43 protein-coding genes, 3 rRNA genes and 4 riboswitches (2 of these 50 cut by a window edge) are annotated in these 57671 nt (G+C 45.3%); of the genes, 7 read left to right on the top strand and 39 right to left on the bottom strand.

The genetic code is table 11. The features are described 5' to 3' along the window. From purL to MHB64_RS03175, 28 genes are all read right to left on the bottom strand, one after another. A protein-coding gene (purL, locus tag MHB64_RS03310; protein WP_341133703.1) for a phosphoribosylformylglycinamidine synthase subunit PurL crosses the window boundary here: on the bottom strand, positions 1 to 1541 show its 5' portion. 706 nt of this gene lie to the left of the window's left edge; the window shows 1541 of its 2247 coding nt (coding positions 1–1541); its start codon is at positions 1539 to 1541; its stop codon lies off the left edge, out of view. After that, a complete protein-coding gene (gene purQ / locus MHB64_RS03305) occupies positions 1519 to 2208 on the bottom strand; it encodes a phosphoribosylformylglycinamidine synthase subunit PurQ (RefSeq protein WP_076121674.1) in 690 nt (229 codons plus the stop codon). Before purQ ends, purL begins: the two co-directional genes overlap by 23 nt. 5 nt (positions 2209 to 2213) lie before the next feature. Further along, positions 2214 to 2459 carry a phosphoribosylformylglycinamidine synthase subunit PurS gene (gene purS, locus MHB64_RS03300; protein ID WP_036680912.1) on the bottom strand — a complete coding sequence of 82 codons (246 nt, stop codon included), beginning with the start codon at positions 2457 to 2459 and terminating at the stop codon, positions 2214 to 2216. A 127-nt stretch (positions 2460 to 2586) separates the two neighbouring features. Beyond that, positions 2587 to 3477, bottom strand: a complete 891-nt coding sequence (locus MHB64_RS03295; protein ID WP_076286947.1) for a phosphoribosylaminoimidazolesuccinocarboxamide synthase — start codon at positions 3475 to 3477, stop codon at positions 2587 to 2589. Between the two features lie 319 nt (positions 3478 to 3796). Continuing rightward, on the bottom strand, positions 3797 to 5092 hold the full coding sequence (gene purB / locus MHB64_RS03290) for an adenylosuccinate lyase (RefSeq protein WP_341133702.1): 1296 nt from the start codon (positions 5090 to 5092) through the stop codon (positions 3797 to 3799). A gap of 5 nt (positions 5093 to 5097) precedes the next feature. Next, the gene (gene purK, locus MHB64_RS03285; protein ID WP_341136044.1) at positions 5098 to 6276 is read right to left on the bottom strand and encodes a 5-(carboxyamino)imidazole ribonucleotide synthase; all 1179 of its coding nucleotides are present in this window, start codon (positions 6274 to 6276) and stop codon (positions 5098 to 5100) included. Positions 6277 to 6329: 53 nt separating this feature from the next. Continuing rightward, positions 6330 to 6815 carry a 5-(carboxyamino)imidazole ribonucleotide mutase gene (purE, locus tag MHB64_RS03280; protein ID WP_042124025.1) on the bottom strand — a complete coding sequence of 162 codons (486 nt, stop codon included), beginning with the start codon at positions 6813 to 6815 and terminating at the stop codon, positions 6330 to 6332. Between the two features lie 216 nt (positions 6816 to 7031). Further along, positions 7032 to 7133: riboswitch (purine riboswitch) on the bottom strand. A gap of 276 nt (positions 7134 to 7409) precedes the next feature. Continuing rightward, positions 7410 to 7844: a universal stress protein gene (locus MHB64_RS03275; protein WP_094874601.1), complete on the bottom strand. Its 435-nt coding sequence runs from the start codon at positions 7842 to 7844 to the stop codon at positions 7410 to 7412. A gap of 40 nt (positions 7845 to 7884) precedes the next feature. After that, complete coding sequence (locus tag MHB64_RS03270) at positions 7885 to 8148, bottom strand: DUF1294 domain-containing protein (protein WP_094874602.1); 264 nt, start codon at positions 8146 to 8148, stop codon at positions 7885 to 7887. A gap of 110 nt (positions 8149 to 8258) precedes the next feature. Next, a complete protein-coding gene (locus MHB64_RS03265) occupies positions 8259 to 9446 on the bottom strand; it encodes an MFS transporter (RefSeq protein ID WP_341133701.1) in 1188 nt (395 codons plus the stop codon). Positions 9447 to 9597: 151 nt separating this feature from the next. Beyond that, positions 9598 to 11733 carry a DNA topoisomerase III gene (locus tag MHB64_RS03260; protein WP_341133700.1) on the bottom strand — a complete coding sequence of 712 codons (2136 nt, stop codon included), beginning with the start codon at positions 11731 to 11733 and terminating at the stop codon, positions 9598 to 9600. A 196-nt stretch (positions 11734 to 11929) separates the two neighbouring features. Then, positions 11930 to 13120 (bottom strand): DUF4179 domain-containing protein, encoded by a 1191-nt coding sequence (locus MHB64_RS03255; RefSeq protein ID WP_341133699.1) that lies wholly within the window; start codon positions 13118 to 13120, stop codon positions 11930 to 11932. After that, complete coding sequence (locus tag MHB64_RS03250; RefSeq protein ID WP_341133698.1) at positions 13095 to 13682, bottom strand: RNA polymerase sigma factor; 588 nt, start codon at positions 13680 to 13682, stop codon at positions 13095 to 13097. Before MHB64_RS03250 ends, MHB64_RS03255 begins: the two co-directional genes overlap by 26 nt. 183 nt (positions 13683 to 13865) lie before the next feature. Next, positions 13866 to 14621 (bottom strand): acyl-[acyl-carrier-protein] thioesterase, encoded by a 756-nt coding sequence (locus MHB64_RS03245; protein ID WP_341133697.1) that lies wholly within the window; start codon positions 14619 to 14621, stop codon positions 13866 to 13868. Between the two features lie 238 nt (positions 14622 to 14859). After that, a 5S ribosomal RNA gene (gene rrf / locus MHB64_RS03240) occupies positions 14860 to 14976 on the bottom strand. 127 nt (positions 14977 to 15103) lie between these two features. Beyond that, positions 15104 to 18032: ribosomal RNA gene (locus MHB64_RS03235) — 23S ribosomal RNA — on the bottom strand. Between the two features lie 262 nt (positions 18033 to 18294). Next, a 16S ribosomal RNA gene (locus MHB64_RS03230) occupies positions 18295 to 19852 on the bottom strand. Together the 16S, 23S and 5S rRNA genes form the textbook arrangement of a ribosomal RNA operon. A gap of 413 nt (positions 19853 to 20265) precedes the next feature. Next, positions 20266 to 21075, bottom strand: a complete 810-nt coding sequence (locus tag MHB64_RS03225; protein ID WP_094874830.1) for a transglutaminase-like domain-containing protein — start codon at positions 21073 to 21075, stop codon at positions 20266 to 20268. Between the two features lie 13 nt (positions 21076 to 21088). Next, a riboswitch (cyclic di-GMP riboswitch) is annotated at positions 21089 to 21169 on the bottom strand. 108 nt (positions 21170 to 21277) lie between these two features. Further along, positions 21278 to 21358: riboswitch (cyclic di-GMP riboswitch) on the bottom strand. A 124-nt stretch (positions 21359 to 21482) separates the two neighbouring features. Then, entirely contained in the window at positions 21483 to 22133 is a 651-nt protein-coding gene (locus tag MHB64_RS03220; RefSeq protein ID WP_341133696.1) for a class D sortase, read from the bottom strand. Positions 22134 to 22166: 33 nt separating this feature from the next. Further along, on the bottom strand, positions 22167 to 22574 hold the full coding sequence (locus MHB64_RS03215; RefSeq protein ID WP_256989838.1) for a GtrA family protein: 408 nt from the start codon (positions 22572 to 22574) through the stop codon (positions 22167 to 22169). Next, entirely contained in the window at positions 22561 to 23541 is a 981-nt protein-coding gene (locus MHB64_RS03210; protein WP_341133695.1) for a glycosyltransferase family 2 protein, read from the bottom strand. Before MHB64_RS03210 ends, MHB64_RS03215 begins: the two co-directional genes overlap by 14 nt. A 100-nt stretch (positions 23542 to 23641) precedes the next feature. Further along, the gene (locus MHB64_RS03205) at positions 23642 to 25420 is read right to left on the bottom strand and encodes a phospholipid carrier-dependent glycosyltransferase (protein ID WP_341133694.1); all 1779 of its coding nucleotides are present in this window, start codon (positions 25418 to 25420) and stop codon (positions 23642 to 23644) included. Then, on the bottom strand, positions 25417 to 27465 hold the full coding sequence (locus MHB64_RS03200) for a glycosyltransferase 87 family protein (RefSeq protein ID WP_341133693.1): 2049 nt from the start codon (positions 27463 to 27465) through the stop codon (positions 25417 to 25419). The genes MHB64_RS03205 and MHB64_RS03200 overlap by 4 nt, the downstream gene beginning before the upstream one ends. Then, complete coding sequence (locus MHB64_RS03195; RefSeq protein WP_094870686.1) at positions 27462 to 29441, bottom strand: glycosyltransferase family 39 protein; 1980 nt, start codon at positions 29439 to 29441, stop codon at positions 27462 to 27464. Before MHB64_RS03195 ends, MHB64_RS03200 begins: the two co-directional genes overlap by 4 nt. Positions 29442 to 29595: 154 nt before the next feature. Further along, positions 29596 to 30996 (bottom strand): NCS2 family permease, encoded by a 1401-nt coding sequence (locus MHB64_RS03190; protein ID WP_042184716.1) that lies wholly within the window; start codon positions 30994 to 30996, stop codon positions 29596 to 29598. A gap of 123 nt (positions 30997 to 31119) precedes the next feature. After that, positions 31120 to 31219: riboswitch (purine riboswitch) on the bottom strand. 187 nt (positions 31220 to 31406) lie between these two features. After that, a complete protein-coding gene (locus MHB64_RS03185; protein ID WP_094870687.1) occupies positions 31407 to 31871 on the bottom strand; it encodes a hypothetical protein in 465 nt (154 codons plus the stop codon). 113 nt (positions 31872 to 31984) lie between these two features. Continuing rightward, on the bottom strand, positions 31985 to 32719 hold the full coding sequence (locus MHB64_RS03180; protein WP_341133692.1) for a CPBP family intramembrane glutamic endopeptidase: 735 nt from the start codon (positions 32717 to 32719) through the stop codon (positions 31985 to 31987). Next, positions 32716 to 32877 carry a hypothetical protein gene (locus MHB64_RS03175; RefSeq protein WP_341133691.1) on the bottom strand — a complete coding sequence of 54 codons (162 nt, stop codon included), beginning with the start codon at positions 32875 to 32877 and terminating at the stop codon, positions 32716 to 32718. The genes MHB64_RS03180 and MHB64_RS03175 overlap by 4 nt, the downstream gene beginning before the upstream one ends. Before the next feature lie 135 nt (positions 32878 to 33012). On the opposite strand from MHB64_RS03175, the gene MHB64_RS03170 reads away from it, so the two are divergent. Then, entirely contained in the window at positions 33013 to 33885 is an 873-nt protein-coding gene (locus tag MHB64_RS03170; protein ID WP_094870689.1) for a helix-turn-helix domain-containing protein, read from the top strand. A gap of 262 nt (positions 33886 to 34147) precedes the next feature. Next, positions 34148 to 35725, top strand: coding sequence for a carboxylesterase/lipase family protein (locus MHB64_RS03165; protein ID WP_341133690.1), 1578 nt, complete (start codon positions 34148 to 34150; stop codon positions 35723 to 35725). Between the two features lie 105 nt (positions 35726 to 35830). Here MHB64_RS03165 and MHB64_RS03160 read toward each other — a convergent pair whose 3' ends face one another. The 7 genes from MHB64_RS03160 to MHB64_RS03130 all read right to left on the bottom strand — a co-directional run bounded on the left by MHB64_RS03160 (position 35831) and on the right by MHB64_RS03130 (position 45902). Next, positions 35831 to 36574 (bottom strand): GntR family transcriptional regulator, encoded by a 744-nt coding sequence (locus MHB64_RS03160; RefSeq protein WP_280788328.1) that lies wholly within the window; start codon positions 36572 to 36574, stop codon positions 35831 to 35833. A 128-nt stretch (positions 36575 to 36702) separates the two neighbouring features. Continuing rightward, positions 36703 to 37881, bottom strand: a complete 1179-nt coding sequence (gene deoB, locus MHB64_RS03155; RefSeq protein ID WP_094870691.1) for a phosphopentomutase — start codon at positions 37879 to 37881, stop codon at positions 36703 to 36705. Between the two features lie 99 nt (positions 37882 to 37980). After that, positions 37981 to 38697 (bottom strand): purine-nucleoside phosphorylase, encoded by a 717-nt coding sequence (gene deoD / locus MHB64_RS03150; RefSeq protein WP_280788330.1) that lies wholly within the window; start codon positions 38695 to 38697, stop codon positions 37981 to 37983. Between the two features lie 242 nt (positions 38698 to 38939). Continuing rightward, the gene (gene guaA, locus MHB64_RS03145) at positions 38940 to 40478 is read right to left on the bottom strand and encodes a glutamine-hydrolyzing GMP synthase (RefSeq protein ID WP_341133689.1); all 1539 of its coding nucleotides are present in this window, start codon (positions 40476 to 40478) and stop codon (positions 38940 to 38942) included. A 160-nt stretch (positions 40479 to 40638) separates the two neighbouring features. Next, positions 40639 to 43047 (bottom strand): transglutaminase family protein, encoded by a 2409-nt coding sequence (locus tag MHB64_RS03140; RefSeq protein WP_341133688.1) that lies wholly within the window; start codon positions 43045 to 43047, stop codon positions 40639 to 40641. Then, on the bottom strand, positions 43016 to 44431 hold the full coding sequence (locus MHB64_RS03135) for a DUF58 domain-containing protein (RefSeq protein ID WP_341133687.1): 1416 nt from the start codon (positions 44429 to 44431) through the stop codon (positions 43016 to 43018). Before MHB64_RS03135 ends, MHB64_RS03140 begins: the two co-directional genes overlap by 32 nt. A gap of 58 nt (positions 44432 to 44489) precedes the next feature. Next, positions 44490 to 45902 carry a polysaccharide deacetylase gene (locus MHB64_RS03130; protein WP_341133686.1) on the bottom strand — a complete coding sequence of 471 codons (1413 nt, stop codon included), beginning with the start codon at positions 45900 to 45902 and terminating at the stop codon, positions 44490 to 44492. Between the two features lie 107 nt (positions 45903 to 46009). On the opposite strand from MHB64_RS03130, the gene MHB64_RS03125 reads away from it, so the two are divergent. After that, positions 46010 to 46678 carry a DedA family protein gene (locus tag MHB64_RS03125; protein WP_094870703.1) on the top strand — a complete coding sequence of 223 codons (669 nt, stop codon included), beginning with the start codon at positions 46010 to 46012 and terminating at the stop codon, positions 46676 to 46678. A gap of 13 nt (positions 46679 to 46691) precedes the next feature. Here MHB64_RS03125 and MHB64_RS03120 read toward each other — a convergent pair whose 3' ends face one another. Beyond that, entirely contained in the window at positions 46692 to 47963 is a 1272-nt protein-coding gene (locus MHB64_RS03120; protein WP_341133685.1) for an MFS transporter, read from the bottom strand. A 151-nt stretch (positions 47964 to 48114) separates the two neighbouring features. On the opposite strand from MHB64_RS03120, the gene MHB64_RS03115 reads away from it, so the two are divergent. After that, positions 48115 to 49065 (top strand): helix-turn-helix transcriptional regulator, encoded by a 951-nt coding sequence (locus MHB64_RS03115; RefSeq protein WP_094877181.1) that lies wholly within the window; start codon positions 48115 to 48117, stop codon positions 49063 to 49065. Between the two features lie 91 nt (positions 49066 to 49156). Next, a complete protein-coding gene (locus tag MHB64_RS03110; protein WP_094870706.1) occupies positions 49157 to 49468 on the top strand; it encodes a zinc ribbon domain-containing protein in 312 nt (103 codons plus the stop codon). 81 nt (positions 49469 to 49549) lie between these two features. On the opposite strand, the gene MHB64_RS03105 is transcribed toward MHB64_RS03110, so the two are convergent. Together MHB64_RS03105 and bcp are read right to left on the bottom strand one after the other, a co-directional pair. Continuing rightward, positions 49550 to 53833: an acyl-CoA dehydratase activase-related protein gene (locus tag MHB64_RS03105; protein WP_341133684.1), complete on the bottom strand. Its 4284-nt coding sequence runs from the start codon at positions 53831 to 53833 to the stop codon at positions 49550 to 49552. A gap of 123 nt (positions 53834 to 53956) precedes the next feature. Then, positions 53957 to 54424 (bottom strand): thioredoxin-dependent thiol peroxidase, encoded by a 468-nt coding sequence (gene bcp, locus MHB64_RS03100; RefSeq protein WP_341133683.1) that lies wholly within the window; start codon positions 54422 to 54424, stop codon positions 53957 to 53959. 105 nt (positions 54425 to 54529) lie between these two features. Here bcp and MHB64_RS03095 point away from each other — a divergent pair, with 105 nt between their 5' ends. Beyond that, a complete protein-coding gene (locus MHB64_RS03095; RefSeq protein ID WP_094870709.1) occupies positions 54530 to 55582 on the top strand; it encodes an LCP family protein in 1053 nt (350 codons plus the stop codon). Positions 55583 to 55704: 122 nt separating this feature from the next. Continuing rightward, complete coding sequence (locus MHB64_RS03090) at positions 55705 to 57021, top strand: glutamate-1-semialdehyde 2,1-aminomutase (RefSeq protein ID WP_341133682.1); 1317 nt, start codon at positions 55705 to 55707, stop codon at positions 57019 to 57021. A 72-nt stretch (positions 57022 to 57093) separates the two neighbouring features. Here the strand turns inward: MHB64_RS03090 and MHB64_RS03085 are convergent, their stop codons facing one another. Further along, on the bottom strand, positions 57094 to 57671 hold the 3' portion of the coding sequence (locus MHB64_RS03085) for a hypothetical protein (protein ID WP_341133681.1). Its footprint extends 43 nt past the window's final position; only the last 578 of its 621 coding nucleotides appear in the window; its start codon lies beyond the right edge, outside the window; the stop codon is at positions 57094 to 57096.

Genomic DNA, 57671 nt, shown 5'->3' with positions numbered 1-57671 from the left:
GGTTTCTCAGGGTTTCCGAAGTTTAGGTTATCGGTAATAGCAAGCGGTTCAGCACCCGAACAAACGATGTTACGGGCCGCTTCGCTGACTGCAATCCGTCCACCCACTTCAGGATCAAGATAGACGTAACGACCGTTACAGTCCGTAGTCATCGCAAGTCCTTTACGTGTGCCATGAATGGTAACTACAGCCGCATCAGATCCAGGTCGAACAGCCGTACTAGTCCGTACCATGTAATCATACTGGTTGTATACCCAGGCTTTGCTTGCTACGGTTGGTGATCCAAGCACCGTGCGCAGAGCGCCGCCTAGATCCGTAACTTCCGCGTAACGAAGCGTATCTACTGATTCATTTTCTACATAATAAGCAGGAACCTCAGATGGTTTGTTATACACTGGACACTCATCCACAAGCGCTGTTACTGGCATGTCACCAACAACCTCACCGTGATGGTACAGCTTCAAGCGACCATCATCCGTAACTTTACCGACTTTACAGCAGATAACGCCCCAGCGATCAAAAATCTCTTGCGCCTGTGCCTCATCCTTCGGCTCTACTACGAACAACATCCGTTCCTGCGATTCCGAAAGCATCATTTCATAAGGGGTCATGCCATCTTCACGTTGTGGCACCTGATCAAGATACAGCTCCAAACCGTTGCCCGCTTTACTTGCCATCTCGGCACTAGAGCAGGTAAGTCCAGCCGCACCCATATCCTGAATCCCAATAACGATGCCGCTGTCGATCAATTCCAGGCAAGATTCCATTACGAGTTTCTCCATAAACGGATCGCCTACTTGTACAGCTGTACGTTTAGCTTCTGACTCTTCACTTAGTTCAACGGATGCAAAAGTAGCCCCATGAATCCCATCACGTCCAGTAGGAGGACCTACGTAGAAGACGGGGTTCCCTACACCTTTAGCGACACCACGTTGGATTTTATCATGATCAATTAGACCGACACACATTGCGTTAACAAGCGGGTTACCGTCATAGCTATCATCGAACATGATTTCGCCGCCCACGGTTGGAATCCCGATACAGTTACCATAGCCAGCAATACCAGACACCACATGCTCGAACAAATATTTCACGCGATCGCTTTCCAGCTTGCCGAAACGCAAGGAATTGAGCAGTGCGATAGGTCTTGAGCCCATGGAAAAAATATCACGAATGATCCCACCTACGCCTGTTGCCGCACCTTGAAAAGGTTCTACCGCTGAGGGGTGGTTATGACTTTCGATTTTGAATACAACCGCTTGGTTATCTCCGATATCTACAATCCCTGCGCCCTCGCCAGGTCCCATCAGGACACGTGGCCCAGTAACTGGGAAACGTTTCAACAATGGCTTAGAGTTCTTGTATGCACAGTGTTCGGACCACATTACGCTGAACACGCCAATTTCAGTATAGTTCGGCAAACGTCCCATAAAAGACTTGATGAGCTCATATTCGCTGTCCGACACACCGAATTGGCTGTAAATTTTCTGCTCTGCGATCTGTTCTGCGGTCGGTTCCTTAACGGATACTTGCTGCGTCATGACGATCCCTCCAAGTCTTCAGTATAGATGTGAACATTCGTTTGCCATCTTCAGATCCGAGCAAGCTGTTAGCTGCACGCTCAGGGTGAGGCATCATGCCGACTACATTCCCCTGCACATTACTAACACCCGCAATATCAGCTACAGAGCCATTAGGATTATCGCTATATGTGAACACAATCTGATTGTTAGCTTTTAGCTCAGCTAAAGTCTCTTCATCACAGTAGTAGTTTCCTTCGCCGTGAGCGATCGGGATGACGATTTCTTCATCCTTAGCATAATCAATAGTAAATGGGGTTTCGTTATTAACAACCTTAAGCACTGTATCATGACAACGGAACTTCATGGACATGTTACGACGCAGCGCGCCTGGCAATAAACCAGCCTCAGTAAGAATTTGGAACCCGTTGCAAATGCCTAGCACGAATTTCCCTTGCTCTGCTGCTTTAGCAACCTCAGCCATTACAGGAGCAAATCTTGAAATCGCGCCGCAGCGCAGGTAATCACCATATGAGAATCCGCCTGGAACCAAAATGCAATCATACGCCGACAAATCTGTCGCTGTATGCCACACATAATCGACTGGTTCGCCGAGACTGTCCTCTACCGCCTTGTAGCAATCAATATCACAGTTAGAGCCTGGGAAGACAAGTACAGCAAATTTCATGTCGTTTAGTCCTCCAATTCGTAGCGGTAATCCTCGATCACCGTGTTGGCAAGTAGCTTTTCGCACATTTCCTTGAGGCGCACTTCTGCTTCAGCACGGTTATCCGTGTCTAAAGTCAGCTCCATATATTTCCCAATACGCAAACTTTCAACTTCTTGAAAACCTACCGAATGAAGTGCTCCTTGCACTGCTACACCTTGTGGATCGAGAACGCTCTTCTTAATGGTGACATATACCGTCGCTTTTAACATATGCTTGTAGTTCCTCCTAAATTTTTATGTGTATATACTTTCTGAAAGCTGAAACTCTACTAAAAGTAACTCTAGCTTTAAAAACATACACTTCATTTATTCCCATGAGTAAACACACAATGTTGAGCTATAAAGACTTGCCAGTAAGACGATGATAAATGTCCAGATAACGGCGCGTAGTTTCTTCAACTACTTCTAGTGGAAGTGGATCCGGTTTGCTATTTTTATCCCAGGAGGATGCAGATAGATACGTACGAACAGGTTCTTTATCCATACTATCAATTTCGATATCAAGCGCGTATTTGTCCTTGGCCCAGAAACGTGAAGCATCCGGCGTAAAAATCTCATCTATCAGAATCACCTTGCCATCCAGCAAGCCGAATTCAAATTTGCAATCTGCTAGAATGATTCCCCGCTCCGCACAATACTCTCTGGCAAAAGAGAACAATTGCAAGCTCTTCTCCTGCAGCTCGAGTGCCAGATCAGCACCGATTAGCTCCTGCATCTTTTCAAAAGGAATATCCTCATCATGACCTACATCGTTTTTAGCCGCAGGGGTAAAGATTGGCTGTGCCAGCAGCGCATTTTTGCGCAAGTTCTTAGGAAGCTCAATACCATTCACTTTGCCCGTTTCTTGATACTGTCTCCAGCCCCCACCAGTGATACACCCACGAACAACACATTCGATATCGATGCGCTCTGCTTTGCGTACCACCATAACACGGTTTCTGAGAGCTTCCTTGTCCTTAACGATGTCTCCGAGCAGATCCACATCGATATGAACGACATGATTCTCCATCAGCTCTTTGGTCTTTCCAAACCAGAACGCACTCAGACGGTTAAGCACATTGCCCTTTTCAGGTACCGCCGGGTCCAGCACATAGTCAAAAGCAGATATCCGATCCGTGACGACGATCAGTACATTCTCCCCTAAATCATATAGCTCACGAACTTTCCCTTTATAGAGCAGCGGCGCATTGATGAGTTCCACGGCTGTGGATACGGCCGACGATGTCATGACCTTTCCTCCCTTGAACTAATGATCTTCCTAAGTTGGGCTGGTCTAGGAGGAAGCACTTCCGAGGAATGTTTGGACTTCCGATCGCTGTTATCCTCAGATTTCTTGATTTGAACCGCTTCTCGCGGTAGAAATCCGAGGATAAAGGCGAACGCTGACGCTTCTACAGTTCCAAACCTCCTCTACAGTGCTCCCCCATCCAGCTTTGCATTTATTGCAGCGTTCCTCAGTTCACCACTAACTTATCTTTTTAGGATCTCTAAGGTCTCATTCCGAGGAATTCGTTCCTTATCGACCCAACCATTAACGCACCTATTTTTTAGATAAGCTCTAGCTTGCGGAAGATGGTGTCCACATGCTTAAGGTGCCAAGAAGGGTTAAATGCATCTTCAATTTCTTCTGGGGTAAGAACATTAGTGATCTCAGGTGTAGCTTCCACGATATCGCGGAACTGTTGTTGCTCTTCCCAAGCTTGCATAGCACGCGGTTGAACGGTATCGTACGCTTGCTCACGGCTGAGACCTTTGTCGATCAATTTAGTCAAAATACGACCGGAGAAAGGAACGCCGAACGTACGGTTCATGTTACGCTTCATGTTCTCTGGGAATACAGTCAGGTTCTTCACGATGTTTCCGAAACGGTTCAGCATGTAGTTGAGCAGCATTGTCGCATCCGGAAGGATAATACGTTCCACAGAGGAGTGCGAGATATCGCGTTCATGCCAGAGCGGTACGTTCTCGTAAGCTGTAACCATATGTCCGCGAATAACGCGGGATAGACCGGAAATGTTCTCGCAGCCGATCGGATTACGTTTATGCGGCATAGCGGATGAACCTTTTTGACCTTTTGCAAAAGCTTCTTCGACTTCGCGAATCTCACTCTTTTGCAGGGCACGGATTTCAGTAGCGAATTTGTCTAGCGAAGTCGCTACCAAAGCAAGAGCAGCCATGTATTCAGCATGACGGTCACGCTGCAGAGTTTGTGTAGAGATTGGAGCTGGGCTTGTACCGAGCTTACGGCAAACGAATTCTTCTACGAAAGGATCGATGTTAGCGTAAGTACCAACGGCACCGGAGATTTTACCGAACTGCACACCATTCGCTGCATGGCGGAAACGCTCCAAATTACGTTTCATTTCTTCGTACCACAGCGCCATTTTCAGACCGAAAGTAGTTGGTTCAGCATGAACACCATGCGTACGGCCCATCATCGGCGTATCTTTGTAAGCAACCGCTTTGTCTTTAAGGATCTCAATAAAGTTGATGATATCCTTCTCTAGAATCTCATTCGCTTGACGAAGCAAGTAACCCAGTGCCGTATCTACCACGTCAGTAGAAGTAAGACCGTAGTGAACCCATTTGCGTTCTGTGCCAAGGCTTTCGGAAACCGCACGTGTAAATGCGATAACGTCATGACGTGTCTCTTGTTCTATTTCATCAATGCGTGCGATGTCGAATTTAGCGTCTTTACGCAGTTTAGCTGCGTCTTCGTGCGGGATTACGCCCAGCTCAGCCCATGCTTCACAAGCACAAATCTCAACTTCCAGCCACGCTTTGAATTTATTTTCCTCCGTCCAAATAGCTCGCATCTCAGGTCTGCTGTAACGTTCGATCATATTCTTTAGTTCCTCCAAAGTTTAGATTGCTCCACCCAGGACAAGCCGTCTCCGGTATCCTTGCAGAGCAGATTGATATGGCCCATCTTGCGGCCGGTCTTACTCTCAGTCTTGCCATATATATGAAGCTTAGGTACAACACCCAGCTTATTATCTTTTTCGTCCTGTGTACAGGTCGCTTTAATGGCGCCATCCAAATGCTGACCTAGTACATTCACCATAACTACAGGTGTCAAAAGCGTTGTGTGGCCCAGCGGCAGATTACAAATCGCCCGGACATGCTGCTCGAACTGTGAAGTCGCGCAAGCGTCCATGGTGTAATGCCCGGAATTATGCGGCCTTGGTGCCAGCTCATTGACGAACAATTGACCGTCCTCTGTGACGAACATTTCTACTGCCAGCAGTCCAACCGCATTTAGTCCAGCGATTAATGTCTCTGCCAATTCACATGCTCTCCGCTGAATCTCTTCTGACACTCTTGCAGGCACAATGGACAGATGCAAAATATTATTCACATGTATGTTCTCAGCAGGTGGGAAGCTCTTAACCTCTCCAGAAGCACTGCGTGCGGCAACAACGGATATTTCACACTTAAAAGCTATGAACTTCTCAAGCACCAGCTCCGGCACAACGGCTCCGGGTGCTACCTGGCGGAAGGCTTCTTCCAGCTCTTCTTCCTGACGGATCACAGCCTGGCCTTTGCCGTCATATCCGCCTGTGGCGGTCTTCAGCACACAGGGAAGTCCAAGTTCAGCCGCCGCCACTTTCAGCTCCGCAAGGCTGTCCACCTTCCGGTACGGGGCGACGGGTACGCCTGCCGCCTCGATGGCGGCTTTTTCGCGCAGCCGATGCTGCGTCGTATACAGCAGCGCGCTGCCCTGCGGCACGTACGATTCCTCCGTCAACAGCGCGGCAACGCCCGCGTCGACGTTCTCGAACTCGTACGTGATGACGTCCGCGCGGCGGGCTAGCTCCCGCGCCGCGTCCCGGTCGTTATACGCCGCCGTAATCTGCGGCGTAACTTGGCCGCTAGGCGCATCCCGCGCAGGGTCCAGCGCCACGAAGCGGTACCCCATGGCGCTGCCGGCCAGCGCCATCATGCGCCCTAGCTGCCCGCCGCCGAGCACGCCGACGGTCGCGCCGGGCAGTAGCGTCCGGACGGTGTCCGTGCCGGACGCATCCATGGCGGCTGGCGAATTAGCGCCGCCAGCCTCCTGCAGCTTCAGCTCCTCTGGTCTCATAAGCTGTCGCTGCTTTCAAGCACTTCGCCCGTGATCGCATCCCGGCGCAGCTGCGCGCGCTGCTGCACTTCCGGATCGAACGCTCCGATGATCTGTGCGGCCAGGAGACCTGCATTAATGGCTCCTGCCTTACCAATGGCTACCGTTGCCACTGGAATGCCTCCTGGCATCTGTACGATGGAGAGAAGCGAATCCAACCCATTAAGCGCCTTCGACTGCACTGGCACTCCAATCACAGGCAGGATCGTCTTTGCAGCCACCATACCCGGCAAATGCGCAGCACCACCCGCTCCTGCAATAATAACGCGAATGCCCCGGCCCGCTGCTTCCTCCGCATAGCTGAACATTAAGTCCGGCGTCCGGTGCGCAGATACTACCTTCTTCTCATAAGATAATCCCAGCTCTTCAAGCACCGCACAAGCGTGCTCCATCGTGTCCCAATCCGATTTACTGCCCATGATAACAGCTACCTGTACAGACATGATTCGACCTACCTTCCAGTCACTAGTATGGATATCTTTATCTTGTAAATTCGAATAAAAAAAGCCCGATGACCAGACGCATTTTGCTGCGGGAGGATCGGACTAGTAAAGAAATTAGGAAAAAATAATCCGCGTGCCTATTACTAGACTGCCATGAAGCGGCGGAAAACGACATCATGCATCACTCCGTTACCCGGACCGTATGCATTGCTGCATTCTATTATCCTATTTCCTCGTAGTCCGGTAATTTACGGTTCCCGGGTAGAAACTTCCGGGCCATATTCCCGGTTTTATACGAGTTGCTCATGACATCAGTTTAACAATCCCCTACACAGGATGTCAACTCAAACACGAACATTGATAAATGCGTAATAATAAACGTTCGCTTTTTGGCTCATTTAAATTCTCAATAGCCCTTAATTCTGCTGATAAAGACTTCTTTCCGTACACTCTTCGCTCTAACAACAGATGTTATATAAAGTGTAAATTAGGCCTCATTCGAATATATATCATCCCTTTATGGCTTTACATTCCGTCTTATAGTTTCTTAACAATGAAAAAAGGAACGCCATAAGCGTCCCTTTTAACTTTATATTATTTCACTACCAGCACTGGAATGCGAGCACTTTGCACTACATTGTGGCTCACACTTCCCAGAACAAATTCACGTATTCCGCCAAGTCCGCGGCTGCCGATAACAATTACATCTATCGCATGTTCCTTAGCATATTTCAAAATCACTTCAGCAGGAGATCCTTGTAAAAGCTCAACCTCAGCATGCAAGCCTTCAGCCTCAAGACGTCCCTTTACTTCTTCCGTAGTCTGCACTGCTAAATCATAGTATTCTTTATTCACTGAAGCTGGCAGTGGTGCTAGAGCTTCTCCGATAAAAAATCTTGGGAATTCAAATGCGTGTACGACATGCATCGTAGAGCCCGGCGTTACTTTTGCGAGTTCAATTGCGCGCTCCAAAGCCTGATTAGAAGCCTTAGATCCATCATAGGCGAGTAAAATTTTAGAGAATAACATGTACGCCACCTCTTTTTCTAGTTTGTAATCATAATGACTATCACCTTAAAAAATAGCTGTACAAAAAAATATTCAGCAACAGAAGAAAGGGAATTCCGATCCTAAAGGACATATGTCGCGTCTTGTGGCGCTTACGATACATGGCAATCAGCACGCCTAATGCCCCGCCCATAGCTGCCAGCAGAAAAAGCGTCTTCTCAGGGACACGTTCTCGCCGTTTACGGGCTTTGTTCTTGTCTTCGGACATGACGACATACCCGATTATATTAATTACCACAAACCACAACATTATAACCTTGACCATTCTCCCGGGCTCCTCCTTGCTTCCTATCTATCTCTATTATATTCCTCTTTTTCTCAAAAAACCAATCATCCTTACACGTGCTGATAACTTCGCTATCTGCCTTTTTTGTCTCACTTCTGTGCATCATTCATCCATACCCATGACAATACCGCAGCAAGCGCCGCAGCAATCCCGCCTAGCCAGAACCCTCCAGTCAAACCATACACAGCACTCATCCAGCCTGCCACGAACGGACCTGCCGACATGCCTACCGCATAGACAGCCTGATAGAAACCCATAGCGGTTGCGCGTTTATATGGATCTACTTCGGATACCGACTTGCCTAGCAGCAATGGAAAAATAAGTCCCTGCATAAATCCGTTTCCTATCTGAGTCAGACAGAGCGTCGCTAACGTCGGCATAGAAGGAATAAGAAGTGTAAACAGTGCACTCCCCGCAAAGCCTAAGAGAAGCGTTCCCCTGTCTCCTAGCAGCCGTCCAAAGATCCGTGAACCATAGAGCGTCGCGATTGCATGCGGAATCATAAAAGCGAGCGTCAGCCAGCCCAAGCTTTCTTTGCTTGCTCCGATATTCAGGGCTTGGTTTGGCGTATAGCCGAACATCGTTATGAATAGCACACAGTGTGCCAATACAGACAGCAGTGAGACTCTTACCAGAAGTGGCTCCTTCATCACACCTGCCAGGTCCTTGATCTGGATCGCATTTTGACGTTTCTCCTGTTTTTGTTCAGGCAATTGTAGAGCAAGCAGCAGCGCCGCAATAGCTACAATTCCGCCAATCAGAAACGGGGTGTTCCAGCCCCAATGCTCCACCATGTAACCACTAATCATCATACTGGACAATTGGGCGATTACCGTAGTGAATTGCAGCATGCCCATCGCTTTTCCAGCTTCTTCTTTCGGGAAATATCCCGCAAACATCACAGTGTACACCACCCATGCGGAAGCCGCTATACCGGATACTGCACGTGCTGCCAATGCCCAACCAGGCTGTGCTCCCCACATAAAAAGAAAGCAGCTGGCTCCGCTCCCAATCAGTCCCAGGTAGATAAACGGCCTTCGCCGATTCAAGTAATCCGAACCAATCCCAATGGGCAGTCGGAACAGAATCTGCATCAACCCATATACACCTAGCACCATCCCCACCATAAAATACGATGCTCCCAAATGCTCCACATAAGGTGAGAGCACCGGAACATAAATATAAGAAGAGAACCAGAACATAAATACAATAACGAGAAAGAACAACCTGCTCCCACCCTGTGCCTGTGGACGATCTGCTGCTTTCAATTGATTCACCTGCTGAGCTTCCACCCTCATCACCTGCTCTATGTATTTGCTTAACATTCTAATTCAAAGCCTATCCGTAGACTACAAAAACTTACGTAAACAGAAAAAAGCTACTGAGCACGCTCAGCAGCCTTCATAATTACAATATATTCGAAGCTTTCTACTTATCCTTCTTTTGCCCTTCGAGCGCTGCTTTCAGCAGCTCCCCAAGGTTAGAACCGATGCTTTCCTGCTTACTATATTGCTGCACCAGCTTTTGCTGTTCGCGTTTATTCACATGCTTATGATCCTTATCCAAGGTTTCTGTGATGCCACAACCCAAACATTGTACGAACATGCCAGCTTTACCTTCTTTAAGTTCCATTTTCTTATGGCATTGAGGGCAGCGGCGATTCGATAGTCTTTTCTCTCCAGCACGGGTATATCCACAGTTATCTGCAGGACACACAAGCAGCTTACCCCGTTTGCTCTTTTTCTCGAGTAGTCTTGTACCGCATTCCGGACAATTACTGTTGGAGACATTATGTGGTTTGTATTCTGCTCCACTAGTTTTGACACCTGTAACCAGTTCCTGTGCCATACTGCGGATGCCTTGTAAAAAGAGCTCCGGTTTACCTTGACCACGCGCAATTTTCTCGAGTTCAGCTTCCCAGCGCGCAGTTAGATCTGGTGTCCGTAGCTGGGTGGATACCAGCTCGATAAGCTGCTTACCTTTTCCTGTCGGATGCAGGAGATTCCCCTGACGCTCAATCGTATCAGAGCTCACCAGCTTCTCGATAATATCCGCACGCGTCGCCGGGGTTCCCAGTCCATGCTTCTCCATTTGCGTCAAAAGCGAAGCTTCATTATAACGCTTCGGTGGTTGTGTCCGTCCAGGACGCACCATACAGCGGCCAATCGTGACAGTTGCCCCTTCGCGCAGCTCAGGCAGCTTTACACTGCCAGCTGCTGGCTCGTCCGATGCTTCCTCGTCATCATCGTTACTCATATCTCCGCCGTACACTTCACGCCAGCCGGCATCTTTTACTGTTGTTCCTTTGACATGGAAGCTCTCGCCCTCCGCGTTGACAGTAACAGCTACCGCATCATAACGAGCGGGTGGGTAGAACAAGCTGATAAAACGCCGCACGATCAGATCATACAGCTTACGCTCCTCAGTGCTCAGCCCATTTAGCAACACAGTCTGCTCTGTAGGAATAATAGCGTGGTGATCACTTACTTTACTATCATCCACAATTCGCTTCGTAATCGGCAGCGGTTTGCGCAGCAGTGGACGTGCCAACGCCGCATATGGACCGACAGCCACACTGTCCAATCTTTCCTTAAGTGTGCCTGTCATATCTGAGGTTAAGTAACGACTGTCCGTACGCGGGTAAGTGACTAGCTTATGCTGCTCATATAAACGCTGAAGCACACTGGAGGTCTGCTTCGCAGAGAAGCCGAACTTCCGGTTCGCATCACGCTGCAATTCAGTCAGATCATAAGCTAGAGGATGAGGCTCGCTCTTTTCACTCTTCTGCACCTTTATAATACGGCCGCTGCGCCCAGTAAGCTTATCCTTCAGACTTGCTGTCTTATCTTTTTCGAATATCCGCCCATCTCCGTTACTAGCCCGCCAAGCCGCTTGGAAATCCCCAAAATCTGCAGTCAATGTCTCAAAATCAACGGAACGGAAACCCGTAATCTCCTGTTCACGATCCATGATCATCCCTAATGTCGGCGTTTGTACCCGCCCTGCGGAGAGCGGCGAACCGAACTTACATGTCAGTGCTCTCGTGACATTCAGTCCAATCATCCAATCCGCCTCTGCGCGGCAACGTGCAGATTCATACAGACGATCAAATTCCCGACCGGGGCGGAGCTTTGCGAATCCCTCTTTAATTGCCTTATCAGTCTGTGAGGATATCCATAGCCGCCGGAATGGCTTTTTCCACCCTGCCATATTCATAATCCAGCGAGCCAGCAGTTCCCCTTCACGGGCAGCATCTGTCGCAACAATAAGCTCCTCAATGTCCTGACGCTTCATTAGATGCTGAACAGCTTTGTATTGCTGGTTGGTCTCACGCAGCACCTTCAGCTTTGCCTTCTCCGGTAAAATCGGTAAATCCTCCAAGGCCCAAGTTGCAAACTTTTTATTATAATCCTCAGGCTCTGCCAGGCCGACTAAATGCCCCAGTGCCCAGGTAACCACATATTTTGGACCTTCAATATAGCTCTTCTGTTTATTATTACATCCCATGACTCGTGCGATCTCGCGTGCAACAGACGGCTTCTCCGCCAATACTAATGTCTTCATAATGCTCCCCTTTCCACATCAAATTTCATTATAGCATTAAATGAATGTTAGCAAATATCGTCAGGCTTATCGGGTCACTCCGTTACACACTAAATAATCAAACAACGAAAACTCAGTGAGTGAAACCTTCATTCCATTAGAAAAATCCGCATCTGCTATGCAGACACGGACTTTGTTTAGTTTATTGGGTTTACAGCTACTCTTGCTCCACCTGAATCGTTTGTTCAAGCTCTGGATAATAATGTTTAACATATTTTCCTTCTTCATCCCTTAATGCTTGATGATTCCCGTCAATGGAATAAGTAAATGGCTTAACTGTAATTGTTTTAGGTGTTTGCGGGAACGGACTAAAATCTTTGTCTACCATAGGATAGACTATAGCCGGCAAGTTGAGATTCCCACTCGAAGAAAATGCATTGCCTAGTTCATCAACAATTTCATAGAACATTTCAGAGGTTGTGTATCCATCTTTTTCTTTCACAGTTGGCGCTTTACCTTCTTCTCTGAGCTGTAATCTGCTTGTGGCTGGAGTTAATTCCAGCTTGGTAATCGTATAACTGAATTGTTGTGCCTCTTTTGTTTGGTTCAAATCAAGCTTGATAATTCCTTCCGTTACTTTTTTCACCGGCACCTTGATTATAAAAGGCTCTGCGATTTGTGTAACCGGCACACTGATGCTTAATTCAAATTCATTCCCCAATGCCTCTACATTATTTAGATTTCTATAATCGTATAAAATAGCATTCTTTTTCCCCTCAACATCACCAGAAGACGACATTTGGCTCTCCAGTTCTTTCCCATTCGGCAATTTCACTTCTGCTGAACCCAACAACCCTCTTTCGGACTGGTTCATTGTCACTTTCGCATACTGCTGTTCTATTACCTCTGGATCGAACTCAATTGGTTCAATAATCATCTCTGCCATCATCTTATCATTATCAATGCCCTCCCGTTCAATCGCAAAAGCCAACCGCGAGCCGTCATAATATGCATCGGTAACCTTTAAGGTCACTCCATCATGGGTAACGCTTTGGTTCGGGGCAGTAGATAATCCTTTTTCCTCAGCAGCATTAAGACCTTTATCGTCAATACCCTTAAAAATACTTCCTACAACAGGAATCTGCTTCAACGTTTCAGCCATGACTGGGGATACAAATCCGCTACCGATTATACCCGCACCCAACACTGCTACTGCCGAGGCAACCACCAGTGATTTTTTCAGGAGGTTTTTTCCACCTATTCTTACCGCTCGTTTTTCCATTCCCTCGTCTCCTATTCGCTTCATAATTAAATCACTGAAACTGTCTACCGGCATTTCATGATTTTGGAATGTTTGGCGAATGTACTCCATCTTCTCACTTTCAGTTCGATCTTGCCATTTCTCCATGAGGGCTACCTCCTTCATTCTTTCTTTGCCGGATCAACTTTTTGCGTAGACGTTCAAATTTCTTGCGTAAAGTAGCTGAATTACAATCCATAATCTGACTCATTTCTTCAAAACTGTACTGCTCAACCACCTTAAGAATCAGTAGATTACTCTCTTCGGTTGTCAGGCCATCCATAAATAACTTCTGCAAGGGTTCCTCGTCGTGTGGATTATAATAGGCTTTGGGCTGCTGTTCTTTATATAGCGACAACAGACGCTTTCGTCGTTTGCGTTTACGAATCTGATCCAGACAATGATGGTAGGCCACTTTATAAAGCCATGCGTTAAAAGATACTCGTTTCTCATAACGTCTGAGTTCCTGATACACTTTTACAAATATATCTTGCACAGCATCCTCTGCTTCTTCATGACTTCTTAAAATATAATAACAATACGTATAAATCTTTCTTTCGTAGGCTTGTATTATAGTTCTATAGGCTTCTCGGTTGCCTTCAAGAACCTGACTTATAGCCTCTTCAATTAACGTTTGATTCACAGGGACCCCGGGGCTGCGACGTTCCAAAGAATCACCTCCTTGTTATTGACTACAACTATATAACGAATGTAGACTCTTGAATTGTGACAGGCTCAAAGATTTATTCCAAATATGTTAAAATCATCAACTATATTCAAATAAAAAAGCGATTGCCCCGATTGATGCTCGGACAAATCGCTTTTATAATAATATTCCATATTTATAAACTTTTTACTTATTCATATCTTTCCACTCAATACATGCTTCAAAAAATACAATATCACTATTCTGGCCACGGACATATATACCATCATCCGTTACAGCTGAACGTAAAATGACCAGTTCATCCCCAAACTTAGCTTCTTGTAGATAAGTAATCCGGAAGCGTGTGAACTCCGCATTATCCCATTCCGCTAAACTGAGTGCATCACAACATAAATCTCCGTATCGGGCATTATTCAAATGTCCGTTGCTATCCAGCCCACTATATCTTACCTGATACCGATAAGCTTCTTCCATAGTAATATCAGTAGGGATCGTTACCTTAACAGGCATATCGCCTACTGAATCGCCATTATAATGCTTAACTTGAACTGGAAGAGCGTTCGGTCTGAGTATCTTTCTCTTCTCAATATCTACTAAAGCCCATATAGAACGCGCTTTGGCAATCTCTATATGATCTGCATCCAAAATACGATAATCCCGTTGCCATAAAGCCCCTTTGGTACCTTTACTCCAGGTATGTACACTAAGCACATCATTTGGACGAGGAATACGCTTAAAATCAAGATCTAACGTAATCATCATCCAGCCCATTCCTGCATTCAGCATTTCTTCTACACTTATCCCCAAATTACCCACGGCGAAGTCCGCTGCGCATTGCATTACATCCAAAATAAAGGATAACTTCGCTTTTGAGCGATAATCCGTGTCACTCGCATGTACAGAAAATTGCTCTATCCACACAAGATTAGTATGGTTCTCCATTGTTTATCCCCCTACAATGCAAAAAATCCTTGCATTTATTTGAAGTATCCACATATACCACTGCTCTATCCACATAAAATGGGGACTACTTTCAATTATGAATAAATTTAATTATTTCATCCACATGTTAGTAACTTTTATTTTTTTGTTATTTCCCCATAACTTATCCACATTATTTAAATCAACCGATAAAGGGAACAAAAAAGCCATTGTTGATAAATCAACAATGGCTTCGTGTGCTTGGCAACGTCCTACTCTCCCAGGACCCTTCGGTCCAAGTACCATCGGCGCTGGAGGGCTTAACGGTCGTGTTCGGGATGGGTACGCGTGGAACCCCTCCGCTATCGCCACCAAACATGCGTCTGTCAAACAGACGCTGTCGCGTGAAATTTGCTTCATCACAGAAGTGTGAATAAATTCCATAGCGTAATCCAGGCTTGATGCCTGAAAACTGAATCCGAATTGAATTTGCGTCTTAAGTATAGGATAAGCCCTCGACCGATTAGTATTGGTCAGCTCCATGCATTACTGCACTTCCACCTCCAACCTATCTACCTCGTCGTCTTCAAGGGGTCTTACTAATTGGGAAATCTCATCTTGAGGGGGGCTTCACGCTTAGATGCTTTCAGCGCTTATCCCGTCCGTACGTAGCTACCCAGCCATGCTTCTGGCGAAACAACTGGTGCACCAGCGGTACGTCCATCCCGGTCCTCTCGTACTAAGGACAGCTCCTCTCAAATTTCCTGCGCCCACGACAGATAGGGACCGAACTGTCTCACGACGTTCTGAACCCAGCTCGCGTACCGCTTTAATGGGCGAACAGCCCAACCCTTGGGACCTACTTCAGCCCCAGGATGCGATGAGCCGACATCGAGGTGCCAAACCTCCCCGTCGATGTGGACTCTTGGGGGAGATAAGCCTGTTATCCCCAGGGTAGCTTTTATCCGTTGAGCGATGGCCCTTCCATGCGGTACCACCGGATCACTAAGTCCGACTTTCGTCCCTGCTCGACTTGTAGGTCTCGCAGTCAAGCTCCCTTATGCCTTTGCACTCTTCGAATGATTTCCAACCATTCTGAGGGAACCTTGGAACGCCTCCGTTACTCTTTAGGAGGCGACCGCCCCAGTCAAACTGCCCGCCTGACACGGTCCCCGTACCGGATTACGGTACTAGGTTAGAACCTAGATACGATCAGGGTGGTATCCCAACGGCGCCTCCACCGAAGCTTGCGCTCCGATTTCTACGGCTCCCACCTATCCTGTACAGATCGTACCCAAATTCAATATCAAGCTGCAGTAAAGCTCCATGGGGTCTTTCCGTCTTGTCGCGGGTAACCTGCATCTTCACAGGTATTAAAATTTCACCGGATCTCTCGTTGAGACAGCGCCCAAGTCGTTACGCCATTCGTGCGGGTCAGAATTTACCTGACAAGGAATTTCGCTACCTTAGGACCGTTATAGTTACGGCCGCCGTTTACTGGGGCTTCGGTTCATAGCTTCGGATTGCTCCTAACCACTCCCCTTAACCTTCCAGCACCGGGCAGGCGTCAGCCCGTATACTTCGCCTTGCGGCTTCGCACAGACCTGTGTTTTTGCTAAACAGTCGCTTGGGCCTTTTCACTGCGGCCCCCTCGTGCTATTCACACTACCGGGGCACCCCTTCTCCCGAAGTTACGGGGTCATTTTGCCGAGTTCCTTAACGAGAGTTCTTCCGCGCGCCTTAGAATTCTCTTCTCGCCTACCTGTGTCGGTTTGCGGTACGGGCACCTTCTCCTGGCTAGAGGCTTTTCTTGGCAGTGTGAGATCATGACCTTCGCTACTGTAATTTTCGCTCCCCATCACAGCCCAGCCTTAACGATGTGCGGATTTGCCTACACATCAGCCTCACTGCTTAGACGGACATATCCATCAGTCCGCGTCACTACCCTCCTGCGTCACCCCATCGCTCATAGCGGATTACGGTGGTACAGTAATTTCAAACTGTTGTCCTTCGACTACGCCTTTCGGCCTCGCCTTAGGTCCCGACTTACCCTGAGCGGACGAGCCTTCCTCAGGAAACCTTGGGCTTTCGGCGGATCAGATTCTCACTGATCTTTTCGTTACTCATACCGGCATTCTCACTTGTATGCTGTCCAGCGCTCCTTACGGTACACCTTCAACCCACATACAACGCTCCCCTACCCCAGATACATACGTATCTAGCCATAGCTTCGGTGGTGTGTTTAGCCCCGTTACATTTTCGGCGCAGAGTCACTCGACCAGTGAGCTATTACGCACTCTTTCAATGGTGGCTGCTTCTAAGCCAACATCCTGGTTGTCTGTGCAACTCCACATCCTTTCCCACTTAACACACACTTGGGGACCTTAGCTGATGGTCTGGGCTGTTTCCCTTTTGACAATGGATCTTAGCACTCACTGTCTGACTCCCGGCAATAAGTATATGGCATTCGGAGTTTGACTGAGCTTGGTAATCCTTGCGGACCCCGCACCCAATCAGTGCTCTACCTCCACTACTCTTATACCGAGGCTAGCCCTAAAGCTATTTCGGGGAGAACCAGCTATCTCCGAGTTCGATTGGAATTTCTCCGCTACCCCCACCTCATCCCCGCATTTTTCAACATGCGTGGGTTCGGGCCTCCAGTGCGTGTTACCGCACCTTCACCCTGGACAGGGGTAGATCACACGGTTTCGGGTCTACGTCCACATACTCATTCGCCCTATTCAGACTCGCTTTCGCTGCGGCTCCGTCTTCTCGACTTAACCTTGCATGTTAAACGTAACTCGCCGGTTCATTCTACAAAAGGCACGCCATCACCCATTAATAGGGCTCTGACTTTTTGTAAGCACACGGTTTCAGGTTCTATTTCACTCCCCTTCCGGGGTGCTTTTCACCTTTCCCTCACGGTACTGTTTCACTATCGGTCGCCAGGTAGTATTTAGCCTTAGCAGATGGTCCTGCTGGATTCATACGGGGTTTCACGTGCCCCGCACTACTCGGGATCCGTCTCGGAGAGAACACAGTTTAGGTTACAGGGCTTTTACCTCTATCGCGGGCCTTTCCAGACCTCTTCACCTACCATATTCCTTTGTAACTCCATGTGAGACGTCCCACAACCCCTAAGAGCAAGCTCTTAGGTTTAGGCTGTTCCGCGTTCGCTCGCCGCTACTGACGGAATCACTATTGTTTTCTCTTCCTCAGGGTACTTAGATGTTTCAGTTCCCCTGGTCTGCCTCTACATCTCCTATGTGTTCAGAGATGAGTAACTGCGAATTACCACAGCTGGGTTTCCCCATTCGGACACCCCCGGATCAAAGCTTGCTTACAGCTCCCCGAGGCAGTTTCGTTGTTCGCCACGTCCTTCGTCGGCTCCTGGCGCCTAGGCATCCTCCGTGTGCTCTTATTAGCTTAACCTTGATTTTTCCGTAGGAAAATATCATACAATGACATTTCTCTTGGAATCATCTCACTAATAACATTTACTTGTTTGCACAAGTTGCTAAAAGATGTTCTAAAACGCAAATTCGTTTCGGTATCCAGTTTTCAAGGATCAAGTCTTACTTGAGAGCTTAAACTCTCAAAACTGAGCAACGAGTGAGTAACAGGCCTAAACCTGAGATTTGGAAGTTTAACTTCCGATTTGAATGTCTTCATTGCAGAAGACGATTCTCCATAGAAAGGAGGTGATCCAGCCGCACCTTCCGATACGGCTACCTTGTTACGACTTCACCCCAATCATCTACCCCACCTTCGGCGGCTGGCTCCCTTGCGGGTTACCCCACCGACTTCGGGTGTTGTAAACTCTCGTGGTGTGACGGGCGGTGTGTACAAGACCCGGGAACGTATTCACCGCGGCATGCTGATCCGCGATTACTAGCAATTCCGACTTCATGCAGGCGAGTTGCAGCCTGCAATCCGAACTGAGACCGGCTTTGATGGGATTGGCTTCACCTCGCGGCTTCGCTTCCCGTTGTACCGGCCATTGTAGTACGTGTGTAGCCCAGGTCATAAGGGGCATGATGATTTGACGTCATCCCCACCTTCCTCCGGTTTGTCACCGGCAGTCACTCTAGAGTGCCCAACATTACTTGCTGGCAACTAAAGTTAAGGGTTGCGCTCGTTGCGGGACTTAACCCAACATCTCACGACACGAGCTGACGACAACCATGCACCACCTGTCTCCTCTGTCCCGAAGGCCGCCACTATCTCTAGTGGATTCAGAGGGATGTCAAGACCTGGTAAGGTTCTTCGCGTTGCTTCGAATTAAACCACATACTCCACTGCTTGTGCGGGTCCCCGTCAATTCCTTTGAGTTTCAGTCTTGCGACCGTACTCCCCAGGCGGAGTGCTTACTGTGTTAACTTCGGCACCAAGGGTATCGAAACCCCTAACACCTAGCACTCATCGTTTACGGCGTGGACTACCAGGGTATCTAATCCTGTTTGCTCCCCACGCTTTCGCGCCTCAGCGTCAGTTACAGCCCAGAAAGTCGCCTTCGCCACTGGTGTTCCTCCACATATCTACGCATTTCACCGCTACACGTGGAATTCCACTTTCCTCTTCTGTACTCAAGTCACCCAGTTTCCAGTGCGACCTCAGGTTGAGCCCAAGGTTTAAACACCAGACTTAAATGACCGCCTGCGCGCGCTTTACGCCCAATAATTCCGGACAACGCTTGCCCCCTACGTATTACCGCGGCTGCTGGCACGTAGTTAGCCGGGGCTTTCTTCTCAGGTACCGTCACTCCGGTAGCAGTTACTCTACCGGACGTTCTTCCCTGGCAACAGAGCTTTACGATCCGAAAACCTTCATCACTCACGCGGCGTTGCTCCGTCAGACTTTCGTCCATTGCGGAAGATTCCCTACTGCTGCCTCCCGTAGGAGTCTGGGCCGTGTCTCAGTCCCAGTGTGGCCGTTCACCCTCTCAGGTCGGCTACGCATCGTCGCCTTGGTGGGCCGTTACCCCACCAACTAGCTAATGCGCCGCAGGCCCATCCCTCAGTGACAGATTGCTCCGTCTTTCATTCTTTCTTCAGGAGAAGAAAGAAATTATCCGGTATTAGCTACCGTTTCCGGTAGTTATCCCAGTCTAAAGGGCAGGTTGCCTACGTGTTACTCACCCGTCCGCCGCTAAGTTATTTTGAAAGCAAGCTTTCAAAATAACTCCGCTCGACTTGCATGTATTAGGCACGCCGCCAGCGTTCGTCCTGAGCCAGGATCAAACTCTCCAATTAGTATTGAAAAGAGCGATATGCTCATTTTGAAACATCTGACGAGAAAATTAATTCTCACGATGAAATTTCAAAAGCGTAAAATACGCTGTGAAACTCATCAGTTTTGGAATTCACTTTCGTGATTTCCTACTCACTCGTTGTTCAGTTTTCAAAGATCAAGTTCTCGTTGGCGCCGTTTAATGTCTCAGCAGCAACTCTTATAATATATCATGTTGTTCTCAGTAATGCAAGCTTTATTTTTCGAAAACCGTTTATATCACTCTCTCAAACATTGCCTGTACGCTTTCCAACAACGCTTAACTATAATAACCTATCTATTCATAGAAAAGCAACCCCTAATAGAAAAATAAACAACCAGCTTAATAATTAAGCTGGTTGTTTATTTAATAGAGTTATGATTCTAGCGATGCAAATTAATAGTATTTTGCTGCAGTATACTTACTTGAAGCCTTAATAAAATCTGCATTCTTCTTACTCTTCGCTGCCGATGCATCTACCGTAGTATCAATAGTAACCCATTTCCCATCCATCAGTACTTCATTCCATGCATGATATTGGGTAACGTAGCTAGTATTCCCCATCACCAACTTAGCAGGCACATCTACACTACGCAGCATTGCGGCAAAAAGAGAAGCATAGTCATAGCAGATTCCTTTTTTAGTATTCAAAGTGTTGTTAATGTTCGGAATATAATCTGTTGTTACGTTATTAGCAAGAGAATAATCGTATTGTACATTAGCAACTACATAGTTATAGATTGCCTTAACTTTTTCTTCATCTGTTGTTTTGCCTTTTGTAAGCTCTTTTGCCTTAAGGATCGCTTTATCAGAAGAACTCCATTTCACATTCTGTACGGAGCCCAAATATACGGAATTCGAGTCACTCATGGTTACATCTACTACTTCGGAATATAACGATTTGTATTTATTTCCTGTTGTGTTCTCAAGAACAGAAACCTTATAAGTACCATTACCTTGTTGTAAAGGGAAGTCCTCCGCTTGTCCAGAAGCATATAAGTTATATGTATAGCTGCTGTTGTCTTTAGTGATCATGAGTTTGATTCTTTTATCTTTCGGAATATCATAGTTAATCCCAATAACACCTTGAGCCACTTTTGATGTAATCAACCAGCTCGCATCTACACTTGCGGCTTGAGCTGTGCTTACCGGAACCGCAGTAATTAGTACGAACAGCGCCATCATCATAAAATAAACCTTTTTCACGGATAAAACCCCTTTCGGTAGCTGGCTGCCATCCTTTCGGGAAGGCCCTTTAGCTTTGCGTCCCTACCTTTCGATAGGTTTGCCGTTATCGTATAAGCTCTATCTGTTCTAATTTCACTAGACAAATTAACAGAATCAGTCCTAGTAGAAATATGAATCTAAGATTCTTATATATTTTATAAAAACAAAAAAAGCCTCTTCATTCGGTAACTGGCTGCCATCCTTTCGGGAAGGCCCTTTAGCTTTGCGTCCCTACCTTTCGATAGGTTTGCCGTTTATCGTGTTTAGCTTTTATAGTCTTATACTACCATATTTATCCTCGTAAACAAGAACAAAATTGCTAGATTTACTATTATTTTATAGTTATTTCTCTGTATTTGAGTTCTCTTGTTATTTCTCGTCAACGATTAGGAAAGCTTGGCATGAACAATCAAACGATGTGTAGGATCTACTAGTGGGTCACACGTAATTAGGGTAAGAATTTTATCTTTGTTATTCCCGTCTAGAACAGACACATCACTAGGAAGTACAACAGAAATATCATAAACCTCGTAATTATAAGTCTGATCGCTAGTTTTTACCGTAATCGTATCCCCAATCACAACCTCATTCAATCGGTTAAACAATCTGCCCGTAGTTCTAGCTCTATGCGCAGCTATTGCAGCGTTCCCTATTTCTCCTAATGGAGTTGTTTCTTTCATATGGGCCGCAGCATGCTTCATATTCGCTTTAGTAGCCCCTTCTAATACAGGCAGCTTCAGATCGATCTTATCGATCTCAATTAATGCGATGACTTTGCCACCCACTTCAATTTCCGGTTCCGGCTTTTCTGTTTCTTGCGGCTGTGCTTGTGCATCTAGAACGGATTCCTCCGCTAGTAGCTGAGTGACCTCGGCATATCTGCTCTTCAGATCAGGTGGTGGAGTGCTTTCAGTGGTGCTGAGTTCAGCTGATTCTAATAGCTTATCCTGCTGCCAGTCGTTATACCATTCGTTAGCTTTTGGATAGAGCATGATAAGGATCCCAGCCAGTATGAGCACGCACGAGAATTTACGCATGATTGTCACCTCCGTGTATTGATTCTCTTGATTTTAGAATACCCATTTACGACTTCCGAAGAAATTAATGATCACCGTAACAAAGGTTACTAATACCTTGGAGATCAACACTTGAATGCCTAACTTGTCAGTCAACAGATGCATTAATAGCAGCGATATCCCTAAGACCACCAGATTCAGCATGATAAACTTCAACAACTGTACCTTATCAAAACCTTCTTTTTTGCCACGATCGCGATCCCGAAAGGTTACTTTTTTATTCAAAATAAAGCTATTCGCTGTCCCTGCACTATAAGAAATCACCTGTGCCAATGCATATACCATCCCAAGTGAGTTCAGTAATGTGAAGATTACGAAATCAATGAGGGTATTTACCAGACCTACAGCATTAAATTTGAGAAACTGTATGAAAGCAGTCCGCAAGTTCTTATCTGACATCATTGTAATCCTTCCGGCGATCCACTTCTTCTTCGTTACGATATCCTATGGTCTCACTGACAATATACAATGGTCTATCCTTAGACTCGTCATAAATCCGTCCAATATACTCACCGATTACACCTAGCAGCATCAGAACGATACCGTTAAAGAGCAAATTGACGCCTACAATGGAAGCCCAACCCGGAACCGTCCATGAGGTGAAAAAGATTTTTTGAAACAATACGAAGAATAAATAGAGAAAGCTGGAGAAGGAAAGAAAGAATCCGACATACGTAGCAATCTTAAGTGGCTTATGCGAAAAAGAAGTGATCCCATCCAGCGCAAAGCGAATCATTTTCTTAAGAGGATACTTAGTTTCTCCTGCAAATCGTTCTTCCCGCTCATATTCCACCATCGTCTGCTTAAAGCCGACCCAGCTCACTAAACCTCTGACATACCGATTTTTTTCCTTGAGACCCCGCAAGACATCACATACCTTACGATCAATAAGACGGAAGTCACCTGTGTCCGTAGGAATGTCTACACTTGTCATGCTGCTGAGCAACCGATAAAAGATCTTAGCCGTTACTTTTTTGAACATCGTTTCTCCACGGCGCTTCAGCCGCTTCGCGTACACAACGTCATAGCCCTCTTTCCACTTCTCGATCATTTGCAAAATGACCTCCGGTGGATCTTGAAGGTCAGCGTCAATAACAACAACCGCTTGACCTTCGGCATAGTCCATGCCAGCTGTAATTGCTACCTGATGTCCGAAATTACGCGAGAAGTCAATTAGCTTGACGCATTCATCCCGATCACTGATCTCCCGAATCATCTGGGCCGAACGATCACGACTTCCGTCATTAACGAAGACTAGCTCATAAGTATCGCCGCATTCGTCCATTACTTTTTTCAAACGTTCATAAGTAACGCTAATTACTTGCTCCTCATTGAACATGGGTACAATTACACTATATCTGGCTTTCACCTTTATTCCTCCTAAAAGCTTTATGGAGCGTTACAACTTTCTATTCCTCATAATAACGCTGTAAGCATAAACTTATTGTTATAGATATTTTGAAAAAATCTTAGAAAACCCAAGATGGGAACCAACGCAGCATATCCTTCACATAATCTCCGCTTACCTGCATCCCTGATAGGACTGGGTAGAAGGCGACAAAGAGCAGCAAAGCAACAGCCACATAGATATAACTAACATAACGAGCCTCAGGATACTTACTATCTAACAACTTCATTATATATACAATACCAAGAATCATAAAAGGCACCATAGCAAAATAATGGTAGATAAAGGTTTCCCTTGGGACAAGCATCCACGGAACATATTGTGAGAAAAATGCGATCCAGATCATATAAAGGTTCTTATCCTTGCGTTTCAGTGTAATCCACAGCGTTGCCAGCATTGCGAATATACCCGTCCACCAGATAAGCGGATTCCCCATAGTCACTATACTGCTGACCTGACCTTGCGGCAATCCTTCACTGCCACTGAAGAACCAGACGGGTCTCTTCATAAACGGCCATTGCCACCAGGAGGACGCAAAAGGATGTGTAGCTACAAGCTGACTGTGATAGTTGTACATGTTCTTTTGAGAATCAATCAAGCCTTTTATAGTAAAGCCCTCTGCGGAAGCAGATAAACCCGGAACAAAAGATAAACTATAAATAATGACCGGTATGATTACGAAGAATGCAATACAGCTAGCTAGGGTAATAATGGTATTCTTCCAGAATGAATTTACGGCTTCGCGACAAGTGCCTAGCAGTTCCTTGTCTTTGATCTTCCCTTCCGCGAGCAACCGTCCCGATGCTTGGTATTCTCTGTAGCGCTCGAAGAGCGAAATCGCTAGCATAATGGCCAGCCCAGCTCCTCCGTACAGTACAATCCATTTGGAGGCTACACCAATTCCGAAAAATAGACCGGACCAGAATAACGGAATTAGCGTTTTTCTTAAGGGCTGCCTGAAGAAATTCATAGTGTAATATCGCTGCATGAAATAAAACATTAACATGATGAAGAATACTCCGTATACATCGATCGTAGAGATTCTTGTTTGTGTGAAATGCATAAAATCCAGTGCGAACAATCCAGCTGCAAGTGCTGCATATTTACTCTTTTTAAAGAGACGTAGTGCCATTACATAAATGAGAGGCAGCATGGCAATCCCGAACAATGTTCCGATAATACGCCAGCCGAAAGGATTGACTCCGAATAGTTCCATCCCTACTGCGATCAATAGCTTGCCTAGTGGTGGATGAGTGTTCTCATAAGGCACAATCCCGTGTGTATATTCATAAGCTGTCCGTGCATGGTAGATCTCGTCAAAATAAGTGCTATTCATAAAGTTAGAATATTCTGGGATGAGTGACTGCTCATCAAAAAGATTGGCAGGTTCTCCTCTTTTTGAGGCTGCATTAGCATCCGGTGTAACACCGGCTATAGGAAGAGGTACTCTTTCGCCTCCCTGCTCATAGAAGGCCATTTCATTTAAAGTGAACCCTGGAGATGTGACTGTAAACTTCACGTATCTTGCTGCAACGTTCAAAGGTTGGCTTTTCCAGATGAAGACATTCCCAACATCCTCGCTCACATCCAGCGGATTGCTCCAAACATCAGGAGATTCACTGAACTCAAGCTTAAACTTACCGGTACCTACACCACCGAATATATTCACTCGTTCCAATTGTTTAGTCTGTCCTAGATCTACATAGAAGCTTTCACCGCTGGCAGCTGGCTCCCACAAGGTCTCTGGAGAGTTAGTAGAACCTAAATTATATAAAGCAATTGCCGCGTAAACGGCAGTAATGGCAAGAATACATATCCAATCTATACGCTTAAACTTCATCGCTTAAGTCTCCCTCCCTTCTGGTGCGGTCTTATTTGCTCGACGACTTTAAGGTCTTCCTCATATTTTTCTTCAGGTGTTGGTGGTGCTGGAAGAGGTTTTACTCCCCCACGAACATACACGTCATAACCGATGTAGAGCATGTATAGCAATAATGACAGGTTAGTGATAGAAGTGACCAAAACGATTCCATCTGCACCTGGATTTACACCTGCATTCAGATGGGTCAACGTATAAGCTACATTGATATACTGCGTTAAGCTGAATCCAAGGAATAAGGATAAAAACCTACGATCCCGACTCGCTATATAAGTGAACATGCATAAAATAATAGCAGGGAACATATAGCGTTCATGCATTTTGGTTCCTAGCACAAAGACCACTACAATGAGCACCATACCGATAAAGTAGGATTTGGATAAATCCAAGCGATCTTTTTTGAAGGAATAAAACGCTGCTACGGCTACTGCCACTAAAATAAATATGAAGCCCCATACACGATAAGTAATGCCCAGCCAGGTTAAGTCAAGGGATGACCACATGGGGTCAGTCAGTGCATACAAATTAAATGCATTCACAGAAGAATAGGGATAGGAAGATAAGGTACTCTTATACAGATTAATAAGCCCAACTAAACCACCGTTATTCCAGAAAAATGGTGCAGCAAGCAATCCGAATATACCTAATCCATACAAAGCTCCTAATCCAAGCTGCTTCCAAGCACGGTGATGATAAAAAGCAAACATCAATACCGGCGTAAATATTAACGCTTGTGGTTTGATTAATGTTGCTAATGCAAACAATATCGCGGATTGAACAAACTTTTTGTTCGCAGCGCCATGAATACTGAGCAACAGGAAAATCAAAAAGAACGAATCCGCTTGTCCCCACGCTGCTGAGTTAACGAGCACCGCCGGATTAAACAGAAACAACAGCATTAAGCCAAAAGCTATCCCTGTACCCAGTTTTTTGCGAGATATTTGATATATGATGTAACCCAGCACTAAATCAGAAATAATCGCCGGTAGTTTAAATAGTAAATTCTCTCCACCCGAATCATGGACAAAGCCAAATACGCCGCGAATAAGACTAAGCAGGTACAAAATGTACAAATAACCTGGTGGATAATCGGCAAAATACCCTTCCTCATAAAACTTGCCTGGACCTAAATCAACCATACGCTGTCCCCAAGCTATAAAGGTATTCATGTCATTCTGATAGCCTTGTGCCGTCAGACCCATCCAAACCCTTAGGATAAAAGCAACTCCGATGGCAATACTTAACCATTTGGAATAGACATTCTCTGGTTGCTTCATTAGCTTCTCACTGCGGAATGCTTTTGTATAAAGCACTGCAAAAAACACACTGAACAGTGCTGAGATCAACAGCATCTTAGTTGGAGATACTTTATGTGGGGTATCCGCTTTTTTGCCACCCGCATCCTGATTAACTGCTGCACTATCCAGTGAGATGACATTAGCCCCTTCGGGAGCTGCATCTAATTGTTCTACAGACAAATCATCAAAATAAGCCTTACCTTGAATCAAGCTAGAATAGCCTCCCAAAGCTGCACCTATGCCGAATTCTTTCTGCTTAGGTCCTGTCTGACCTATGTATTCAAGATACTGCCACTCTCCTTCTGTATCCGTTACGCTGGGATAACCCCCACCTACTCCAACGGCAAGGATATTGGCGCCCATTCCCTCGCCTGCGGTACTTACAACTTTGATCCATCCAGAAATTTTATAATAACTGTCCGGCGTTGCCTTAATCGTCTGCACCCATTTCACATGATTGGGCTCGATATTCTCAATGACTGCCGCTTTACTACCGGAGTGGACCTCGTCCGATTGGATTGAAAGTATGCCAGAGTTGTCTCCAGAAATCCACATATCCTTAGTCCAGTTAGAAGGAGCATCCTCTCCCCCCTCCTCAAATCCAGGGTTCTGCAATAGATTTCCATCTGCATAAATGCTTGTTACAGGAAGCAAAAACAATAACAGCATCAATACAGTCACTACGGCCGTACGTGTACTCTTGATCATCGTTCCAACCTCACCTCGTCTATGTTAATCCAGCCTTTACCGCCTTTAATAAAAATTTCAGTTTGCTCATTCTGACCGATAGATACCATTGGAAGTATAAGCTCTTGATAGATCTCACTAACAGGTATTTCCGTCTCTGCCCGCACTCCCCCATTAACTCGGACGCCAACTTTTCCTTCTTCTCCTCCGGCACTAACCATTATAGCAAGCTTATATTCTCCGGGTTCTGCTATTCTGATAGATTGTGTAATCGTTTTGTCAAATCCCGGATCAAGATAGGCTAAATAACTTCCATTATAGGGATTATTGGTCGCTACACCCGTACCTGATGAGAAGCTCCAACCTGATATCCCCTCTTCAAATCCTCCATTTTTAAATTCCGAGACTTCCTCTATTACCCCAGTCTTAGCGGTCAGAACAGTATAGTTGGCAAAGCGTTTAACTGAATAATTATCGCTTTCAGCAGGAATGGGATCACCATTCCAAAAGATATATGTCGCTGCCTCTCCCGGAGCTATGCTTGAATTTCCAAATTTATATCTTCCAAAGGAAGATACCTGCTGAAATGCACCTCCAGGATTAGAATAATTAACCGTTGCTAAGAAATCATGGGGATTGATTTGCTCATAAAAAAGGACATAAATATAGGGCATGTTAACTTTGTCTGTTACGTAAATGTCCCCGTCACTCTCTTTAGAAGCATATTGAATAGCCTCACCGAAAGATTCAAAGAAAGCTGGTCCAATCTCTTTGGGATAATCACGGAAATAGACTGTCGTGAATAGAACAAAAAATAAGCTAAAGGCTACAGCCGACAGAATTCCTAATACTTTTACTTTCTTGCTTAACCACATAAACCCTGCAACAATCAGCAAAATGATTGGATAGAAAATCACATTCATCCGATTAATATTCACGTTCGTAACAAAGGTCATCAATACCGAAACAAACAACCATAGTAAAACAACGACCCATCCCATTCTCTCACGACCACGGCTTCGTAATGTTGTGAACATCAATACAAGTCCTATAAGAACAAAAGGTAACGCAATAGGATACGCGTATCCATAAGGTGAAATTGAATTCCAAGGTAGACCATCCGATCCGCTAATCAATATCTTCATAAATTCCCGGAAATTGCTTGATATTGTATGTAAGAGTTGACCTCCGAATATTGATGTTACTTGTTCCACACGCGGCGTCGTCAATCTCGGAATGGAGAACAAGGGAGTCGAAATCCCTTCTAACGACAATCGATTAATCATAATAAATAGGAAGATTGGGAGCGCCATTAATATAAACAGAACACCGTTCCATAGAATAGTCCGAAGCTTTAGTGCTCTTGTATAGAATAGAAGAATTCCAGTACCTAAAGCAAATATCGGGACAAAAAAATAGGAGGTTCCATAAGCATAAAGTGAAAGGGCAAGCATGATTGTAAAGCCATAAGACCATTTTGGAGTTCGAAATGATTTAAGTAACATATAAACGGAGAGCAGAATCAGAGTGGGAAGTAAATTGGATTCCAGTGCCCATCTAGACATCATAATATGCCAAGGATTAATTGCGATAAAAAACATGGCCGCAATACCAGCAGTTCTGGAAGTAAATAGCTCTTTGGAAAGAAGATAGAATACGAGCATACCCAGTAGACCCATGATTAAGCTAACAGCACGTACAGACATTGGAGTGAGTCCGAACAATAATATGAAAGGCAAAGATAAGTAAGCATAAAGTGCATTCTGTCCGCTTCCCCAAGCAATGAGATGAATAGGTAAATGAATACCATTGCGGTCTATTCCATAATGAAGAATAGCGTAAGCATCATAACCTATAGATGCCTCATCCTGATTCAAGCCACCTGGAATAGAACCAAAGTAAAGAATACGAACTACAGCCCCTAACAAAAACAATAAGAGAGGCCAAGGATTGTTCTTAAAATAAGAATACCAATTGCTAAATCTTGTGGACAACATTCATCACCTCTTCAACAATATAATCTAAATATTGGATGATGGAAAGGCAGAACCTACAACAAGTTGAACAGAAGAATACATAATCGAAAATAAAAAAACGGCCCCTTCAGTAATGAAGGAGCCCGAGATGAATTTCAGAAATACTCTATATATATTAGCCTTCGCTACCAAGGAATACATAACGGAGAACGATCAGAATCGCAAGTACCCACATCATCCAGTGAATATCGTATTTCTTCTTACCCGCAAGGTTAGCTACAGAAGCAAGAATTACATAAGTTACGATACCGAAGGAAATACCGTTAGCGATATTATAAGTGAACGGCATGATAACAAGCGTAAGGAATGCTGGAATCGCAACAACCATATCTTGAAAATCAATTTGACGAATTGATTGTGCCATCAGCACACCTACGACGATCAATGCTGCGGCTGTAGCAGATCCAGGAATAAGAGCAACCACTGGAGCAAGGAACAATGCAAGCAAGAAACATACGCCAGTTGTTACAGCCGTAAGACCTGTACGTCCACCTTCAGCAACACCTGCCGCGCTTTCTACAAAAGCAGTAGTAGTCGAAGTACCCAATGCCGCACCACCTGCTACAGCAACTGCATCGACAAACATTGCATTACCTACACGTCTATTACCTTCTTCAGGGTTATCCATAATACCTGCACGTTGAGCTGTACCTACAAGTGTACCAAATGTATCAAACAGCTCTACAAATGTGAAGGTTGCAATCGCCGAAACAATACCTGTGTGCAGGATACCATCCCAGTCAAATTGGAAGAAGTTCAATTGTGTGAAGTCAGGAACCCAAGGCGTTGCCGGACTGGACAATGCGCTGAAATCAACTACACCCATCAACATACCAGCGACAGTTGTTCCCAAGATACCGAATAAAATTGCACCTTTAACGTTCAATACCATCAGGATAGAGATTAGAAGAAGTCCGATAATTACCAATTGTACATTGGAATTCTCTAGGCTACCCATGTGAATGATAGTTTCAAAGGAAAGGACATCTGTGAAAGTGTTAGCAGGAATGTCTTTACCAGCTTCAACACCAATCGTCATGAGTCCACTGTTCTTAAGACCAAGGATCGTAATGAACATCCCGATACCCACTGTAATCGCATGTTTCAAGCTGTCAGGAATTGCAGTTAGTAAGATCTGTCGCACTCGAGTTACAGTCAGCAAGATAAAGATCAAACCGGAAATAAATACGGCTGTCAGACCCATTTGCCAAGTGAATGGATGCTCTGATGTGGCGGAAGATAGAATTACGGAAGCAAAATATGCGTTAAGTCCCATACCAGGTGCCAATGCCACTGGAAAGTTTATGAACACGCCCATTGCGATGGTGAAAATACCTGCTGCCAGCGCAGTCGCTAGAAATACAGAATACCAGCCCATATCAATACGGCCAAATGCTGTTAAAGTACTCGGATTAACCGACAAGATGTAAGCCATTGCCATGAACGTGGTCAAACCCGCCATGATTTCTGTACGAACTGTGGTGCCGTTCTCTTTCAACTTGAAAAACCGATTCAAATTGTTCTCCCCCTAAGGTATGTTGTGTCTGACAGCAACAAAAAGCCGGTATCTGATAGACACCGGCTCGAAAAAAAGAGTAGTACCCGTGACCATAGCCCTAAATCCAGGACCATGTGGGGTTGCTCTGCTCTTCTTAATCGTAGCCAGGTCATTACGGTGACCTCGTAGAAACTTCCAGGCCAATTCCCGGAAATATACGAAAGAATTATGTTGTTGTGCTCTATCATTTTAGGTGGATACCACATAAGTTGTCAATGATAAAAAGCGAACATTTTCGACTTTATTTTTTCCATTGTTCGTAAATCACACATTTCCAAGCTTTTATCTACTGTAAAACCAGCTCTAGTTATGTAGCTTATTAACTATCCAATCACTATTTGCATGGGTATATTTCCCTATAATTCTAGTTATTGATTCTTGGAGTACATATAACTATGCCAAGAATTAGCTAAATGCCCTATCGCTAAACAAACTACTGCAATACTCAAAAAAATAGATTTCCCCCAAATCGCTGCCAATCCGAATGCACATACCGGGAGAACTGCCATCGGGATCGGAATAAAAACTAAAGGGTCCCATAATAATTTAAATTGCTGCCCCTTAACTATATATCGAACCCATAGACCATAATAAACAACGATAAACAAGACGATGAAGGCAGCTATCACACCGAATTTCACATGTTGAAAGTTATCCTTTGAGATTGCAAGAATGCCGATACAACCCAATTGCCCTACTCTCTCCAAAATTGTAAAGACCGGTCCTGCATCTCGAACACCAGCAGGTGCATTCTCAGGTGGAAACTTAATCATTAGCAAACTAGGTGCAAGGATAATTAAGGCCATTAGTGTGCCGAGAAGAGAAAACCCCATGTTAATTTCTCCCTATGATAGATTTTTCCCATTTTATCACATTCATATAAAGCAGCTATATTGCGTCTATCACATTTTTTTGATTAGACTCTATCGTAAACGCTTGAACCTAATTAATGGTGCATTGAAGATAAAAATGCAAATCCAAAAAGTGTCCAGTCATTCATTACATGTACTATAAAAGATGTCCAGATATTTTTAGTCTTAATGTATGGATAAAGTAGAACGACCCGTGCAATACCGATACCAAGAATGGCTTGTACAAGGTTCCAATTATATGTTTGTAAATGGTATACACCAAATATAATGGATGCTACAACCCATGCTACAATTATTGCAGACTTTCTACTCAGTTTAAGCTTCTTCACTCCAAATGCTAGAATAACTAAGAATGGAAGTATTGTTATTAATTCTTCACCAAACAGCATGGGGACCATCTTCAAGAACATCGGAAGTGCATCCGCAAAATTACCATTGAAGCTTTCGCCTACAGGATTAGCGCTCACATTAAACAATTTTGAAATAACGAAACCAGCAACGAATGTCACAATAATATTCACAATGTACGTTCCAATAATTAAGATAATATCTTTAGCAACTAATTTCCTGAATAAAGACGTCCATTGGCTTCGTGCAACAAAAATCACTGCTGCCAATGGAAAAATCACATTCATAAAAGGTTGTACTGGGCCTCCAAAACCAATAAGAAAAAGAGCGAAGCCCACAGCTACAGCAATAAGAAAAATGAGGCCACTCTTCAAATTTAGAGTAGGAGATTCCAAATCATTGTAGAACGGAAAATCATCATTTTTACGCTCAAATCCGAAAAAATCATTTTTATTATTCATAATAAATCAAATCCTTCCAAGGAAATGTAAAACCTATCTTCCATTAATCCATCTAACGTTCTGACATCATAATTGTTTTTATGTCCAATTACGATAAAGGTCTTATAAATAGGACCTTCTTTTAAAGGAATTTCCATTGGATTTAATTTATTAATCAATATTTACATTCACCCCAAAAAAAACCACAATGAGTAAGCTTTCAAAAGTCAAAATATGATTTTTTCGTAATCAAATTAAATTTTCTCTGAAATATAATAAAAGCTCACGATTTCAATAAGAGGGTGGCGAACGATTTGAATACCTACGGTGAGGTTATTCGAAATATACGGACCAATAAGGGATTAAGTCAAAAAGAAGTATATTTAGATATTATCTCGAAATCATATGCCATTGAATTTGAAAAAGGAAACCATGAGATCACATTAAGACTGTTAGAACAAATTTTAGATCGACTTATGATGGGGATTGACGAGTTTTTCTACATTTATAGAGGTTATAGACTATCTAAACACGATACATTTACCAATAAATACTCCAAAGCTGGAAATAATAACGATCTTGAAGCATTAATTGAACTATATCAAGAACTACGTCAGAGAGAGGATCTGATCTCTCAAGTCCATCTGGCAGAAGTCAGGTCTCGTATAAGATTATTAAAGCACTTTAACTTGACGGATAAGTTTGAAAAGTCTGTCATTTTGACAGAAGATATTGAGACGATCACTAACTATCTCAACAATCTCCAATCCTGGACCCTTCAAGAAATACAGCTGTTCACAAATACTTTAAATTACATAGATTACGATCAAAGAGATATACTCTTTCAAACGCTTATTAAGTCTATGAAAAAATATGAAGCCCACGAACGCGGACGAGATGTCATATGTGTAATGCTAACCAATATGATTTACGAATTAATTATGATCAATCAAATAAGCTATGCAGAGATCTTATTAGAGAACTTAAATAATATAAGCAATCCTCAATATCAAATGCTGTTCTTTAAGATTGTATATAAGTATTATAACGGTCTAATTAAAATAAAAAGGAACAGTAAAGAAGAAGGAACGGCGCTTGCCCAATCAGCAATCGATGTATTATATGAATTTGGCGAGCCCTATCAAGCAAAAACATTAGAGGCTATATTGTCACAGATCTTACAATAGAGTTTTAGCAAAGGTCCTGTATTCAAGACTTAAATGCAAATGACATATGTGGCTGCAAAAGAAGCGAGGACCTCTAGAGGGCGGAATTTTGCTGCATAAGGGAATCTTGACTTTTTTATCATGAATATTTTCTTATCCTAAGACCAGACCTGCTGACCTCCGGAAAAGAAGCAAAGAATAAGGATAAAGCAGATAAGTTTCCTATATTTTTCACTATCCTTCTTTTATTATAATAGGGCTATCTTATGTAAGGGGGATTTCCATGATGACAGCAAAAAATTTCGTATGTTCCTCAACAGAACCCATTGTACAGACTAAAGCCGGAAAAATAAGAGGCTTTCAGGTCAACGGTACTTACACCTTCCACGGGATAAAGTACGCAGATGCCAAGCGCTTCCAGATGCCCACAGAAATAGCGCCTTGGGAGGGAATTAAGGATGCACTCGCTTACGGTTATGTGTCTCCCATGTTAACCCAGGATCAGCCCGTCATGGAAGTGCTGGTTCCTCACCGTTACTGGCCTATGGATGAGCATTGTCAGTATCTGAACATCTGGACCCAGAGCCTTGAACCGCAGGCCAAAAAACCTGTTATGGTATGGCTACACGGGGGCGGGTTCGCTGCTGGCTCTTCTATTGAGCAGGTAGCTTATGAAGGAGACAAGCTTAGCGAGTTCGGCGATGTGGTCGTAGTAACCTTAAATCACCGATTGAATATTCTGGGATACATGAACCTGTCTGCTTTTGGAGATAAATACGTCAATTCCGCTAATGCCGGAAATGCCGATATGGTGGCAGCTTTAAAATGGGTTCAGGAAAACATTACAGCTTTCGGCGGCGACCCGGACAATGTAACCATCTTCGGACAGTCTGGTGGCGGTATGAAGGTATGGACACTAATGAATACTCCGACAGCAGACGGTCTGTTCCATAAGGGCGTTATCCAGAGCGGATTAATTGATGGGTTTTTGGACACCCGGAAGACCGATAGCACTGCCATAGTAAAGGCACTGTTAGCAGAGCTTAATATGGGCGTGGCCGAAGTGGAAAAATTGGAAGCGGTTCCTTATCATCAGTTAGCTGCAGCTTATAATAAAGTTGCACCAGCGCTCGCAATGCAAGGGGAATACATTGGCGGCAATCCTATGCCTAATGAATTTTATGTAGGCGATCCTAGAGAGGTGGGCTTCACCGAACATGCGAAGACCATTCCGGTATTGATTGGTAGCGTATTTGGTGAGTTCGCTTTTGGTCCCGGTGTCCCTAACAAGCAGGACGCGACTGAGGAAGCCACCATGGAGATGCTGACTCAAAAGTATGGCAGTCATACGGAAAATCTTGTCGCACAATTTAGGGAATCGTATCCGGATAAACACTTGTCTGACCTGCAATTCTTAGATACCTTCTTCCGTATTCCAACCAAGGACTTTATTGAGAAGAAATCCGTACACGAGGAAGCGCCTACCTACTCCTACTTGTTTGCTTATGAATTTCCTTTTGAGGGCGGCAAGATAGCATGGCACTGCGCTGAGATCCCTTTCGTATTCCATAATACGAAACGTGTTCCTGTGTGCCTCATTCCGGGAGTTTCCGATCGGATGGAGGAACGTATCTGTGGTGCCTGGATAAGCTTTGCACGCTATGGCAATCCTAACATCCCTTCCCTCCCCCAGTGGCCGGCATGTAAACCGGGAGATGAGGTAACCATGATTTTTGACCGCAACTGTGCAGTAAAGCATAATTTTGACCATGCGTTGATGGATACTTTATTGAAAACGAACCCGAAGCTGCCTTTCCTCCCAAGCAATGAGGACGAAGAGGAAGGATTTATTTTGCATTAATCAATCCCCCATCGAAAACTCTTTGATTCGGGTCAAAAAAACTCCCTTCTGTCTGCTAAATATCGCAGATAAAAGGGAGTTTTTCTAATCCATTATTATTATTGGTTAGCCTTTAGACATATTTAACTTTAAATTTGAGAACTGCTGTGGGATATAAAATTTATTATACATTAACGGATAATCTGGCTCCGTTGTGTCGTACAGGGTTTCTAGTAGTAAAAAGCACTCGTTCTGCCCCATTAATTTACCTTTCCGATCAGCTAAGTTAACGGTATGCGTATATTTAATTTCAATATTCCCATGGTTAGCATCTACGTAGGCCTTGTTCTCTAGAAAATCCAGCATTCTCTCTTTATTATCAAGATCCAAAGATAACCTCTCTACTGCTTGCATGGACATAAAAGTAAAAGCGTAAGCATGTAGCTCTCCTCCTGCTCTATACAAACGTTCTAAAGCTACAACTGCAGATGAATCTCTTCTTAATACTTGTTTGGTATGTTCCGTTTGCGGGTCCAGCCGATAATGTAAATCTACTTGGTCAAATATGCTTATATGACATTTATGCATGGGGTTGCTCAGTTTCTCTAATTGAATATCCTCTTGTTTATAAGAAGACTCAAGTACAAAGTTTCCCTTACCGCGTACATTTCTAACTAATCCATCATCTTGCAAAAGAACTAAAGCCTGCCGTAAAGTAGCGCGACTAACCCCGAGTTTTTTGGCTAAATCCGGTTCTGAAGGAAGCTGACTACCTACGAGGTATTCTCCTTTGTTAATCTGAAGAAGAAGCTCATCATATACATTGATATAAAGCGGCCGTTTCAATTTATCTAGTTTATGTGTGTTCATTCATCTGATGTCCTTTTCTCCCCATTATGACACATCGTTTTTCAAGCGACAAGGAATGTCATTCTCTGCTTCAATCACAACGTAAAAACCTCCAAACAGAAACTTTGGAGGTTTTTACGTGATATCAATTATTTAAGAAATGGCAAGAAAGACTCACCGTTGTCTGGCATATCAACATCAAAGTTATCTGCTATAGTCGCACCGATATCAGCAAAGGTATCATGCTCAGGTAATGCGCTATTGTCCTTTAATTGCTTGGAATACACTAGGACAGGAATAAACTCACGAGTATGGTCTGTACCAGGGAAGGTCGGGTCATTTCCATGGTCAGCCGTAATGATTAACAAATCATCTTCTCGGATGGAATCGAATACCTCATCTAATCGTTTATCGAATGCCTCTAATGCTCTTCCGTAGCCTTCCGGATCACGACGATGACCGTATAAAGCATCGAAATCAACTAAATTCAAAAAGCTCATTCCAGTGAAGTCTTTCTTAATTACATCAAGCAGTTTATCCATACCATCCATATTGTCTTTTGTACGAATGGATTCTGTAACGCCTTCACCATCGAAAATATCATTGATTTTACCAATGGCGATGACATCATAACCTCCGTCTTGCAAGCTATTCATAACGGTTTTATGAAATGGCTTTAAGGCATAGTCATGACGATTAGAGGTTCTCGTAAATTTCCCAGGTTCGCCTAGATAAGGTCTAGCGATGATACGACCAATTAAATAGGCAGGGTCTTTAGTAATTTCCCGAACCTTTTCACAAATATCATATAACTCTTCTAAAGGAATGATTTCTTCATGAGCTGCAATTTGGAGAACCGGGTCAGCAGAAGTATAGACGATCAGATCCCCTGTTTTCATTTGATGTTCGCCATATTCATCAAGAATAGCCGTTCCACTTGCAGGCTTATTCGCTACTACTTTTCGGCCAGTGATGTCCTCAATCTGTTTAATTAATTCGTCCGGAAATCCATTTGGATATACATTAAAGGGTTGATCAATATTTAAACCCATGATTTCCCAATGACCTGTCATTGTATCTTTCCCGACTGATTTTTCCTGTAGTTTAGTATAATAAGCAAGTGGTTTCTCAGCTTTCGGAACTCCCAAAATTTCTTCAATATTAGATAGACCTAATTTGGCTAGGTTCGGCAGGTTTAATCCGTTCATATGTTCTGCAATATGTAGTAGGGTATGGGAACCCACATCGTTAAATTGATCCGCATCTTTTCCTTCTCCAATGCCTACTGAATCCATGACGATCAAATGTACACGTTTAAATTTCTTCATTTTTACGCTCATCCTTTATCTAGTAGTATGACCCTCTGATTTCCGACCTAACAAAACCCCAAATAAAATCATTGCTAAAGCTGAAGTGAAGGAGGTCATTTATGCTAATTCTAATGCGATCTCCATCATTTTAGTAAATGCAGTTTGGCGTTCCTCCGGAGTGGTCTTTGCTCCTGTAATAAGATGATCACTCACGGTTAGAATGCATAACGCATTTACACGTGCTTGGATAGCGTTCCAGTAGAGTGCTACAGATTCCATTTCAACGGCCAAAATCCCTACATCTTGCCACTTTTTATTAGCTGCCTGATCCGCGTTATAAAATATTTCACTAGATAAAATATTACCGATATGAACCTTTTGTCCTTGATTATCCGCTATTTTCTTCGCTTTCTCCAATAGCTCATAGGAAGCCGTCAACGGATATTGTCCAGGTAAATTAAATTGATGACCGTAATTGGAGTCCGTTGCAGCTCCCATACCGAAAATCACATCGTATAATTCAATGTTTTCTTGCATGGCTCCACAGGTACCAATTCTGATTAAATTCTTAACTCCAAATACATTGATTAATTCCCAAGAATAAATCCCCATGCTCGCTGGACCCATTCCCGTACCCATTACAGAGACTTTCTTGCCTTTATACGTTCCGGTATATCCTAACATGCCTCTTACCTCGTTAAAGCACTGGTAATCTTCTAAAAAGGTTTCCGCTATAAATTTCGCTCTTAAAGGGTCTCCAGGCAACAGAATCGATTCAGCGATCTCTACTCCGTTTGGTTTAATATGAGGTGTTTCTTTGGTAGTAGTCATCATTTTGATTGGCTCCTTTAGTAGAAAATGTATTTATTTATCTTGTCTACTTTTTAGACAAGTACAATTTATCATAACTTTTCGACGGTTGCAAGCCCTTTCAATTAAACGTATTCATGAAGGATTTGTGAAAAACGAACGGTGTCTCCATAACAATTATTAACTTGGAAAATAAAAAAACTCCCTTTATTTGCTAATCGCGCAAATAAAAGAGAGTTTTTTTGAAATCTATTGTTGCTCCGATCCTATTCCCACTCAATCGTTGCAGGTGGTTTCGAAGTTACATCGTACACGATACGGTTTACGTTCTCTACTTCGTTGACGATACGTACAGAGATTTTCTCAAGCACATCCCACGGAATACGTGCCCAGTCAGCCGTCATGCCGTCGACGGAAGTTACTGCACGAATACCTACGGTGTAAGAATACGTACGAGCATCACCCATAACCCCTACACTCTTCATGTTCGGCAATGCGGTGAAGTACTGCCAAATTTCACGGTCTAAACCTGCTTTGGCAATTTCCTCACGTAAAATGAAATCAGAGTCACGCACAATAGTAAGCTTCTCCTCTGTCACTTCACCCAGTACACGGATAGCAAGTCCCGGACCTGGGAAAGGCTGACGCCAAACAATAGCACGCGGCATTCCTAGCTCTTCACCCAATTTACGAACCTCATCCTTGAATAAGGTATTCAAGGGCTCGATCAAGCTGAATTTCATATCTTCCGGCAAACCGCCTACATTGTGATGGGATTTAATGGTTTGAGCTGTAGCCGTTCCGCTCTCAACGATATCCGTATACAACGTACCTTGTGCCAGGAATGCGAAATCTCCGAGCTTGGCCGATTCTTCGTCAAAGCAGTAAATGAACTCATTACCAATGATTTTACGCTTTTGTTCTGGATCTTCAACGCCTGCAAGCTTGCTCATGAAGCGCTCACGTGCATCGATTTTCACAACATGAATATCGAATTTACCGACGAAGGTCTCCATAACACTTTCCGCTTCACCTTTGCGCAAAAGGCCATGATCAATAAACATACAAGTCAATTGGTCACCGATTGCACGGTGAATAAGCATTGCAACTACGGATGAATCTACGCCACCGCTAAGTGCGCAGAGTACTTTTTTATCTCCGACTTGGTTACGGATATCTTGAATGGCTTCATCGATAAATGATTCCATTGTCCATTTTCCGTCGCAACCACAGACTTCGTATAAGAAGTTCGAGATCATCTCATTACCATGTACAGAGTGACGCACTTCTGGGTGGAATTGAACGGCGAACAATTTGCGCTCGTCATTGCTCATTGCCGCGATTGGCGCACTTTCAGTTCCTGCATCCAGCTTGAAGCCTGTTGGAAGTTCAACTACATGGTCTCCGTGGCTCATCCATACCGTCTGACGGCTCTCTAGCCCAGCAACTAATGCAGTACCTTCTTCAAAATCAATATCGGCTTTACCATATTCACGTTTAGCGGAGCGTTCCACTTTACCGTCAAGTTGGTGAGCCATTAGCTGCATACCATAGCAAATACCGAAGATAGGTACTCCTAAATCATAGATCGCTGGATCTACATGTGGAGCATCTTCAGCATATACACTGCTAGGGCCACCAGAGAAGACAATCCCTTTAGGTGCAAGTGCTTTGATCTTGTCTACTGGCGTATTGTACGGCAAAAGTTCGCTGTATACTCCCAGGTCCCGAATTCTGCGCGCGATAAGTTGGTTGTATTGTCCCCCAAAATCGAGAACGACGATAATTTCATTTGGCTTATTCATTACGAGCCTCCCTTGATTATTGGATTCATTATACTCATGGTTAATTCTCATCGTCAAGGAAAGGGGAACACACTTCTCATAATTGGAGAGCGCTGAACTTTATGAAGCACAATCCTTTCCATGGAAGGAATTGTATTGCAGTAACAGCTGTTCTGACCGATTAAGTTAGCCGGAAGGTGATGATCAGGCATTCACGTATAAACGCGGACGCATCATGAGTAGTAAGCTCGCTGATCTCTGCAGGTGATGCTGGCGCCGCAGACATTGCAGGGATTGCAGGGATTGCAGGGATCGCAGATATCATAGACCTTGCTGACATTGTAGAAGTTGCTGACATTGTAGGCTTTTCGTTCGCGGGATCGGCCGCGACGAAGGCTGGAGCCGCGGGCGCGTACGCCAGGGTCTCCCACTGGCGTACGAACTGCCGAACAGCTTCGCTTAGTCCGGCATCGTAAATCTGCAGGGAGTCCACATACTCCCTGCCAGTGACACCTGGCGGCGGCGGTCCATACCGCTCCGCCAGCCCGTGCCAAGCTAGAGAGGCAGCTCGCAGCTGCCTCTCGCGGCTCATGCTGCTGGTGCTGCACGCGGCCAGCAGCAGAGCCAGGCTACGCCGCCAGCGCCAAGCGGCGGCGGGAAGCAGCGCCGCGGCAGCGAGCGGCGCGGCGGAGGTCCCGCCCGCCAGCGGCAGGGCGGGCAGGCCCGCACTTCGTGCAGCTTGCGGCGCGAGCGAGGCTGCCGCAGGCAGCGCCGGCGCGGCGAAGCCTGCGGCAAGAGCGGGGCCAGGCGTTGGGTCGAATGGGACCCAACCGGCGCCGGCGAAATAGACCTCCACCCAAGCATGGGCATCGCCCTGGGTGACTAAATACTTCGCCGGCATAGCATCGTCCTGCAAGGTCCCAGGCCCAAAGCCTTGGACATAGCGAGCTGGAATCCCCACACTGCGCAGCAGAATGGTCATAGCTGTTGCAAAATGTACACAGTAGCCCTGCTTTGTCTCAAATAAAAAGTGATCCACAAAATCAGATCCGGATGGTGGAACCGTTGTGTTCAACGTATAGGAATACCCACTCTGTAAGTAATCCTTAATGGACGTTACAGCGTCATAGCGATTACCAGAAGCTGTAAGCTTCTCCGCCAGATCTCTCACTCGAGCAGGTAACAAATCTGGCAATTGCAAATACTTGCCCTTAATTTCCTGTGGATCGTCACTATTTATACCACGAAGTAGCACAGGGTCACTCTCAGGAAGTAAAGACTTCACTGTATACTCTGTAATTCGTGCAGATCCTATCGAATCCGGCAGACGAAAACTCTCCCTGTCCATATTAGCCAGAACATATCCCAGTCTACTGCCGTTCGATAGACCCACCGACTCAACATCAATTATTATTCCCGCATTGAATAAAGGAATTCCCCCAGAGGAAGGCGTAACAAATTGAATCTGCTGCTGAAGTACTCGTTTGCTCTTATCATCGCTTAGCGCCGAGGGAGGATTCTTTGCAAGACCAGACAGATTAAGCGGCATAAACTCTTCGCCCCCCCTAATCCATCGGCGGCCATCATAGTAAGCAATACTCTCACCTCGCCAGTATGTACGCTCGCTAGTAATAGCGGTAAAGACAGGTTCAGTATTGCGGGATAACGGGGCACCGAGTTCACCGTCATTCGAACTATACCCTGTTGTTCCTGAAGCACTAGACGCCTTATCTTCTGGCAAATGCCCTGAAGCCCAAGTCTGCAAATTCTGAAATGCCGATTGCAGCGTAAGCTCGCTCGTTGGTCTTGCCCCCAATAGCTGCCCACCGAACCAAGCTGTTACCATCACGACAATGGCTGCCGCCAAAGTCAGCCCTCCCCAACGCGCATAAGGCAGTGTGGTAACTCCCTCACGTTCTCGAAGACGCAGGAGGCCACTCATCGCATGCATCCAAAAGATAAGACCCATTGATATCACAATATCCATTGTGGTATTGACTTCGAAGCCCATATCCAAGACCAGCAAGTAAATGATTGTAACTGCTGTGAATAGCACTGTACTCCCCCGGAAGAGTGCAAGCTGCTGTACTGAGGATACCAATAGCCCCCAACCAACAATCAATATCAAAAGCCTGCTGATCTCGCTTAACTGAGAGACATGTCCAGAGAGAAGCAGAATGAGATCATTCGGAATTTCGTCCGCATAAATCCTTAGCCACCCTATACCTTCGCCTCCACTGCATAAGTAAAACCACGCTGAAACAGTAATAAGAAATTGAATACTTAGCAGTAGCCACCCCGGAATCTGAAATATCCCCCATAACAGCAACACTGCCGCCAATACCATTAGAACTTGTAGCATCTTGGAGGTATCTTCTAATAAAGCAGACCTATATAAAGGGAGTAACCATTCAATAAATAGCCCCATAATGGCCAAAGAGAACAGCAAACGATAGTACAGAGGCACTTTTCTCTGCTTACCGGCATGTCTGTTCTCTATTTGCCCCAAATTGAACTGAAAGCCATTCATAGCCAGCTCTGTATCACCCGATTTCCCCTTACCGTAGTGTTGGTTTTCCGGATGATTCATGGAACTCTACCTCCCTGAATCTGAATGCTGGCAATGCATCATCCAGACAAAACATTCGTGCTCCAAGACGAGCTAAACTATCTCCGACAGTTCCCCTTCCAGGCTGGCGAGCCTCCCCTGGCTTCGGTGCTGATTGGTCCCAAGCATAATAAAGCTCCACCTTCACACCTTGCATCAAGAACTTGGCAATCACCTTGGCAGATTCCTCTTCTAGTCGTCCCGTAATAATGGCTACTGTCATCCCCGGAATCCAGCCTCGGGAAGCATCATCAAGCAGCAGCGACAGGTTTCTAGTGCCGTCCAGGGAAATTTCAGTCAGAATATCCAGTACTCTCCCTGGGATTTTGCCCAGACCTTCATGTCTAGCCATCCCTTCTGGCCAACCGCCGCTAAACAACTGAACATAAGCACCTGAACGCTCAGCGGAGAGCATCAGCCCCATCGCTGTCGACACCGCTTTCTCAAATGCCGGAGGTGAATCGTCACGGCTTCCACGAGGTTTAAGCGCATCTGTAGGAACCTCGTAGCTGGGCGGGTCATTAGCCAATACGATACAGGTCATTCTTGCCTTTTCCCGCTCTGGAACTTTGCTCTGCAGCGCTCCCGTTCTTGCACTATTCTTCCAATGAATTCGGCTAAGTGGATCACCTGGCTCATAATCCCTGGATTCCAAAGCCTCATCACTGATGCTTCTTCCCCGTCGGGAATACAAGGTGTCACCCGTCATAAAACCGCTATCGGGTACAGCTCCCCCAAAATATAAAGGCGCTGGCAGCACCTTGAAACTCTGGCCTCCATCCGGTTCAGATCTTCCCGTGAACCAACCCGGAAAATCTCCCCAAGTTACTCTACAGCCCAGCAGATGATGATTGCCGCGAGATAAATTTTCAATCGTGTATGTGTATGAAAAAGAACGTTTGAATCCAGGAAATAGCAGCTTCTGATGATGGCTATCACCCCAATAATCGGCAATGGCCATCCAAGGGAGAGGCAACCGAGAAGAGAAGCTCAGCTGTACCTTCACATGAAGTGTATTTCCAGCCATAGGTCTCGCTGGAGTAATCGTGCGAACTAGCTTCATCTTCCGTGGACCCGAGAGCTGAAGCATAAGTCCACCGAGCATAATAACTCCAACAACGATCAGGAGAAACAGCAAAGACGGGCCTCCTCGCCAAACATATAAAGCACCTATAATTCCGGCCACAGTTAGCATCCTCAACCATTCCATCAGAGCACTTCGGCTACGCGGATAAGAGAAGCTTTTGACACTTCCGGCATCTTTCTTCAGTTGATCAATTAGTGTTGAAGAGGACAATGGGACACCCATCCTTTGGTCATAGACTTGTTCCCAGCTCAGGAACTTATTACTATCTATTCTTCCCATGAAAAAGGGTGCCCAGACATTTGTTTTTTCTTTTTACTAGACAGCCTCAACTCTTCCTTCAGAATGTTTTCACTCGGCGTTCTACTTCAGTAACGCTTATATTAGTCGGAGGATGGCCTGTTGTCTCCAGCAGTTCTCGTAGCGATACCCAGATCGATCCACCAATCATTTCTACCCTCGCATCGATTGTCTTTTGGCCGTTATCAGGATGGTTTAGAATCAATTGTTTGTTCATTACATCGGCAATAACCGCTTTCCCGTTCCAATCTATTTCTCCGCTTCGGCTATTCACATCCCAGCTAACTTGCCCTCCAAGCCGTTCAATTACAGCACGAAGTGGAACCATATACTGTCCATTTCGCACGGAATATTCCCCGGGATTCAGCTTCGTCTCCAGCTTTCCGACCTCAAGAACCAATGGCTTTCCAGGTGCAAAGAGCTCTGCATTCGGTGTGATATTTGAGGCGACCCAAGCTTCTGAGGGCTTTTTCCGCCCCAAATTAGCGGCTTTGGAAGAGACTCTAAATTGTACCGGTTCTACCGTTTCATCCAATAGGCCAAAGTCGTATCCAGCCGCCTTATAGCGTGCAATAATGTCCGGCAGCGCTTTGACGCTCTCTTGATGACCGCCCCCGTCATGTAACAGCAAAATAACCTGGGAAGACTTCATATCCATTGTGGATTCCTTCAAAATTTCTGAAGCTGGCACGCCTTTCCGTTTAGAATCGCCGCTATCCACCGTCCAATCCATCACCTTATAACCTGCTTGCTTCAATAAATTGAAGTAGGTATTATCAAAATGATCATAGGTTCCGCCTGGGGCGCGGATAAGCTGTGGACGAACCCCTGTAATCCCCTGAACAATCTCTTCAGTCTGTTTAATTTGATTCCAAAATTCCGTGAATCCACTATATAAATCATGGTAATTATGATTATAGGTATGATTGCCAATGGCATGGCCCTGTTCCCATATGGAATCGATGAGCTCAGGATGGCTTTTCGCTTGATTACCAAGGACAAAAAAGGTTGCCTTCACACCTTCCTGATGTAAAATTTCAAGTACATTGAAGGTGTTATCGCTAGGTCCGTCGTCAAATGTAATATAGACTGTTTTTTTAGATTTTTTGGCTGCTGTGATTACAGAACTCGTTGCTGAAACCTTGGATATTTTATCTACCCCATTAGCTTGAGGGAGTTGAGTCACAGTAAGGGCCGCACTTGAAGAGGAGTGCACTTCCGGAGATGCAGAAGCGAGGGGTTCTACTGCAGATGGCAAATCTTGCATCGCCGCTGCGGTAAGCTTATTCTTAACAGATACAGACTCCGCGCTAGCGGGCTGCAAGGATCGGAGCTCCCATGAATTCAAGTTTTTCCCTATACTCCATCCGAGCATAACGATGAATATCACAACCATAACGAGCAATCCGCTTATCAACTTTCGGCGGCTGTGTGCGCTTTTATTACCCTTCATCTTCTCTACCTCCAGCATTCTATTGGCTTAAAAGCCATTTGGTAGATTGTATGAAGACAAGCTGTAAAATAGAATAAGGCAACTGCCTCTTGGAGAGTGACAATCTTATGGAAATGCTGAGTTTTATACAAGAATTATTCACCAAATATGGATATAGCGTATTATTCTTTGGATTACTTCTCGAGTTCGTTGCCCTACCCTTTCCCGGTGAGACCACTATGGCGTTTGCCGGTTTCCTTTCCTATACCGGGAGACTTGATTTCTTTACGCTAATTGTAGTTGCTTTTGCAGGCACCACAGCTGGGATGACCCTCACCTATTTTGTCGGATTAAAAGCCGGTATGCCCTTTATCCAGCGATATGGCAAATGGTTTCTATTCTCACCTACTAAGCTAGAAAAAACACAGAAATGGTTTGAGAAATACGGCAGCTTTCTTATTTTTATCGGTTATTTCATTCCAGGGGTACGTCACTTCACTGGTTATTTCGCTGGTATTATTGCGCTTCCCTTCCGTAAATTCGCCCTATATGCTTATAGTGGAGCTGTATTCTGGGTAGTACTGTTTCTTAGCATCGGAAAGGTGTTTGGTCCACAGTGGATGGGCATCTTCCATTTGTTTGAGTCATATGCGCTTTGGATTATTTCTGGTGGTGCAGGAATAGCAGCTCTTGTGATCATTTACCGCTACCGCAAAAGCATCCACGCCCGTCTTTTCCCTCGCAAAGCTGCCACACAGATTCAGGCGCAGGTTAAGAAACCTTCCAAGGGGCGGTGATTTACCGCTCTTTTTAAGCTCGCTGAGTCTCCTTCTTCTTGCTGCGTACAAACGTATACCCTGCCAGCAATATAGCAATCCCAGAAAACCCTGCTCCCCCTGCAAAACCCAGTGTACGAGGATCCACCCATTCTAATAACCAGCCCGCGAGCAGCATAGATAATCCTAGCAGCGTATTTCCCACTGCTGACAGCAGTCCAAAAATAACAGGTTGCATAGTGGACGGCGTCTCTCGCATAACCAGTGTATCCAGACAGGCATTCCCCGTCCCTCCGGCAAAAGATAACAGGATATATAGCAGAAAAACGATCACAAAATGATTGCTAATACTGATGCTCATCAGCAGTAATCCTTCAATCATGAGCCCAACAATCGCAACAATCAGCAGCCCTTTTGTTACATATCGTCCAGCAAAAAAACTGAGACTAAGCCCGATTCCGAGCGCTGCGTAAAAAGCCCCTACTCCTATATCTCCCGCTTGAAACTCCTGTACTGCATACACACTAATCAGCACATTATCCAGACCATTCAGCATCGGAACAAGCAGCTCATACCCAAAAATAACCTGTAACGTGATACTCCCGCTGATTATAATCCACAGCGCATGCATTTTATTTGTCTTTTGCTGACGGTCCACTTTAGTTTTGATTTTATCAGGAGAGTCTATCTTTCTCTTATCTTCATTCACCCTATTGGAATTTTGTGGAATATCAATGCCGTAGATTAAGCGCGCTGCGACCAGAAAGGATATTGCATTCATTACGAAGGCTGCCTTTGGCCCGAACCACATCGAAACGATCCCTCCACTTAATGCACCCAATATAAGTACACAGCCACTCATAAGCTGCTCTAGTCCATTAACCGTCAACAAAGAGTTTTTGGTCACCAACAAAGGAATGGAGGATTTACGAACAGGACTGTAGATCGCTTCCCCCGCCGCCAGTAAAAAACTCGCCATATATAACAGCCATAGCTTATCTTCTCCATCTACCCACAAAAAGGTTAGCGCAACCGGAACCCTAAGTACATCCGTAGCGATCATAATGTATTTACGAGGGAATTTGCTGCCAAGTACACCTCCAAGCGGTGCCAGAAACAAATAAGGAAGCAGCCGTACACCTAGCGATATCCCCACAGCCATCCCTGACCCCGTTAATTGCAGCACCAATGCCAGCACGGCAACACTAGTAAAACGATCACCGATGCCATTGATTAGCCCGGCTGTGAACAGACGTGAATATCCCTTTTGAGCTTTAAAAATTGCAATAGCTGTTTGGTGACCCATTATCGTAAACCTCGCTTCATCTATTTATATAAATATCTAATTAGATATTAATCGAATTAATACATTATGACAATGCTTTATCTTCAAGAATTTGCTAAGATGTAGTACATCATTACATAACGAAATTATCCGAAAAGGAGGGCTCTACCTTTTGAAAATTGATCGATTGCTCTCTATCGTCATTCTACTAATGAACCGGCGCCTCATTCAGGCGAAGGAGCTCGCCGACATGTTCGAAGTGTCCGTGCGCACCATTTATCGTGATATTGAAAGCATTAATGGGGCTGGAATTCCTATCGTCACCTATCAGGGATCGGGTGGTGGTATCGGACTTATGGAAGGCTACCGGTTAGACCGCAATGTATTGACCGACCGCGAGCTGGCTGATATTTTCTCCGCTCTGCAAAGCGTCTCCTCTTATGGCGGAACTGAACACACTCTGCTCATGGAGAAGATCAGTAGCGTAATCCCGCCCTCACAGACCGCAGCTTTCCGAAGCAAAACGACCCAGCTTATCATCGATTTCTCTCCTTGGGGGCTTCAGCCTATCCTAGAAGAGAAGATCGCAACTTTAAAAGAGGCGCTGGAAGAAAACAGAACTGTGGCCTTTGATTATGTCAATGCCGAGGGACAATCCAGTCAGCGTTCTGTCGAGCCCTATACTTTAGTCTTAAAAGGACAAGCATGGTACTTGTATGGTTACTGTCTGCAACGTCAGGATTTCAGATTATTCAAGCTGCATCGTATGAAAGGACTCATTAAAGAAAAGCGGGAATTCATAAGAGAAGATAGGGACATGCATGAGCTGCCTTGGAGCACTGATTATCAGCGGGTGACTTCAGCCTCAGTAGTGTCGCCAATCCTTCTGCACTTCTCAGCTGAAGGGAGACATCTTGCGGAAGATCGCTTTGACTCCACTGAGCTTCAGCCGGACGGACATGGTGGGTATAACGTGTCCATCCATTATCCCGAGGACGGATGGCTCTATGGTTTCTTGCTCAGCTTCGGAACGGCTTTAGAAGTGCTAGAGCCGGAACATATTCGTCAGAAGCTTGGTGAGTTGGCTCTTGGGGTTGCCAAAAAATACGCAACCTCGCTTTAAACCTGACGGTATGTCGTCAGATTCATAGTTCTATAATGTACTTAAAGCGATTGCTCATAAGCTTCGCGTACTTTTAAAAGGAGTGCTGTATATGGAACAAGAGCATGTAAGACAAGTTCAAGATGAGCCAAAATTTTGTCAAAGCTGTGGGATGCCTATGCCTACGGAAGATTTACTTGGAACGAACAAGGAAGGCCAAAAAATCGAGGATTATTGTGTATATTGCTACGAAGATGGAGCATTTAAACAGCCTGACATTACGCTGCAAGAAATGTCTGACATTTGTACAGGCTACTTGGTTCAAGAAGGAATGGACGAGGATGTCGCCCGCAAATTACTCGCCGAACAGCTGCCTCATCTGAAACGGTGGAGAGGTGTAGCCAGCTCTCCTTCAACGAACTAATAATCAGCACAAAAAAGCGGACCAGGTGAATTCTTGGTCCGCTTTTTATAGGCAGTTCGTCTATATGTTACCTTATTAAGCTCAGGTCAAACTATAGGAGCCTTCAAGTAGGGTCTGCTGCAGCGGTTTAACGGATTGTTCTAAATCAGATACCTTATTGCCTTCCAGACTGCTGGCAATGGACATCATCAGTTTGATCCGATTCGCTTGGTTAACTACACTAACTCCAGCATCATAATCAATGGCGACGATATTTGCGCCGGGATATAACTCCTTAAGACCCTTAATCATCCCACGCCCGGTAATATGATTGGGCAAGCAGGCGAACGGCTGAATACAAGTAATATTATTCACACCGTTATCCAGCAGATCCATCATTTCTGCAGTCAGGAACCATCCCTCACCCATCTGATTTCCTACGGATACCAGTCGGCTGGCTTTCTCAGCAAGACCATAAATATTTTCCCGTCCTTTAGCCAGTCCGGCATCCTCAAGAGCTACCTTTATCGGCTTACGATAAATCTCCAGATAGGAGATCAACATTGGATTAATATATCCTAGTCGTTTACTTTTGCCGAATTGCTCGGCTTTGTAAATCGGATTATACACACAGTAAAAGATGAAGTCTAAGAAGTCTGGCATTACCGCTTCTCCGCCCTCCGCCTCAATCATCTCGATGATGCGGTTGTTGGCGTCCGGGTGAAATTTAATCAGGATCTCTCCAACAATGCCTACTCTAGGTTTAGTAACACCTGTAACGGGCAGCTTACAGAAATCGGCAACAATTTCACGAATCAGACGTTTGTATTCTCGGAACGAGAAGTTGACTAGACTGACCTTACAGCGCTCCATCCCCTTACGGAATAAACGTTCAGCACTCCCTTGAACGACCTCATACGGTCTAAAATGATTTAGTAGCCGCATCATAAGATCACCATAGCAAGCCGCAGCGATCAGCCGGTTTGCCAGCTTAAGACTGATTCGGAAGCCTGGCTGGTTCTCCATTCCAGAAGCATTCAGTGAAATCACAGGAATCTGTTCGAGGTCTGAATCCTTTAAGGCTTTGCGGAGCAAAGAAATATAATTCGTCGCCCGGCAGCCACCGCCCGTCTGTGACATGATTACAGCGGTACGATTCGGATCATAGTCCCCACTCTTCAGTGCCGACAGAATCTGCCCTATCGTTACAATAGCGGGATAACATGCATCATTGTTAACGTATCTAAGGCCCTCTTCCGTCTCTTCGGGTCCAGTGGTTTCAAGGATCTTGAGACGGTATCCCGCATCGCGGAAGACCTGCTCAAACAATTCAAAATGAATGGGCGACATCTGCGGCGCAAGGATCGTGTACGTTTCTTTCATTTCCTTCGTGAAAGCTACATTAGCCTGTATTTTAGGCGGCTTCTGTGGCAGCACCTTTCCCTTTTCCCGTTCGCGCATCGCTGCCATCAGTGAACGCAGCCGAATACGCGCAGCGCCAAGGTTGCTAATCTCATCGATTTTGATCAGCGTATATACTTTGTTATGCCTTTCCATAATGTCTTGCACGGCATCACATGTAATCGCATCAATCCCACAACCGAAGGATGTCAATTGAACAAGCTCCAGGTCGGTTCGTACTGCGGCAAGGCGGGCTGCGCGGTACATTCGGGCATGATAGGTCCACTGATTAACTACCGCCACATCCCCTTCACTTCGGTCCAGATGGCAGACAGAATCTTCTGTTAGCACGGCGAGGCCCATACCGGTAATCATATCTGCTATGCCATGATTAATTTCAGGATCTGCATGGTAAGGGTGACCACAGAGAAGTATTCCCTTGTTCCCAGTGCTAGCAAGATACGCAAGCGTCTCTTCACCTTTGGTTCGCACATCACTTTTGGCACGATCAGCTTCTGCAAGTCCTGCCTGCACAGCCAACGTTATCTCTTCTCTCGGAATCCCCGTAAATGTCTTCACGAGTCCCTTGGTTAACGCAGATCTATCGTCGAAGGTCAGAAACGGGCTGACCAGCGTGATTCCATTTTCCCTAAGCCCATCCATATTGTTGCGAATGACCTCAGGATAAGAGGCGACCACCGGACAATTGAAATGATTATCCGCTGCTTCATCTTCCTTCTTCTCATACACCACCGCAGGATAAAAAATAAAATCGACGCCTTTACCAATCAAGCTCTGCACATGTCCGTGCGCCATCTTTGCTGGATAGCAGATCGATTCTGAAGGAATCGTATCCATCCCGCTTTCGTAGAGCTTCTTGCTTGATTTAGGAGAGAGAATCACCCGGTAGCCCAATTTAGTGAAAAAAGTGTACCAGAACGGGTAATTCTCGAACATATTCATCGTACGTGGAATGCCAACGGTGCCCCGTGCTGCACCTGCCTCTGGTAATGCTTCATAATCAAAGAAACGTTCGTACTTATACTGCATCAAATTTGGCAATACGTTCTTCTCTTTCCTGCCTCCTGCACCACGCTCGCAGCGGTTGCCTGTAACGTAGAAGCTCTTGTCCGGGAACCGACTGATCGTTAACGCACAGTTATTTCCACAGCGGCCACAGCGACCTGAAGATACCTCGTACTTAAAGCCTGCTATTTCCTCCGGTCCAAGCAGTGTGCTTTTTCCGTCAGCCCCTGCTTGCTCACGGGCAATCAGTGCACAACCGTACGCTCCCATAACGCCAGCAATATCCGGTCTGACTACCGTTCTCCCCGTTAGGCGCTCAAAAGCCCGCAATACAGCTTCGTTATAGAAGGTGCCGCCCTGAACAATAATATTTCGCTCTAAATCCTCAGGGTTGCGAATTTTAATTACTTTTTGCAGGGCATTCTTAATCACAGAATACGCAAGACCTGCCGAAAGATCGGCCAGCGACGCACCTTCCTTCTGAACCTGCTTCACTTTAGAATTCATGAATACCGTACAGCGGGAACCCAAGTTAACCGGTTTGACCGCTTCCAGAGCTGATTTGGCAAACTCCTCAATACCTAATCCAAGCGCAGAAGCAAAGCTCTCCAGAAAAGAGCCGCAGCCTGCCGAACAGGCTTCATTGAGCATTAGACTGTCGATAGCACCGCCGCGGATCTTGATACATTTCATGTCCTGTCCGCCGATATCCAAAATAAAATCTACCTCCGGCATGAACTTAGATGCGGCCTTGTAATGAGCAACCGTCTCCACTTCACCGCCGTCCGTCCATAAAGCGGCTTTGATTAACCCCTCTCCATAACCTGTTACATAAGAACCTGCAATATAACAGCCTTCCGGTAGAACCCGATACATTTCCTTCAGTGCCTCACTGACAGAATACAAGGGATTCCCCTTGTTGCTGCCATAAAAGGTATATAGAATTTCGTCAGCAGAGCCGGTCAATACGAGTTTGGTTGTTGTCGAACCCGCATCGATCCCCAGATAGCAAGGGCCACGATACACAGCCAGGTCTGATCTGGCAGCAGAAGCTTTACCATGGCGATTCCGGAACTCAGCAAGCTCATTAGGGTTCTCAAACAGCGGTGGTAATTCAGCATCTGCTGCCCGATCTGCTGAAAAATCCACGGCTGCTATTCGCGCGAGCCAACCTGAGAGAGGCAAGATCGTCGGATTTACTTCGGATAGAGCAGATCCAATCGCTACGAAATACTGTGACCGCTCGGGGAAAAGAATATCTGACTCCGCAAGTTCAAGCGTCTCCGCAAAACGCTGACGCAGAGCTGGCAGGAAGGTTAATGGGCCACCAAGGAAAGCCACCCGTCCACGAATTGGACGTCCGCAAGCGAGGCCGCTGATCGTCTGATTAACAATACTCTGAAAGATTGAAGCCGCCACATCCTCCCGGCGAGCCCCCTCGTTTAGTAGCGGCTGCACATCGCTTTTGGCGAATACACCGCAGCGTGAAGCGATAGGATAGATTCGCTCATGCTTCTCTGCCAATGCATTTAATCCCCCTGGGTCGGTCTGTAGCAGCGAAGCCATCTGATCGATGAATGCTCCCGTTCCGCCCGCGCAAGCCGTATTCATACGCTGTTCAATGCCGCCCCGGAGATAGATGATCTTGGCGTCCTCACCACCCAGTTCAATCGCCGTATCACATTCTGGAATCAGCTCGCCAATCGCCTTCGTACAGGCGATCACCTCCTGAACAAACGGTACGCCTCCCAGTTTGGATAAAGATAAGCCTGAGGAACCGCTTACAGTAAGGACTGCTCCTCTCTCTGGAAATCTGACTTGTACGTCAGCTAGTAGAGAGAGGGCAGCTTTTTTTATATCGCTATAATGTCTTACATAGTCCTGATAAACAATAGTGTTACGCTCTATGACAACCAATTTCGCAGTCGTTGATCCGATATCAAGGCCAATACGCAGCATGATCACTACACCACCTCGTCTTGCTCCAAATTTGAAGCAATTATGAGGAAACTATATCATGACAACACCTAATGAAAGCTGTTAAAAATGTAACAGACTTTTACAAAAAGTTATTAACAAACTTTATGCTTTGGAAATCCCTGCTATGGTGGATGCTACATGACCTTTCACTCGTACTTTCCGCCATTCTTGAAGTAAGATCCCCTGCTCATCAATCAAAAAAGTAGAACGTACAATGCCCATGAATTCTCTACCATAAAGCTTCTTAAGCTGCCATACTCCAAACATTTCACTAACCTTATGATCTTCATCAGACAACAGTGGAAATGGCAGACTATTCTTCTCCGTAAATCGGATATGCGACGCCAAGGGATCTGGGCTGATGCCTAGAACAACCGCACCAAGCGTAGAAATTTGATCATAGGCGTCACGGAATTCGCAGGCCTCCTGCGTACAGGCTGGTGTCATATTTTTAGGATAAAAGTATACAATGACCTTTCGGCCCAAGTAATCACTTAAACTAACCTCTTGTCCAGTAGAGGACGGAAGGGTGAAATTCGGTACTTTTTGTCCAATAGCTACTACGTTCAAGTTATATCCACTCCTTCTTGATATTGGAGGATCGAGCATGAATTGCGCGTATCCCCAAAAGAAATTATAATGTAGAGAATGTGAATGCGAAAGGAAGAACGAGAAATGCCACCTAGAAAGAAAAGGCACGCAAAGACTGGTAAGTCAAAAAAGAAACCTCTGCTTTGGACACTGGCCATTATACTCTTACTTATTATCGGTGGAGCCATTTATTACTTTACTTCCATTGTCAATGAGCTTGGCAGCATGTCGAACACCGAGGATTCACCATTTAAAAATGCCGAGACTGTTGATGTTGACACGCCAGAACCTCCAAAGTGGGAAGGTACAGAGCCTGTTAATATACTACTAATGGGCGTGGATGCCCGCGGTGTCAAGAAGGGGGAAATTCCTCGTTCCGATACAATGCTCGTCGCCTCACTTGATCCCGTGAAGAAGAAAATCACCGTATTCTCAATTCTTAGAGATACTTACGTTCCGATTCCAGATCACGGAGAAAAACGTATTAATTCAGCTATCATTTATGGGCCTAACACGGCGATGCAGACTGTAAGCGACCTGCTCGGCATCCCGATTCAATATTATGTCTACACGGACTTCCAAGGATTCATCAAGCTAGTAGATGCCGTTGGTGGTGTAGATTATGAAGTCGAGAAAGACATGGTGTACAAGACCATTGCAGATGGTCCCGAGTATGACATTGATCTTAAAAAAGGATATCAGCATCTCGACGGTAATAAAGCTCTGCAGTATGTACGTTTTCGGCATGACGCTACCTCCGACTTCACTCGGACCGAGCGCCAGCGTGCATTTCTCAAGGTTGTGGCTGACAAACTGATCCAGACCACATCCATAATCAAGCTGCCGAGTATCCTGTCTCAAGTTACGCCTTATATCGAAACCAATCTGTCAGTAAATGATATGTGGAAGCTGGCAACCGTCGGGTACGACAGTACTATGGGCGGTAGTGAGCAAATTCCGCCGATGGATCTGCTCAAAGAGGAAACTACAAGTGACGGATCACAGGTTATCGGCATTCGCAGTGAAAATAAGTTAAGGGAATTTGTGCAGGATACCTTAAATGGTCCTGAGCCAACGCCTACACCATCACCTTCATCAGAAACTACTTCAAATAGTAGTACTAGCGGAACCCAATAAAGATCTGACAAGCAACGTTCACAAGTAGACACTACAGGCAATGGTATAATACGGGCGGACAGCGGAAACACCGTTGTTCGCCCGTTGCCATGAGCATCAACAATCGAAAGGATGATCACATTATGAATCGTTCCACATCTGAGCAACTTTATCACGAAGCCCTTCAACATATTGTTGGAGGTGTAAATAGCCCTTCCCGTTCTTTCAAAGCCGTTGGGGGCGGAGCACCTGTATTTATGAAACGTGCCAGTGGATCTCACTTCTGGGATGTAGATGGCAATGAATATATCGATTATCTCCAAGCGTATGGACCGATCATTACCGGCCATGCTCACCCGCATATAACGAAAGCAATTACTACAGCAGCAGAAAATGGTGTTCTTTACGGAACTCCAACAGAGCTCGAAATCAAACTTGCGAAAATGCTAAAAGAAGCCATTCCCTCAATGGATAAGGTGCGGTTCGTCAATTCCGGTACCGAAGCGGTTATGACTACCATTCGTGTAGCTCGTGCTTATACAAAGCGCAGCAAAATCGTAAAATTTGCTGGCTGTTACCATGGTCATTCTGATCTGGTGCTTGTAGCAGCAGGATCCGGGCCTTCTACGCTTGGTATTCCAGATAGTGCCGGCGTTCCTAGCAGTATTGCACAGGAAGTAATCACTGTTCCTTTTAATGATCTGGAAAGCCTGCAAGAGGCACTAGAAAAATGGGGCGAAGATGTCGCCGCTGTAATGGTTGAACCGATCGTCGGTAATTTCGGTATGGTGATGCCGAAGCCGGGATTCCTCGAAGGGCTCTGCAAGCTGGCTCATGCTAACGGCTCCCTCGTTATCTATGACGAAGTCATTACGGCCTTCCGCTTCCACTATGGTTCCACACAGACATATGCAGGACTGGATAACCATGAAGACATTACTCCTGACCTTACAGCCCTCGGCAAAATCATCGGTGGCGGCCTGCCGATCGGTGCTTACGGTGGTCGTAAGCATGTAATGGAACAAGTAGCACCGCTAGGACCAGCTTACCAAGCGGGAACAATGGCGGGAAATCCTGCTTCCATTTCCGCAGGGATTGCCTGTCTGGAAGTGCTGAGCGCAGAAGGCGTATACGATGAGATGGAACGTCTTGCGATTCGCCTCGTCGATGGACTCCAGGAATCTGCTGACCGTCATGGCATTCCACTGACGATTAACCGCATCCGTGGTTCATTCTCTACTCATTTCTGTAAGCATCCAGTTACGAATTACGATGAGGCACAGGATACAGATGGCGAATTGTTCGGTAGCTTCTTCCGTCACATGTTGAACCGAGGGATTAACCTCGCCCCTTCGAAATATGAAGCTTGGTTCCTAACGACAGCACATACAGATGCAGATATCGACGCTACACTGATTGCAGCAGAAGATTCATTCCGCGCTATGGTGGCTGAGAAATAAGACGTTATTTACAGCCACTAAACATACTAAAACCTACCACCAAGCTTGGTGGTAGGTTTTTTTGCATTGGCACTATTCGAAGTCAATTTGCTTGTCCAATATAATCTCTGTCATGGTAGGTCGAAACATTTGGTCTCCTCCGGGTATTAAGGCAAATTGAACCGTATCCAGATCCGCTGGCAGCGGTGGCGAGACCAAGAATTGCATTTGTGTATGAGCGCCCCCTCCGTGACCTCCATGCGGCTGGATTTCATAGGCTGCCTCGCTCAAAATCTCCAATGTTAGAGCCGTTTTAAGATAAACGTGCTCCACTGTTTCTTTTAAATACTTAATCTCCACAGTAACTATACTGAGCGTTTCATACTGCATAGCATGTGTAAGTGTATACTCGCAATCTTCGAGGACTGTCCGCTTCACAATTGGAAGAACGCCGAGCAGTAAACCGGGCTCTTCCCAATATTTCCGTCTGGGCACAGCCTCATTCAGACTGTGTATATACTGTACAATCTGAGCAGTGTCCATCTCGAATCTAGTTGACCACTCCTCAAGGAGCTCACTTTCGGGGGAGAACCGTTTTTTGCCTGTTATAGCTTTACGTTCCTGAATCAGAGTCAAAATCTGCTCATCAATCTTCTTAACCTCATCATTAT

Source organism: Paenibacillus sp. FSL K6-2859 (assembly GCF_038008265.1).
GTDB classification, from domain to species: Bacteria; Bacillota; Bacilli; order Paenibacillales; family Paenibacillaceae; genus Paenibacillus_AQ; species Paenibacillus_AQ nitricinens.
Note: the sequence above shows the minus strand (reverse complement) of the source record. Positions and strands in the feature narration are given on the sequence as shown.

Bases quoted from the DNA above. Each gene is read 5' to 3' on its own strand.
- MHB64_RS03200 (WP_341133693.1), bottom strand. From the start codon at position 27,465: ATGATCAAGAGTACACGTACGGCCGTAGTGACTGTATTGATGCTGTTA.
- MHB64_RS03140 (WP_341133688.1), bottom strand. From the start codon at position 43,047: ATGAATCATCCGGAAAACCAACACTACGGTAAGGGGAAATCGGGTGAT.
- MHB64_RS03215 (WP_256989838.1), bottom strand. From the start codon at position 22,574: ATGATGTCAGATAAGAACTTGCGGACTGCTTTCATACAGTTTCTCAAA.
- deoB (WP_094870691.1), bottom strand. From the start codon at position 37,881: ATGAAGAAATTTAAACGTGTACATTTGATCGTCATGGATTCAGTAGGC.
- guaA (WP_341133689.1), bottom strand. From the start codon at position 40,478: ATGAATAAGCCAAATGAAATTATCGTCGTTCTCGATTTTGGGGGACAA.
- MHB64_RS03255 (WP_341133699.1), bottom strand. From the start codon at position 13,120: ATGGAGAAATGGCAAGATCGAACTGAAAGTGAGAAGATGGAGTACATT.
- purQ (WP_076121674.1), bottom strand. From the start codon at position 2,208: ATGAAATTTGCTGTACTTGTCTTCCCAGGCTCTAACTGTGATATTGAT.
- MHB64_RS03095 (WP_094870709.1), top strand. From the start codon at position 54,530: ATGCCACCTAGAAAGAAAAGGCACGCAAAGACTGGTAAGTCAAAAAAG.
- purE (WP_042124025.1), bottom strand. From the start codon at position 6,815: ATGTCTGTACAGGTAGCTGTTATCATGGGCAGTAAATCGGATTGGGAC.
- MHB64_RS03185 (WP_094870687.1), bottom strand. From the start codon at position 31,871: ATGGGGTTTTCTCTTCTCGGCACACTAATGGCCTTAATTATCCTTGCA.
- MHB64_RS03130 (WP_341133686.1), bottom strand. From the start codon at position 45,902: ATGAAGGGTAATAAAAGCGCACACAGCCGCCGAAAGTTGATAAGCGGA.
- MHB64_RS03195 (WP_094870686.1), bottom strand. From the start codon at position 29,441: ATGTTGTCCACAAGATTTAGCAATTGGTATTCTTATTTTAAGAACAAT.
- purK (WP_341136044.1), bottom strand. From the start codon at position 6,276: ATGGATGCGTCCGGCACGGACACCGTCCGGACGCTACTGCCCGGCGCG.
- MHB64_RS03105 (WP_341133684.1), bottom strand. From the start codon at position 53,833: ATGCTGCGTATTGGCCTTGATATCGGATCAACGACTGCGAAATTGGTT.
- MHB64_RS03165 (WP_341133690.1), top strand. From the start codon at position 34,148: ATGATGACAGCAAAAAATTTCGTATGTTCCTCAACAGAACCCATTGTA.
- MHB64_RS03110 (WP_094870706.1), top strand. From the start codon at position 49,157: ATGGAACAAGAGCATGTAAGACAAGTTCAAGATGAGCCAAAATTTTGT.
- MHB64_RS03135 (WP_341133687.1), bottom strand. From the start codon at position 44,431: ATGGGAAGAATAGATAGTAATAAGTTCCTGAGCTGGGAACAAGTCTAT.
- MHB64_RS03260 (WP_341133700.1), bottom strand. From the start codon at position 11,733: ATGAAGACATTAGTATTGGCGGAGAAGCCGTCTGTTGCACGCGAGATC.
- deoD (WP_280788330.1), bottom strand. From the start codon at position 38,697: ATGATGACTACTACCAAAGAAACACCTCATATTAAACCAAACGGAGTA.
- MHB64_RS03270 (WP_094874602.1), bottom strand. From the start codon at position 8,148: ATGGTCAAGGTTATAATGTTGTGGTTTGTGGTAATTAATATAATCGGG.
- purB (WP_341133702.1), bottom strand. From the start codon at position 5,092: ATGATCGAACGTTACAGCAGACCTGAGATGCGAGCTATTTGGACGGAG.
- MHB64_RS03275 (WP_094874601.1), bottom strand. From the start codon at position 7,844: ATGTTATTCTCTAAAATTTTACTCGCCTATGATGGATCTAAGGCTTCT.
- purS (WP_036680912.1), bottom strand. From the start codon at position 2,459: ATGTTAAAAGCGACGGTATATGTCACCATTAAGAAGAGCGTTCTCGAT.
- MHB64_RS03245 (WP_341133697.1), bottom strand. From the start codon at position 14,621: ATGGAGAACCATACTAATCTTGTGTGGATAGAGCAATTTTCTGTACAT.
- MHB64_RS03090 (WP_341133682.1), top strand. From the start codon at position 55,705: ATGAATCGTTCCACATCTGAGCAACTTTATCACGAAGCCCTTCAACAT.
- MHB64_RS03120 (WP_341133685.1), bottom strand. From the start codon at position 47,963: ATGGGTCACCAAACAGCTATTGCAATTTTTAAAGCTCAAAAGGGATAT.
- MHB64_RS03125 (WP_094870703.1), top strand. From the start codon at position 46,010: ATGGAAATGCTGAGTTTTATACAAGAATTATTCACCAAATATGGATAT.
- MHB64_RS03295 (WP_076286947.1), bottom strand. From the start codon at position 3,477: ATGACATCGTCGGCCGTATCCACAGCCGTGGAACTCATCAATGCGCCG.
- MHB64_RS03160 (WP_280788328.1), bottom strand. From the start codon at position 36,574: ATGAACACACATAAACTAGATAAATTGAAACGGCCGCTTTATATCAAT.
- MHB64_RS03205 (WP_341133694.1), bottom strand. From the start codon at position 25,420: ATGAAGTTTAAGCGTATAGATTGGATATGTATTCTTGCCATTACTGCC.
- MHB64_RS03220 (WP_341133696.1), bottom strand. From the start codon at position 22,133: ATGCGTAAATTCTCGTGCGTGCTCATACTGGCTGGGATCCTTATCATG.
- MHB64_RS03180 (WP_341133692.1), bottom strand. From the start codon at position 32,719: ATGAATAATAAAAATGATTTTTTCGGATTTGAGCGTAAAAATGATGAT.